This is a genomic window from Companilactobacillus paralimentarius DSM 13238 = JCM 10415 (assembly GCF_001434985.1).
GTDB classification, from domain to species: Bacteria; Bacillota; Bacilli; order Lactobacillales; family Lactobacillaceae; genus Companilactobacillus; species Companilactobacillus paralimentarius.
Window position 1 is genome coordinate 1 of sequence record NZ_AZES01000102.1, and the last position, 57,671, is coordinate 57,671.

A 57,671-nucleotide genomic window follows, 5' to 3' on the forward strand; every position below is an offset into this window, starting at 1 on the left:
CATGAGGTTGTCTTCTATACAAAAACTATTCATCAATACGATTTGACAAAGAGCCGATAAAGATATGTTTCGTAAGATATTTCTCGTTTTATACATTTTGTATAACAAATTCGATTGAAATTTGACTTTATTTTTGCTTGATCTCTTGTTATACTAAGTATGCAAAATTATTACTCGAACCCATTCGATGGATTGGATGATCAACAATCGTTCGGGGCGAGAAACAAAAAGAAGTTGCCATTTACTTGGCAGCTTCTTTTTGTTTTTCTTGAGATTTTTTGCCTAATGTTGAATGTCTCATTCCATAGGCAAAGTAAATAACTAGACCGATGGCAAACCAACCGCCGGCATAGAGTTTTGCTTGAATATCTAGGCCCCAGAAAACAATCAGTGAACCCAGAAAGCCTAGAGCTGGCAAAATTGGATAAAGTGGCATTTTAAAATCTGGATCTTGAATATCTTTGCCCTCTCTTCTTCTCAATGGGTAGATTCCTAATGAAACGAACATGAAGGCTATCAAGGTACCTGCTGAAATTAATTGTGCCAAAAAGGCAAATGGACAGACAGCACCTAAAATAATAGCAACAATTGATAAAACCAATAATGCATTGTTAGGAAGTTTTTTCTGATTAAGTTTTCCTAACCACTTAGGCAACATTCCATCACGGCCAAAGGAATAAATTAAACGTGAACCTGCCAACATCATACCAATCAACGCTGTAAACATCCCGACAACTGCAATGGCTTGAATCACACTAGCCACCAATGGATGTCCAGCTTGACGTAAAGCCCAACCAACAGGTTCTGCATTATTAACGTATGAAGAGTATTTAAACATTCCCACTAAAACTAAGGCCACCGCGATAAACAAAGTCACGGCAATCAACAATGAACCTAAAATACCGCGTGGCATCGTCTTACCCGGATCTTTAGCTTCGGCTGAATTAGCCGCAATTGAATCAAAACCAATATAGGACAGGAAAATCATCGAAACACCGGCATAAATTCCCTGCCAACCACCAAAGGCGGTTCCATCGCTATTTAAATGGTACTTAGGAATAAATGGCACATAATTTTCAATATGAATCGCCGTTAATCCAACGACAATAAAAGCTAAAATTGCTAAAACTTTTAAAACTACTAAAATATTTTCAACTCGAGCAGCACCACTAACTCCATGAGAAAGTAACCATGCCACGGCCGCAATTACAATAACAGCGACTAAATCCAAAACGCCACCATTACTGCCAAGAGTATTGGCAATCGCATTGGGAAAATGTATTCCAATCGGTTCTAGTAACCCTCGAAAATTGGCTGACAGCCCTGAGCCAACGAATGCCAAAGCAATGAAATATTCTGCCAACAGAGCCCAGCCAGCAATCCAGCCAAAAAATTCTCCAAACATAACATTGATCCATGAATAAGCTGAACCTGCAAATGGCATTGCTGCCGCCATTTCCGCATAAGCAAAAGCTACTAACCCGGCTACAATGGCCGCAATAATAAAAGAAAAGACAACTGACGGACCCGTGTGTTGAGCCGCTACAACCCCTGGCAAAGTAAAGATAGAAGTTGAAACGATTGTCCCCACTCCCAAAGCCAAAAAGTCCTTAACAGTTAAAACTCTCACTAGATGTGAATCTTTATCTTCATAGATACTCGGATCTTCTTTTAGGGTTAAACGCCTAAAAAGGTTTCTCATATATAAACATCCCTTCTTACAAGAAATCTTGTATTAAATAATTCAAATTACTATTTTATATAATTCGTCTTATTTTAATGTTTTTTTAATTTACTTGCAAGATTTTTATAAAAGCTGAAAGCAGTATCAAAACTAGGAAGATTGAATTTTCAATATATAACCTAGCTATATATTTTTTCGATAAATTAGATCCATATTAATTCTGTATATACCATTGTGTATAAATGATTTATTTTTATCACAAATATAATTTTTTATTAATACTTTTAGTGACATTAAATATTTCATTTTTGTTAAGAATTATTTATCGTTTCTGAAAAATTATAAAAATAGCAGAGAACTATAATCAATACCGTGATATTTTATATTCTTTATAGAATAAAGGGGTAATAATTATGAGATTCCAACAATTAAAGCATGATCCAAATACTATCGAGAAAAAGCGCCTCGTTAAATCAAAGAAAAATTGGGTTGTCCTTAGTAGCCTTTCAATCGCAAGGGGATTGTTCCTACTAAGTGCACCAAGTGTTTTGGTTAAAGCTGATACAACTAATAACCAAGTACAAACAACTTTGACTGCTAAAGCCCCTTCGACGGAAACTCAATCAGCCACAGATAAACTTGCTGCAGTTGCCAGCACTACTACTGACAATACTGCCAAAGAAACAAGAGCAAATCAGATTACTGCTACACCTAAAGCAAATGCTACTCCAGTAAGTTCAACTACTGATACAAAATCATCAGGGACTGTTGAAACACAAACAGCTACTCCTGAAGCAGGTACGTCTTCAACTAATAGTACACAGGCAGATACTTCAAAAGCTGATACTACTGAAAATGTCAATTCTAAAACCACTTCTGACACAACTACAACTGAATCTAAAGACACTCCTGTAGCCGAAAAAACTTTAGCTACTAATTTAGCGATTTCAAAAACCAAATTGACCAATTTAGGTGTTAAGGCAGAACTTCTTTCAATTACACCAGAAGCTGCCACTTTACCTGATGGAAATATCGCTGAAAGTACCCAAGGAACTACCCCTTGGTATATTTCTGCTGATGGCGTTCTTCATCTTGGTACAGCATCATCCACAACTGCTTTAGCTGACAATACTGCAACTACAACTAACAAGACTAGTGAATCAACTGATAAAACATCTACCGGCAGTTCAACTACTGGTACTACAACTGAATCAACTACCCCAACTTCTCCGTGGGCAACTAATGCTGACAGTATCAACACCATTATTTTTGATGGTAAAGTTACAGCTGCTACTGATATGAACCACATGTTTGCTAACCTTACTAATTTAAAGAATATTGAAAATATCGATAATCTTGATACTTCTAATACAACCAACACTTCTGGTATGTTTGCTAATGATACTAATTTAGTGGATGCAACAAATGTGGGAGAAACGCATACTAGCGATAATCAAAAATTAGATCTTTCATCTCTTAATTTCTATGTTGTTCAAAACTCTAGCAAAATGTTTTTGAATGACAGCTCTGTCACTGAAATTGACTTACCTACTAAAACCGATACAGCCATGGCTAAATCTTCTGATGCTTCATTCATGTTCAAAAACGACATTAACCTCAAAACAATCAGTCTTAAATACTGGCAATTTTATAATCATAAAAACTTAACTGGTATGTTTCAAAATGATAAAAGTCTAGAAACATTAGATTTAAGTAGTTGGAGCATGAGTTTAAGTACTGTTGATAATGAAACTGGAGACTCTTCTAAAGGTGAAGGAATGTTCGATGGTACAAATTTAAAGAGTATTACTTTATCTCCATTTGATCGTTTTAAAAATTATACAGATCTTCCATCAATGAAATCAAATCACTGGTATGACAGTAAAGACAGCGTTATCTTTTCAACAATGACAGCAAACAATAATGGCAAAACACTTGGGACTCTATTCACAAAAGAGAATGTTCCACAAATTACCCCTAGTTTCACTTTAGAGCCCAAGTCAGGTGAAACTGTCAAAATGATTACCGCCACAATGTCAATTCCTTCTAACCTTGGTAATCAAAATCTTTCTGTTGAGGGAACTCTTAACAGTGCGGTTACTAATGTTGGCATTCCTCAAATCCCTGGATATACATCTGACATTTCTACAGTCAATGGAACAATCATTAACGACACCACTGCCACAACCAACTATTACATTACTTATACAGGCGATCCTGTTAATAAATGGACTGCTTCTGTAACATTACCAGACGGTTCCACAAAGGAAATCACCGGTATTAAAAATGATGCTGGTAAAGCTCCACGAGTCGGTGATAAAGTTACTTTTGATACTCCAACCGTTGCTGGATATGATGTCACTCCTAGTACTATAACCGGAACTATTAATTCCAAAGGTGATGTTGATTTTGACAATCCAACTTATTCACAAAAACAATACACTAATACTGTAACCATAAAGTCTAATTTACCTAACCGAACTGTCAGTGTCACTGGTCCTGTTGGGCCAGTTAAAATTGATGTTCCTAAGGTAGATGGTTACACAACAAGTCCCTCTCAAATTACTGGTACTATTAATTCTGATGGAACTATTACCTTAGATCCAAATCAGGACATTACTTATACAGGTAACCCAGTAACTAATGCTTCCGCAACAATCAAAGCAACTCAAAATGGCACTACGAAGCTACCAGATATTTCTGTTGACGGAATTTCTGGTAATGTCGGCGACACTGTTGATGTCAAAGTTCCAACTAAGGAAGGTTATACTAGCCCCGAATCTGTTAAAGGTGTTATCCAACCTGACGGTAAAACAGTTTTAGTTAAAGAACCAGTCAACTATGTTGGCGTTGCATATACAGACTCACCAGCTACAATTAAATCTAATCTCGGTGATCAGCACGTTGATCATCTTAGTGGTAAAGTTGGTGAAACTGTAACTGTCAATGTTCCTAACGTTGAGGGATATACAGCAGACAAATCTACAGTTACTGGACTTATGAACCCAGGTGGTTCCATCACTTCTACAGATGTCGTAACTTACACCCCTAAAAAGATAGATACCGGTACTGCTACCATCAATACACCTAAAGGTAGTAAAGTTATTTCTGGTTTAACTGGTACTGTTGATAAAAAAGGTGGAGTAACTATCACGGTCCCCGACGTTCAAGGCTATACTCCGGATAAATCTACTATCACTGGTACTATGAATTCTAACGGAACTGTTACTCCTAATGAAACTGTTAACTACACTCCTAACAATATTAAAGATGTCACAACTACCATCACTACATCCAAGGGTGATAAAACTGTTTCTGGCTTAACCGGTATCGTTGACAAAAAAGACGGAGTAACCATTAAAGTTCCTGATGTTCCAGGTTATACTCCTGATAAATCTACTATCACCGGTACTATGAACCCTGATGGAACCGTTACTCCTAATGAAACTGTTAACTACACTCCTAACAATATTAAAGACGCTTCAACTACTATCAGCACATCCAAGGGTAATAAAACTGTTTCTGGTTTAACCGGTACCGTTGACAAAAAAGACGGAGTAACTATTAAAGTTCCCGATATTCAAGGATATACTCCTGATAGATCTACTATCACTGGTACTATGAATCCTGACGGAACTGTTACTCCTAATGAAACTGTTAATTACATTCCTAATAACATTGAAGATGCCTCAACTACTATCAATACACCTAAAGGTAGTAAAACAATTTCAGATTTAAACGGTACTGTTGATAAAAAAGGTGGAGTAACTATTAAGGTACCTGACGTTCAAGACTACACTCCGGATAAATCTACTATCACTGGTACTATGAATCCTAATGGAACCGTTACTCCTAACGAAACCGTTAACTACACACCAAACAATATTAAAGATGCCTCAACTACTATTAGTACATCTAAAGGTGATAAAACTGTTTCTGGTTTAACTGGTATTGTCGATGATAAAAATGGAGTAACCATTAAAGTTCCTGACGTTCAAGGTTATACTCCTGACAAATCTACTATCACTGGTACTATGAACTCCGATGGAACTGTTACACCAAGTGAAACTGTCAATTACACTCCTAATGCTGTTAACAATGGTAGAATCACTATCAGCACACCCGATGGTGATAAGACTATTACTGATTTAACCGGTACAGTCGACAACAAAAACGGTGTAACTATCAAGGTTCCCGATGTTCAAGGATATACTCCGGATAAATCTACTATCACCGGTACTATGAACCCTGATGGAACCGTCACACCTGATGAAAAAGTTACATACACCGGTAACCCAATTAACAATCAATCCTTAAATATCCCTGCAACTAAAGATTCTAAAGATACCACTCAAACAGTTACTGGCTTAAGTGGCAAAGTCGGAGATACCTTAGAAGTTGCTGTACCAACAATTGATGGTTACAATTCAAACGTCAAAACAGTTAAGGCCGTTATTAATCCTGATGGCAGCATTAGTACTGCTGATAAGGTCATTTACACAAAGATTCCTTCAAACAACAATAATTCAAACGTTACTGGCAACGAAGCTACTCTTGAAATGAAAAATCAGACAATTACTACTTATGCTGACAAACCTGATGTTCAAGTTTATGGTCTCGATTCTAACAATACAATGGCAGCAATCAAGAATCGCATTCTTCCTCACCACACTAATTGGAAGAGCGATGCCGTTATTACAATTGGTGGAACAACTTATTACCGTGTCGCTACTAATGAATTCGTCAAAACTATTCAAGCTTACCCATATGAAGCTTTGAATTTGTACATCAGAACTTACAATGACTCTGCTAAACCACTTTACAGAGCCGAAGAAGATTTGATTGCTAATAAGACATTAGCTCCAAGTTCAAGCTGGGTCACCGATCGAAAGACTTACTTCATTAAAGGTGAAAAGTATTATCGTGTCGCTACTAACGAATTTGTTAAGGCCACTGATGTTTATGTATATTCACCAGTTAAGATGACCGTGGCAGCTCATTCTGATTCAAGTAAAAAAGTTTATGATGCTAAAGGTCAATTAGTCGAAAACTACGACCTCAATGCCAACTCTAATTGGAAAGCTGACAGTATTGCTTATATCAATGGTGATAAATATTACCGTGTTGCTACTAACAAGTTTGTTAAAGCCGATGATGTTTATGTTTACACACCAGCCAAGTTGGTTGTTACAACTCATGCTGATTCAGCTAAAAACATTTACAACGACAAGGGTCAACTAGTTAAGGAACGCACTCTTGGTGCTAGTTCTAATTGGTTAGCCGACGCTACTACTTACATTAATGGTGTAAAGTACTATCGTGTCGCTACTGATGAATTTGTTAAAGCTGATGATGTTGATATCAGACGTTAATAACTAGACACACAAAAACCCGCGAATCTAAAAAGATTTGCGGGTTTTTGCATCTCGATTTTATAAGAATGAACGTAAAATTTCTTTCATTGGTGGTAATTCTGGCAAGCTCTTCTTATCAACAACGTGACCAAAACCAAATTTAGCATAGCCTTGGGCCTCATCCATCATAATTTTACCAGGAAGTGGAGCCTCATCATTAACTGCTACATCCAAAAGAACTGGTTTTTCAGGGTTACGATACTTGGCAATTGCTTCAGAGAACTGTTCATCAGTTGTGATTCTCTCACCGATACCGCCACAGGCTTCAGCAAACTTGGCAAAATCAATATTTGGTAAACTAATACCGTAATTTTGTTGTCCAGCTGATTGTTGCTCATATTCGATAAAGGCTAGGAGTTTGTTATTCAAAACTACAAATAGCATTGGCAAGTTATATCTCACCGCCGTTGCAAAGTCCTGCATTACCATTGAAAAAGCACCATCACCAGCAATCGCATAAACTGGTCGATCAGGCATATCCATCTTGGCCGCAATTGCGCCTGGCAAAGCACATCCCATAGTTCCTAACCAAGCTGAAATGGTATACATCTGACTAGATTTAGCAGTTAAGAATCTAGCGCCAAAAGCAGTTGAAGTACCGACATCAATTGACCAAACAGTGTCTCGAGGTGCACTCTTACTAAGATTGTGGAACATCAATGATGGCAAAACACCATCATGCTTCTTAGAATATACGTCATGCATCCAACTGTGCCACTGACCAATCTTTGATACAGCCAAGTCTAGGAAGTGACGTTCTTTGACTGGTTCACCTAATTCATTCCAACGACTCAAAACTTCTTTAGTATCACCTTGAATAGCCAAGTTGACGTGACGACGTTTTCCTAGACGATCAGCATTGATATCGACTTGAATGGCATCGACTTTCTTATTCAAATATGGTGCGTAAGGATAATCAGTTCCTAACATAATTACCAAATCAGCTTTTTGCATCATTTCAAAGGCTGGTTTAGTTCCCAATTTACCTAATTGGCCTAGGTTATATGGATGATCGTCATCCACCATCCCTTTGGCAGGCATCGTCAAAATGATTGGCAATTTATATTTTTCAATAAACTCTTTTGTTTCAGCCTTTGCATCTTTAATACCAACACCAGCTAGTACGATCGGATTAGAATGAATCTTCATCATTTCTACAGCTTCTTTGATCTGATCATCATTAACTTTATAATCGTCTAACTTGAAGTTATCAACATTGGGAGTGAAGTTGTCCTTAATCATATGAGCTGGAATATCATCTGGAATTGTTAAAACAGCGACACCTTTTTTAGCAATGGCTGTTCTAATCGCTTCATCCATGATTCTTGGTAACGATTGTGGATCCATGATAATTTTGTTGTAGACGGCAACGTCTTCAAACAAAACGTGCGTATCAACTTCTTGGAAAAAATCAGTATTCAATAACTTTGATTGAACCTGTCCTAAAATTGCTAGAACAGGTGCATGATCCATTTTAGCGTCATACAGACCATTTAGTAGATGAATTGCCCCTGGTCCACCGATCGACAAACAGACGCCTAAATTGCCTGTTAATTTAGCATGTGCGGCAGCTGACAATGCAGCCACTTCTTCATGCAAAACATGTGTAAATTTAATTTTATCTTGTGAACGATACAAAGCATCAATTGTTGTATCAACGGAATCACCCGGTATTCCGTAAATGTTATCGACACCCCATTTTTCTAAAACTTCAACCATTTTATCAGATGCACGAACACTCATAATTGTCCCTCCTAGTATCAGTTACCTATACCGTACCATAACATTTTCACAATAAAAGCAATATGCTCACGTCCCGACATATCAATTTACTTATATTTTGATAACTCAGTTTGTGAATATTATTCTTATCAGTAATTCTTTTTTTTCAATTTTCTGTTATCATATATTTAGACATTTTTAGGGGGATCACAATATGGTTAAGCAGTTCCAACTTTATCGTTGGTTGCGATTTGTTTTTTTATTGGTGGCAGGTGTCTTAATTGTCATTGCACCGATAAAAAGTTTCGACATCATCATCTATATCGTTTCCACTTACATTGCTATCTATGGCGTACTATCAATTATCGATGGTTTAAGCATTCGTAAGAGTACAGGGGAAAACAATATCGCTATCGGATTAGGAGTTGGCGCTTTATTTTTGGCTCTAGGGGTTTTGCTATTTGCACGTTTCTTTGTTAATCTAGTGCCACCAGTTTTAGGTATCATCTTATTAGTCAATGGCATCAACCAATTTCGGGATTCTCATGAGATGACAAAAAGAGTTCAGATAACACCCTACTTGGACTATTTTTACTCAGCCCTTCTAATGCTTGCAGGTATTGTGTTTATTCTGAACCCTTCTAAAACAATTATTTTTATTTATCAATTATTCGGATTAAGTCTAGTTGTACTAGCCTTTTTCGAAATTATAAACTCCAGAATCTATCGTCATTAAGTTAGATCTGGATTTTTTTTAAGGTAATAGTACTTAAACTGTTGGTAATAGCACTATCCTCATAATGAATCGTAGCTTGCCATGTTTGAATATTACTACCATTTCTGATTGAGATTGCTTCTACTTGAATCTTACCGATTTTCAATGAATTGAGGTTATGGAGCGACACACTCAAAATGGCAGCTGTATCATTGTTTTCCATATTCAAATTAGCCCCAATACTAGCGGCCGTTTCCGACAGCATGGCATTGATGCTACCAGCTTTTTTTTCTTCCATTTGTAGATGTTCGTCATTGATATCCATCTGCAAAACTACTTTATGTTTTCCTTCTTCAACTACTTCAATTCCTAAATCATTTAGCAAACTCATTTTTTACCTCAATTTTTTTCATAATTAGTTAAAATTTTATTCTTCAAATGTTTTACAATCAAGTTATAGCAATTTTAATAATATCAAATTACTAAAGGAAAAGAGGTCACATTTTGGAAAACTGGCTAGTCAAACGTGCAAAATTAGACCCAAATAAGGTGGCTTTAATCCTAGAACATGCAGATTTCACCTTTGAAGAACTAAATGTGTGTGTCCAGCTATTTGCTAGCAAATTATTCACTAGCGGAATTCGTAAAAATGATCCTGTAGCATTATTTTCCGATAATTGTTTCAACGGTTACGTTGCCATTCTAGCACTTCAACAATTAGGTGCACGGACAATCATGCTTGACACTGAGCTTTCCTTTGATTCATTGAACTATCAAATCCACGATTGTAAGCCTAAAACTATCTTGATCAGCGATTCTGCTCCAACAGAAGCAGTTACTAAAATTAACTGGTCACAGACTTTAATGTCCGATATTTTAAGTCTTAACAAAAGTTCTGATTACGTGCCAGTTTCTGAATTCGACAATAATCAGGTTGCAGCTATTCTCTACACCCCTAATGATAACAATGATATCGGTGTTATGCTGACTTATGGCAATTTTTTCTTCTCTGCTATGGGAACTTCTTTGAGTTTAGGCATTAGTAAACAAGATATTTGGGTTTTAACGCTACCAATTTTCAATGCTCCTGGTTTCTCTGTCATTATGCGCTCACTAATTTATGGTATTGGTGTTTACTTAATTGACGGCTTTGATATTAATCAGATAAACAAGGTTCTTATCAACGAACGGGCCACCATAATTTCGTTAACATCACCAATGTTGCGGGATTTATTAAATACTTTGCCTAAAGGAAAAAACTACAATTCTAAATTTCGTTGTGTTTTCTTAGGATACGGTTTAGTCGATAATTGGACTATCTTGCGTTGCAACATGCTTAACATCCCTGTTTTGCAATCATACGGAATGACTGATACAACTTCCAATATTGCTGCTTTAAGTTTTAATGATGCTGAAGCAAAGACTGGATCCTGCGGACAACCTTTTTTTACAGAACAAATAAGAATTACCAACATCAATCAAGATAATATTGGTTGTATTGAAGTTAAATCGCCTACCATCGCCATCGGTTATCTCAATAAACGTCAATTGTATCAATCACGCTTTACTAAAGATGGCTTCTTTAAAACTGATGACATGGGTTATTTAGATGAAGATAATTTTCTTTACGTCAAAGGACGCAAGTCTGAATTGATTTATCGAGGCAATAAAATTATTTATCCACGTGAAATCGAAAATATTTACCGTAGTATCAACGGCATTGTCGATATTTGTATTGTTGGAATTGATAATAATTTAGAAAAACAAGTTCCAGTGGCTTACATTGAATTAAAACCGAATGCTTATCTTAGTGGCGCTACTCTAGAGGAATTTGGTCGACACAATTTAATAGATTATCAGGTTCCTACTGAATTTCGTTTAGTTGATAAAATTCCTAAAACTACTAGTGGCAAAGTTTTACATACTAAATTATTTGAAATGAGATACAAAATTTTATAGACATTAAGAATCTTGTAAGGCTAGTTACATATAAGCCTCACAGGATTTTTTTAATTATGATTAGTATAGAATTTAATCTCTATTGAATAGAATATATTTTATATTGCATTCAAAAAAATAGGAGAGTAAGATAGATAATCGTTAGACATCTAACGATTATTTTGAAGAGGTTTCTTATGACATCAAAAAACACCAATACCTTACTAAAGATTGCATCCACTCAACTAACTCGTCGCTTTGATGCCTTTGCTAAAAAGTACGACACCACTTGGGTTCAGATGTCGATTATTGACTTTCTAAGTCACCATAAAGATCAAGAATTATTCCAACGTGATATTGAACAGGAATTCTACATTCAGCGTTCAACCGCTACTATCACTCTCCAACGAATGGAAAAAAAGGGTCTAATTCTTCGTGTACCGTCAACATTAGATGCTCGTCAAAAATCAGTTTACTTAACTGACAAAGCGCATGCACTTGAAGAAAAAATCAGTACATATATGCTACATCAGCAACAAGCAATAGAAGCAAACTTCACCACTGAAGAATTAACTACTGTTGAAAAATTTCTCAAATTTCAAGCCTTTCAGGAGGAAAAATAATGGAAAAACAAGAAAAAATACCGTTAAAAGTTCTACTAGCAGTTATTGCAGCAGGACTAATGTCATTTTGTGGGGTCATTGTTGAAACTTCAATGAACATTGCCTTTCCCACCTTGATGAAGGAATTCAACATCACTACTTCAACGGTTCAATGGATGACTACAATCTATCTATTAGCCGTTGCCATTATTGTTCCTTTATCATCATTTTTTAAACGTAATTTTAGAACTAAAACTTTATTTATTTACGCAAATCTCTTCTTCATTCTTGGAGTTCTAATTGATTCCGTAGCTCCTATTTTTCCTGCACTTCTTTTAGGACGTGTTATTCAAGGACTAGGAACTGGAATTGCTCTACCCTTGATGTTCAATATTATTTTAGAGAACGTTCCTGAAAGCAAAATCGGTTTGATGATGGGACTAGGAGCCTTGATCACAGCCGTGGCCCCTGCAATTGGACCTACTCTTGGTGGTTTAGTTGTCAGTTCCCTTGGTTGGCGTTATATTTTCATTATTTTACTACCTATCTTGATTATTTCCTTCTTCTTAGGAATTAAGAACATCAATCAAAAAATTCCCTTGCAAAAGTCCAAATTTGATTTGCCAAGTTTAATTGCTTTGATTCTAACTTTTACTGGTCTTATCTTTGGTTTCAGTAACATGAGTCAAATGAGCTTAATCGTTATCTTAGCTTTTGTAATTGGAATTATTGGTTTAGTCTGGTTCATTCTCCGCTCCAACAGTCTGGCTGAGCCATTATTAAATTTAGGTGTCCTCAAGAATCACATTTTCAGTGGTCACCTATTCAGTTTCTTCTTATTTCAAATCCTATCTTTGGGCTTTGCTTTTATTTTGCCTAACTATATTCAATTAGTTAATGGAAATAATGCCACGATTGCTGGTTTAGCAGTGCTTCCCGCTGGTGTCGTTGGTGCTATTCTAGCTCCTTTAGGTGGAAAGATTCTGGATGAAGTCGGTGCCAGAATTCCCATTCTATCCGGTGTAACCTTAGCTAACATTTCTCTGATTATCTTCACGATCTTCAGTCTGAAATTAAATAACACGATGATTATTTGGTTCTACATTATCTATATGTTAGGCATGGGCATGTCCTTTGGTAATATTATGACGGATGGTCTCAAATACCTTTCAAATAACGACCAAGCCGACGGTAATGCTCTATTCAATACCCTTCAACAGTTTGCTGGAGCCACTGGTACTTCAATCGTATCCGCAATTATTGCTCAAAGCCAAAATAATTCTCATTTGAGTACTGCTGCATCAACTGCCATCGGTACTCAACATGCTTTCATCGTTTTAGTAATCTTAGGATTGATCAATCTTTGTATCTTATTTATCTTTGTACCCAAAACAAATCATTCCAAATAATACTCAAAGAAGTTAGCAATCTTATCCATTAATCTCGGTTCCACCAAATGCCCCGCTCTGTAACCAGTAATAAAAGCTACTTGTTCGCCATAAGTTTTCCCCTGTAAATTATCGAAGAAATCTTTTGACATGCGATAAGGAATTCGTGGATCCTTAGTTCCATGCCAAAATAAAACCGGACGACGATTAATCTTTTCAGGTTGACTGTTGAGATCATAATTATCGATCCAAGCTATTAATTTATCAAAATCAACTGGCATGTATAAATTACGTTTTTTCGCATCATCAATAATCAATTGAGCATACCCTTTTAAGTTAGGTGTACCCATGATTACTGTTGCAGCGGTAATCTCTGGATGTTGTGTCAATAAAGCAGCCGTAGTGATGCCACCCATTGAGTAACCACCAACACCGATTTTTTGATCTTTGATTAAATTATTTTTTTGATAATACTGACAAATAAGAGAGAATTCGCTGAGATTGCCTTGAATACTGTTCCAGAAAGTCACTGAAGGCACTGAAGAAACATCCGCATGACGTTCCCCATGATTAGGTGCATCAGGTAAAACGACCCGAATATTCTTCTGTGCTAACTTTCTAGCCTGTGTTAAAACTTGTTCTTTAGCCGATCGCCAACCATGATAGAAAATCACTAATGGTAAAGGTTCATTAATTAGTTCTTCTTGTATAACTTCTAATGTTGGCACATCTTGGATAGATCTAGGAATTATTTTTAACATTTTGCACCTCATGATCATAATATATCTCATCAGACACAAAAAAAGTAGGAATATAAAATATTCCTACAGTATGTTATATATATGGCAAATTACGATTTTTAATTTTAAACAATAATTCTTCTACATCACGATTGTGACGATGACCCGTGTTGAGATCATATTCAATCAAATCATGTCGGAAGTTATTCAACTCGTCTTCCAAACTGTCATTATACTCTAGTAACTCCAAGTGCTTGAATACTAGATTTATTAATGATCCTTCACAACCCAAGTTAAAAGATCCAACAGATTCCTCTACTGATCGAATAAAGTTATCACGTTCAACACTAGAAATGCGTACTTCTTTCAAAGTCATACCACCCTTCTCTATAAAATATCCTCAATATGCAATAATCTCTCTTTATCAATGTCCATTATGTATCAAAATGTCATTAATATGCTTCCAATTTTATATAAAATACTTATACTTTTCTGAACAACTTATATAATATCAGTATTCTACATGTACTTAGATTATGACATTCAATGTATCCCCTGTCATTGACGTCATCAAATACAGCAAAATAGTGTATTTAATTTATGATTCTTTTTAAAATCTTATTTTTTTGCTCAAATTATTTTCCTGAATTGTAGAAATAAATTTATATCAGACTTATAATTAATTTGGTTATATAGGCGAGATGTATTAACCTAACAATGTTTCATTGTTATCCTTTTAGAGTAGTACTCCTTCTCAACTGCTTAGGAATCAGAGTTAGTGGTAGGCTCTGGTTTAAATTTCTCGCAAAATAAAGGCTAGTGGTAGGCCTTTATTTTTTTGCTCTAAAACGCATAAACATTGGATAAGACCAATTCCCGAAAATAAAGTTTACAAATATAGACTTACTATTTTATATTTAAAACTAAAGTAGCAGAATTACAAGCCTACATTTGTAAATTACGTTTTTTTATTAATTTTAGAATTAATATTCCGTCCTCCGCAACAAATCCAATTGGTCTGGAACGCTGTGGACACAGATTTGAGCTAATTGAAGTTCACAATTATCTCAAATACTGGTCTTGTCCTAAGTGGGAAATCCACTAAGGACAATTTCACGGCTGAGACCAATTGGATTTGCTACTTCGAACTAGTAAACACATTCTATGTATTGTCTCTTTTCCAAATTTCTAAAAAAATGGATGCTGCTTTTAATTTAACTAACAGATAGCTATCTATTAATTACCTCAATATAAATAATAGAAACAGAATTCAGTCCGGAACAAAAATCGGGAATGTACTCAACTATGAAGTTTAAACAATAAAAAATAAGAACAACTTCCATCAAGAAACATTCAAATATATAACGTCTTGAATACTTAATAGAAGCTGTTCTTTTGATTTGGAATCTCAAAATACTATTTATTTTTTATTATATTCAGGATCATCTAAATCCCGTTCAATATCTACACCATATAACTTGTTAACAGCTGAATCTTTAGGGGCTGGATGAACAACTACTATTGCAATAGCTCCTTTACTACTTACATAACCGACAAAAGTGGTTACTTCCTCTACATAATAAGCTAAACCATCCGTATGAATAATGTATTGTCCAGCCACGGGCATACTTTCAATGTAAACTTTATTCATTCTGATATAGTCGTCGCCTTCGTGAAGTACGATTAATACTTTATACAATTTAAATACACCCTTTTCTTATTTCACTTCTTGCCTTAGCATAATAATATTAGTGGTAAATAGTCAACAATCTTAATCAATTATTTTTAAAGGATGGAAAAAATGCAAAATAAGCGCCAAATTTATGGTGACCGAATCGTAGTCAAAGTTGGTACTAGCACTCTGATTCGTCAAAATAGCAAAATCAATCTAGAAGTTATTAAGAAACTAGCTCATGTACTTAGCACTTTAAAGAAAGATGGTAAAGATGTCGTTCTCGTTTCATCTGGAGCTATTGGTGTCGGTATGGGAGTACTGGGAATCGATAAGCGTCCAATTAAAATCTCCAAACAACAAGCCGTCGCAGCTGTTGGTCAAGCTGAATTGATGCAAATTTATAACGAGGCCTTTCACGAATATGGGATGTCAGTTGCCCAAATGTTGATCACTCGTGATATAATCGATTATCCCGAAAGTCATACTAACGTGATGAATAGTTTCCAAGAATTGATGTCTATGGACAATGCTATTCCTATCGTCAACGAAAACGATACTGTCACCGTTTCCGAGTTGGATCATCACACTAAATTTGGCGATAATGATCAATTATCCGCTATCGTAACTAATTTGGTTGATGCTGACTTGTTAATTATGTTGTCAGATATTGATGGTTTCTATTCGGCAAATCCGCTTAAAGTTCCCGATGCTCATTTAATCAACAGTATTAGTAAAATTAATCCTGATATTATTGCAGCTGCAGGTGGACATGGAACCAAATACGGCACTGGTGGTATGACAACTAAACTAAAAGCCGCAGAACTAATTTTGAAACATAACCAGCAGATGGTCCTTACAAATGGTAAAAATCCTGATGTTATCTTCAATATTCTTTCCGGTGATGCAGTTGGGACTCTCTTCTCCAAAAACATTCAATGATCCCTAGGAGGAAAATATGAATAACGAATATCCAATTGCCAAAGCTATCGTTACTTTGATTACCAGTTACAAGAACCTCGTTACTAAAAAGATTCGTCCCTTAGGACTCTACCCTGGTCAAGATATGATCTTACTGGAATTATTCAAAAATAATAATATTTCACAAAATAAATTAGTCACCACTTTATGCGTTGATCATTCAACTATTGCCAAATCGATCAGTCGCATGACCAAAACTGGCTTAGTAACAACCTCTAAATCTAAAAAAGACAAACGTATAACTCTTGTTAGTTTGACTGACAGTGGCGTACAACTGGCTCAAAAACTTCAGGCCATCTTATTAGAAGCAGAAAAAACTACTACTAAGGGTTTGAGTACTGAAGAACAACGTCTCTTTTTAGAAATGATTGGTAAAATTAGTCAAAATATTAGCAACGGTTAAATATGTTGGCAGCCACATAAATTAGAGTAGAATACTAATTACGTTGACAGCAACACAACGCAAATAAATTAAAATTACTTAGACAAGAAAATAGTGGACATAAGTCCACTATTTTTTTGCTATAACTACTTTTTCCAATAACTGATATACTTAAAACATTAGAAAGCGTTTTAGGAGGATACAATGACTAATCTCGAAGAAATGGGCCAAAAAGCCCAAGATGCTGCCTTTGAATTAGGACAACTAGGTTCCAAAGAAAAAAATACGGCCCTTTTGACTATGGCTGACAGTTTAGTATTGAATACTAAAGAAATTGTTGCGGCCAACAAAGAGGACTACGACAAAGCTAAGGAAAATGGTACTAAAAAAGCGATGCTCGATCGTCTATTGTTAACACCTGATCGCATCAATGATATGGCTAATGGTTTACGTCAGGTGGTCGAACTACCCGACCCTATCGGTAAAGTGGATCGCGGTTGGCAAACAACTAGTGGACTCGACATTACTCAAGAACGTGTACCTTTAGGTGTTATTGGGATGATCTACGAAGCTCGTCCTAACGTTACCGTTGATGCTGCCGGTTTGTGTTTCAAAGCCGGTAACGCTGTTATTCTGCGCGGTGGTAAGGAAGCCATCAATTCTAACATTGCCCTCTCAGAAACTTTACGTCATGCTCTTCAAAAAGTCGGTATTAATCAAGATGCTGTTCAATTAATCGATGATGTCAGTCATGAAACAGCTCAAAAGATGATGGAGTTGAATCAATACATTGATGTTTTAATTCCTCGCGGTAGTGGGAAATTTATCAAGATGGTCGTCGACAAAGCTAAAGTTCCTATTATTGAAACTGGTGCTGGTAATTGCCACATCTATGTTGATAAGGATGCTGATCTAGACAAAGCCCTCAAGATTATCATCAATGCAAAAGTTCAACGCCCTTCCGTCTGCAATGCCGCTGAAAAAGTAATTTTACATCGTGATATTGCTAATCAATTCTTGCCTGAACTTTATGATGCCTTACAAGCTAACAGTGTTGAAGTTCGTGGTGACACTTTATCTAAGGCCATTGTTCCTGACATTGTTCCTGCTACCGAAGAGGACTGGGGTACCGAGTATGATGACTATATTATTGCCGTTAAAATCGTTGACTCAATTGATGATGCTATTAAGCATATCAACAAATACAACACTAAACATAGTGAATCCATTATTACTGAAAACTACAGTAGCAGTCGTCAATTCATGAAACAAATTGATGCTGCAGTTGTTTATACTAATGCTTCAACTCGATTCACTGATGGACAACAATTCGGCTTTGGCGCAGAAATTGGTATCAGTACACAAAAACTTCATGCCAGAGGTCCTATGGGTGCCAACGAATTAACAACGACAAAGTATTTGGTACAAGGCGATGGACAAATCAGAAAATAGAATTCAAACTATCAACCAAATTACCAATAAGCACATGCAATTATTTTTAGAGGCCGATCCGTCTCAAGAAATAATTGAAAGCTATTTGCCGCGGGCCCACAAATTTGAATTAGTCTGTGGAAAAAGTTTATTGGGTGTAATTTTACTGTTAGACACTCATCCACAAACAGTGGAAATTGTGAATATTGCTGTGGATGAAAATTTTCGTAATCATGGTTTAGGTGAGGATTTAGTTAACTTTGCTTGTGATTGGGCTAAAATTCATAATTATAAAACAATTGAAATTGGTACTGGCAGCACTAGTTTTGCACAACTCTACCTTTATCAAAAATGTGGTTTCCGAGTTGTTAACATTGATTCCAACTTTTTTGTTGATAACTATTCCGAACCAATTATCGAAAATAAACTAGTTTTAAAAGATATGATTAGACTCAAAAAGGTACTTCCTTAAACGGAAGTACCTTTTTAATTGGAGTTCTTTCTAGATAGAGCAACCGAGTGCTTAATAAATTTATAGATATGTAAATCTTTAGCAATCAAAAGTATGTCACCCACCATTACGGCTACAACAATAACAGATAAAAAGATAATCTGCCCAAACAATGATGCATCCAATTGAAACCCTTGGAATCTCAAATCAGTCAACACTGCATAGACGATATAACCGATAATCAAAAATTCAATAAATTCAAAGAGTCCTTGAAATCGGGCTCCAAAGCGCTGATCTAGTTTTCTATCTAATGTACTTAGTTTTTCATCAGAAAAGAAAGATAATTCTATTATCGTGTTTCTCATGTTTAAAATTATTTCCAAAAGTAAAAGTAAGAGCCAAAACAAGAAAATCGACATGAATCCTATAAAATAGTCACTAGATAACATTATTTTTCCTTTCATATATCTAACCCAATTTTAAATACTTCTGTCGAATTTCTCAAGTTACTTTCATTCTGTAAGCGAAAACATTTTAATAACCTAGTGAGTAATTAACTACATTTTCAACAACTTCACCATTTTCAACATATGACTTAAGATTACGCTTAAAAATATCAAAGGCTCGTTCTTCATAATGAACGCTCGCCCCTGCATCATGTGGTGTGATAATAACGTTCTTCATATCCCAAAGTGGACTATCACTTGGCAATGGTTCAGGTGTAGTTACATCCAAAGCTGCACCAGCAATAGCTTCATCGTTCAATGCCTCAACTAAATCATCCATATTGGTTGTTTTTCCGCGACCAATATTAATGTAATAGGCCTTTTTAGACATGGCATCAAATAAATCTTTATTAAAGATACCCAAAGTCTCATCAGTGTCTGGCAAAGCATTGATCACAAAGTGAACTTCGTTGATTCTGTTAGAAAGTTCTGACATAGGAATCATTTCATCGATGTATTCAGCAGGTTTGTCGCTATGACGAACACCGATTGTCTTCATACCTAGAGCTTTAGCATATTTGGCAATCAAAGTACCAATATGGCCAACACCGACGATCATGACAGTCTTATTATAAACTTCGTCATAACCTTCATCGTGTTTCCACTCTCTTGCATCTTGATGTCTGGCTGTTAAATTCATGCGACGAACAAACATTAACATATAGGCCAAAGTTTGTTCCGCAATATTAATCGCATTAGCACCTGAACCATTAGTTAAAATAACACCCTTATTATTCAATTCAGGCAATGGTAGTGCATCAACACCTGCACGAACAACTTGAATCCAATTTAAAGTTTCACTTTTAACTACAGCGTCTTTCAACGTATTGGACCAGTCATAAAGTACTTCCACACCATCAAGATCTTCTGGTGTCACCTGTTTGGGAGATACAACTTGTAAATCAATGTTAGAAATTGACTCAATCTTCTCTCGTTGCTTTTTGGTTAAATTAACTAAACTAAGAACTTTCATCTTTCTACCTCATTTTTAATTTTAGGTTATGTTTCTACTATATAGCAAAAACTGCTCAATATTTAATTGTTTGTCAAAAAATATTCGGAATGTATGATACAATATTACACGTTGCTCATTATTTGATTTATTTTACTATTTATGTTAGTGATGGTTGCCCCGTATTGGTGGGACAATTTTTTTATGTTAATTTGCACTCTTGAAAGACAAATTAGAGCGAATTAAAAACGATTGACCCATTTTTGAGTGAATTTTAATATTCGTGTTTTACTAACTATAATATAAATCTAATGAGAAAATTCAAATTATATTTAGGGGTAGTATCTATTATGCACTATACGTTGTTAGTACGTTGCGTCGCTGAATTTATCGGAACAGCCATCATGGTTGCCCTCGGTAACGGTTCTGTTGCCAACGTTGAATTAAAAGGAACAAAAGGTTTCCACGGTGGGTGGATCTTGATTGGATTTGGTTATGGTATCGGTGTTATGATTCCAGCCATGATGTTTGGTCCCATTTCTGGTGGACAAATTAATCCGGCTATGACATTAGCACTTGCTTTCAATGGCGAATTCCCATGGGCTGAAGTTGGTCCATATATCATCTCTCAATTCTTAGGTGCCATCTTCGGTCAATTAATGATCGTTGCCGCCTACAAACCTTATTACAATCAGACCGAAAACGTCGAAAGTATCTTGGGAACATTCTCAACTATCGATGCTGAAAACAGTCGTATCAATGGATTTATTAATGAATTTATCGGAACATTTATTTTAGTTTTTGGTGCCGTTGCTTTGACATCAGATCACATCGATCCACGTGCCGACTTTATCGGATTAGGATTCTTAGTTATGTGTTTAGTTGTTTCATTTGGTGGACCAACAGGTCCAGCCTTGAATCCAGCTCGTGATTTAGGACCACGTCTATTGCATGCTTTATTACCTTTAAATCCAAAAGGTTCTTCACAATGGAAATATAGTTGGGTTCCAGTTGTCGCTCCAATTTTGGGTGCAGTTTGTGCCGTTAAGTTATACGGAGCATTCTTCTAAAAGAACGTGGAACAAACCGATTAGATTTTGAGCATTTTCAGAACTTTGCAAAACAAAAAAAAGAGCTATAACTTCACAACAGAAGTTATAGCTCTTTTTCTATTTATAAGACAATCCTCGTTTAAACCTCTTCCAAAAACTAGAATCATCTGTCTGCAACATCAAGCCTTGATAGATTTTACCAATATACGTTGCCAACAAGATGATACTTGCTAAGAGAATCAAGAGTGAAATTGTTATTTCCATGACACTAGCGTTGTTATTAATCAAACGTAGCGGCATGAAGTACGATGAGAAGAATGGAACGTAAGACAAAATCTTAACAACGATTGAATCCACGTTATTTTGAAATGGAAATGTGACAAAAAATGCCACCAGATTCAACATAACAACTGGTTGCGCAGCTTTAGACGCATCTTCTACTTTCGCAACTAAAGCTCCACAAAAGGCCGCTAAGATAGTATAAATTACCACTCCTAATAATAGGTAAATCAAATTAATACTCAACAAATTATGCATAACTGAATTAATCAGCGATTGATATTCGTCAACAAATGACTTGGTTAGCGATGAATTCTCAGCAAAGATGTACGCACCCCAGCCACCGATTAAATAAACAAGAATCTGTGTCAAAATAACTAACAGAACACCAAAGATTTTACCTAAGAAATATTTCAAAGCTGTAGTACTGGAAAAAATAATCTCCATAACTTTGGTTCCCTTTTCCGAAGCAATTTCCTGTGCTGTAATATTCGTATAAGTAATCAGAATCATGTAAACCATAATAACTGTGATCCAGAAAGAAATGATTTTTCCTAAATTAGCGGTTCCAGCTTTCTCTTGGATATGCTCTGTCAATTTAGGTCGTTGTTGCAAAGCTTGCAACTGTTGACTCGATAATTTAGCCTGTGCCATATTCAACTGTTGTTGTGTTTGAGCCAAGAAGGAATTTACTTTTGATTTCATTGACGAACTCAATGAGGTTGTTCCTACATATTTAGCTGTCACTTGTTTATTGTCAGCTTTTAAAACGATATAACCTGCTAAGTTGTCTTTTCTCATTTTCTTAGCAGCAGTTTTTTCATCAGTAACTTTTTTATCGATATTATCTGAATTCTCTTTTAAGAAATTCTTTCGTAACGTTGACTGTGAGCTGATGATTGCCACATTAGAACTATTGGCACCACTAGAAGCTCCTACGTATCCAGCTCCTATTGTAATGCCTAACATTAAAAATGGGCCCAGAATCAACATGACGAAACTCCACGATTTAACTTGTCTTAGAAAAGTTTCAAAAGTTACAATCCATAATTTATTCATCTTTCTCACCGGCCTTCCTTCTAAAAATTTCATTTAGAGTTGGAGCCTGTTGACTGAATTCTTCAATGTACTGACCGTTTGTTAATTCATCAAAAATGGTTTTACCCGATGATTCCTCATCTAAATAAAGAACAAAACGCCTTTTTTCTAATGGTTTGGCCGCAACTACATGTGGCAACATAGCCAACTCATCGATAGTTTTATCGGTTGTAACGTAAATTCTAGTCTTGCCGAAGGAATCACGTACTTCTTGAACAGTTCCGTGTAAGACAATTTTTCCATTACGCAACATTACCAACTTATCACATATCTCTTCAACATTTTCCATATCATGGCTAGAAAAAATAATCGCGGCACCACGTTTTTTAGCATCCAAAATAGCTTGTTTCAATAAATCAGAATTAACGGGATCAAGTCCACTAAACGGTTCATCTAGAATAATTAACTTAGGATCATGAATCAAAGTACAAATTAATTGTACCTTTTGCTGATTACCTTTAGATAAGTCTTTGATTTTATCTTTCTTATTTCCCTTGACCGCAAATTTTTTCAACCAGCTATCAATTACTGGTTTAATTTCTTTGGTCGACTTATTTTTCAATCGAGCTAAATAAATTATCTGCTGTTCAATCGTCAACTTGGGCATTAAACTACGTTCTTCTGGAAGATAGCCAATTTCGTCGAAAACACTCTCGGTAATTGGTTTATCATTCCAAGTAATGGAACCTTGGTAATTCAGAAAGTTCAAAATACTATGAAAGGTAGTTGATTTTCCAGCTCCATTTTGACCAATCAACCCTAGAATTTCACCATCGGCAACATCAAACGTTACCTGCTTTAAAGCTTGTAACTCACCGAATTGTTTACTAATATGATCTATCTTTAGCATTGGCTTTCCCCCTTGTATTGTACTAGCCTAAATTATACAGGCTTTTATCCATACCGTGTTTAAGCAAGCCCTTTTTTATAAAAATAGTTATGTTACAGTAAGGATTAACATGAGTCTTGGGGGATTTTATATGACTGACAAACAAAAAGGATTTTTCTATGCAATTATGGGGCCGGTTTTATGGGGATTCTCTGGTAGTATTGCCCAATACCTCTTCACTGAAGAAAGCATCCCTACACAATGGATCGTCGGTATTCGTTTAATTTTTGCCGGTTTGATGCTTGTCATTTGGTGTTATTTTGCTGATTCGAAAGAATTATTCGCTATTCTAAAAAAGCCACGCTACGTTATTCAATTATTGGCCTTTGGATTATTAGGTATGTTACCGGCCCAGTATACTTATTTTATGGCTATAAAATATGGCAATGCACCTACTGCCACAGTTCTGCAATTTTTAGGACCACTATTCATCATTCTTTATTTATCACTACGAAAATTACAGTGGCCACGAAGAATTGATATTATTTCTATCGCTTTAGCTTTATTAGGAACTTTCCTTCTAGTAACACACGGTCACATCGGTCAATTAATGTTATCGCCAGCAGCAATCTTTTGGGGAGTGTGTGCCGGCTTGAGTCAAGCTTCCTATACGCTTTTGCCAAGGGAATTATTAAAACGCTTTGATGCACGAATTGTCACCGGTTGGTCTATGTTGTTAGGTGGCATCGTCTTTGCACCTTTCGCCGACTTAACTAATGTCCCTACTTTAACTGGTACTGCTTGGATTGCCATCATTTTCATTATTACTGGTGGAACTATGTTCTCATATTTATTCTATTTACAGAGTTTAAACTATTTAACTCCTTCAACTACAGGAATGCTGAGCGCTTTTGAACCTTTAACAGCAACCGTTCTAGCCGTAACGTTATTGAATACTAAAGTAAGTGGAGCTGAACTGATTGGTGCTTTATTAATTCTAGGAATCACTTTCTTACAGGCCTTACCACCTAATCTCTTTAGTTTGAAGTTCCGTTATAAAAATCATAATTGAAACAAAATACGTTGCCAATTCTATTTTGAATTGACAACGTATTTTTGTTTATTTCTCGGTTAAACCATTGGCTCGATTTTGACTATAAACCAGATCATTAATGGTTCTTTCATTACCTTTTAGAATATGTTCAATATCGCCACCACGGTAAATCTTTTCCATCGCGTCTTCTTCCAACTTACGAATCGTCTGCATTCCTTCTAATAGAATTCCAGAATTACCATAATTAGGAACTGTGTTGTTTAACTGTTGCCCCGGAATTTTACCTTCTGGGTGCTTAGCATAGAATTTCTGCAAAATTGATGTTTTTTGCGAATCTTTATTTAAAGCCATATACCCAGTTGATTTTTGCCATTCAGCCTGAACTTCTGGTCTAACTGTATACTTGATAAACTCATAAGCGCCCTTTTGAACTGCTTCGGGTTTATCATTAGAAATCCAAAGTGCAGCTCCACCAATAGAAACACCGTTAGCTTTTTTCCCATCTGGATGTGGGAAATAAGTAATACCCAGCTTGTTTTTATTCTTCTTGTTCAATTGACTCATACTGGCTGATGATTGAATGTACATTCCTACTTTATTGGTTAAGAAACCTGAAGTTTGGTTTGTGCTTGCCATTGAACCGGATCCATAATCCATAAAATCACCATCTTTAATATTCTCACGAATCCATTTAAAGAATTCAACAGATTCAGGAGTATTGATATTAACTTTAGTTGGTATTCCGGTATGTCCATCATTTTCGTTAGCAAACATTCCGCCAGAATTAGCAATTGCTTCTTCTAATAACCACCCATAAATTTGAACCGTCATTCCTTTAACTTTATGATGTGATTTCTCATAAAGTTCTTTAGCAATCTTGGTGATCTCACTATATGAAGGTGAAACTGACGGTGGTGTAATTCCATACTTCTCTAATAATGAAGCATTATAGTAAAGTACCGGTTGAGATGTATTAAAAGGCATAGCCTGTTGTTTACCACCTTGAGCATGAAAAGCCCGAGCAACTGGTGAAATTTTGCTTAGATCATAATGATCTTGATCAACAAATTTTTGAATCGGCGTAGTGTACTCACTATGAAGAACTTGAGCCGTAGAAACATTTGAAGATTGGAAAACTGCTGGAGATGTATTCGTCCCATGAGTTTGAAATATTTTTTGAATTGCAGTGTCATATGAGCCTTGATACTTAGGTATTACTTGATATTCATTCTGTGATTTATTGAAATTGTTAACTAATTTCAATAAAGTCTTCTCGGCAGGACCACCCATTTCGTGCCAGAAAACAATTTGTGTACGATTGTCTTGCGGTTTTGATTGTGCAAAGACATTCTTTCCAAAGAAAGTTATCAAGACAACACCCAGAATGACTGCTACAGACACAATTAGTTTTTTATACTTAGACATTAGACTATCCCATCCCTATTAAACTAAGTATCTAGTGATAACCATTAGCTCGATTAGTAGTTGTTAAATTATCGTCGATTTTCTTATCAGTATCTTTCAAGGCATTGGTAATGTCGCCACCATTATAAATACTTTCCATTGCAAATTGTTCAATTTGACGAGTCTTTTGCATTCCTTCCATCAAAATACCTGAATTGAAGTGATTAGGAACTGCTTCTTGTAATTGTTGACTAGGCACTTTGGACTCTGGATGTTGCTTATAAAGTCCTTTAAGAATTGATGTTTGTTGTGAATCCTTATTTAAGGCGAGGTATCCTGTATCTTTTTGCCATTGAGCTTGTACTTCTGGTTTTAGAGAATATTTAATAAATTCAAAAGCACCATTTTGGACCGCTTTAGGTTTATCATTTGAGATCCAAAGAGCAGCACCCCCAATAGCAACACCATTAGCTTTTTTGCCATCTGGATGTGGGAAGTATGTGATTCCTAATTTATTTTTATTCTTCTTGTTCAATTGACTGATACTTGCTGAAGACTGAATATAAATACCGACCTTACCATTTAAGAAACCTGTAGTTTGGTTAGTTCCAGCCATAGCACCTGAACCATAATTCATGAAATCGCCAGCTTTTTGATTTTCACGAATCCATTCAAAGAATTCCTTTGAAGCATCATTGTTAATAGTTGCCTTAGTTGGAATACCTGTATGACCATCGTTGTTATTAGTGAGACCTACACCAGCATTGGCCATTGCTTGTTCTAATAACCAACCATAGATTTGAACCGTCATTCCTTTAACTTGATGATGTGATCTTTCATAAAGTTGTTTTGCCACACGTGTGATATCACTATATGAAGGTGATACTGGCGGTGGTGTAATTCCGTATTTCTCTAACAAACTAGCATTGTAATAAAGAACTGGTTGTGAAGTATTGAAAGGCATTGCTTGTTGTTTGCCATCATTAGCATAGAATGAACGAGCAACTGGTGAAATCTTATTTGCATCAAAGCCATCTTTATCAATGAAATCTTGAACAGGTACTGTGAATTTACTATGCATCATTTGAGCAGCTGAGATATCAAAAGCTTGGAAAACTGCTGGAGAAGTTCCAGTACCATGAGTCTGTAAAATCTTTTGAATTGCGGCATCATATGAACCTTGATACTTAGGAACAACGTGATACTTAGTTTGTGATTTATTAAAACCATCAACGATCTTCATTAATGACTTTTCAGCAGGTCCACCCATTTCATGCCAAAAGACAACTTCTGTACGATTATCCTTTACTGTTGCTGACTTAGTTGATAATGTTTTTCCAAACATTGCTACCACAGCAACCGCCAAAACTAGGATCAGAGGCAGAACTAATTTTTTATATTTTGACATTATTTGACAGCTCCTTCATTCAATCCTGACTTGAAGTAATGTTGTCCAATGAATAGAACAAGAATCGTTGGAATAACAATAATTGCGGCACTGGCTTGAATCATACCCCAGTTGTTAAACGTTTCCTCTGATTGTAATTGTTTCAAACCGTTTTGAATAACACGTGAATTATTACTGAATGTAACTAAAATTGGCCATAGATAGGAATTCCAAGCACCTAGGAAGCTGTAAGCACCTAAAGTAATCAAACTGATACGGTTATATGGTAGAACGACTTTCCAGAAAATTTGGAAATGATTCAAGCCTTCAATGTCAGCTGCTTCTTTCAATTCCTTAGGAGTTTGCATGAAAGATTGACGCAGCATGAATGTACCAAACGCTGATGTTAAAGATGGAACAATCATTGCTGAATAATGATCCAATAATCCTAAAGCTTTTACTGTTTGAAAATTAGGAATAATAGCCGCTTCAGATGGTAGCATCATTGTAATCATAAATAAGGCAAAGAAGAATTTTTTATACTTAAAATCTAGGAAAACGAAGGCATAGGCACTCATTGAACAGAAAAGTAAATGAGCAAACATTGTAATTGTCGCTACAACAATCGTGTTACCCAGATAACGTAAGATTGGTGTATTTGTAAAGGCATCGATATAGTTGGTAAGTGAAATATTAGTACTGAAATAATTACCTTTTAAAATATCAGCTGTTGGTAAAAAGCTTGTCCAAATACCAATGAAGAACGGTACTAGAATAACTACAGCCAATAGAATTAAAAGAAAATAATTAAAAATATTTTTCAAAACATTACGTTCATCAATATTCGCCATTAGTAATTTACCTTCTTTTCTAGGAATTTGAATTGCAAGTAAGTAAAGAAGGCAATAATCACAGTTAAAATAATTGCTTCTGCACTTGATTTAGCATAGTTTCCGCCAAAGAAAGCATCATTATAAATACGGTAAACTAGCATGTTGGTTGCATTAGTTGGACCACCCTTAGTGATAAGATCGATCAAACCAAAGCTCTTAAATGAACCAATAATTGTAATTGTTGAGATAAAGAATAATGTTGGGGAAATCATTGGCAAAGTAATATGGAAAAATTGATAATGTTTAGAAACACCTTCGACATCAGCTGCTTCATAAAGTGTCGTCGGCACTGATTCGATAGCACCCAAGAAAACCAAGAAAACAAAACCTAAATGCATCCAAACGGTTGTAATGATAATTGCCCACATCGCATTAGTTGGATTAGCTAACCAATTGATTGTTGGTAAATTCAACATCTTTGTTAATAATGTGAAGAATCCTGCAGAAGGATTGAAAATAAATAGCCAGAAAATAGCAGCAACTGAAACTGAAACTCCCATTGTTACTGAATAAAGTGTTCGGAAAATAGCGATTCCCGGTAACTTTTGACTTGCCAGATTGGCTAATAATAGACCCATAGCAATTGTGAAGAATGTTACCCCAACAACATAGACCAGTGTTACCCACATACTGGAAACAAAATCTGGTGAAGAAATTAGTTTTACATAATTTTCCAGACCTACGAAAAGCGTTGTATTACCGAAAGTATTAGTTAAGAACAAACTAATATAGAGTGTTCGAAACATTGGATAAAAAACGAAAAGTCCTAAAAGAAATAGTGATGGACCGGCGAAAATAGAAGCATAGTATTTATCATTGGCAGTCAGTTTGAATTTGCTCTTTTGTTTTGCTTCAACTTTCTTTTCAGGTATGACATCAGTTGCTGAAGTCTTAAGCATTGATTAGATCCTCCCTATTTGCAGTTACATTGATTCCGTCTTGATTGAATAACAGAACATTGTTTGTTGAAGAAATTTTGATATTTTCAAACATATCGAAATGAGCATCACTTGGAACAATGGCTGATACTTCATTACCATTACTGAATGTTGCATAAACGATCTTTTCGTCCCCTAAAAATTCCACATTTTGCACTGTTGCATTAGCAGATAATTCGTCGGCCTTTTCCACAACTAATTCATTTGGTCTGATACCAACCTTTAATTCCTTTTCAGTAACAGTTTGATCAAGATCAACTTGGAAATCATTGTTAACTCGGATAGCTTTGTCTGAAATCTTTGTTGCGTAAAGAATATTGATTGGTGGAACCCCGAAAAATCCGGCGACAAACTCATTAGCTGGTGTCTTGTAGATTTCGGCTGGTGTACCGATTTGTTGAACTTTTGAGTCATGTAAAACCATGATGTGATCAGCCATTGTCATTGCTTCAACTTGGTCATGAGTAACATAGATCAAAGTAATACCTAATTTTCTTTGTAGAGCATAAATTTCTTGACGCATCTTAATTCTTAATTGAGCATCTAAATTTGATGATGGTTCATCCATTAAACAGATCTTGGCATCGCTGGCTACGGCACGAGCTAGAGCCACACGTTGTCTTTGACCACCAGATAATTCACGAGGCTTTCTATCTTTCAAATCTTCCAAGTTAACCATTTTCAAAGCATTGTTAACACGTTCTTCAACCTCGGATTGGTCATGTTTTCTAGCCTTTAAACCAAAAGCAACATTATCCCAAACACTTAAAAATGGGAACAAAGCATAACTTTGAAAAACCATTGTTAAGTTACGATCCTTGGGTGGTAAATTGTTAACTACTTGACCATCAATGCTAATTTCACCATCACTAATTTGAGTTAGTCCAGCAATCATACGTAGTAAAGTACTCTTACCACAACCAGATGGTCCAACGATTACGAAGAATTCACCCGTTTCGATTTCGGCGGTAACATTTTTTAGAACCGTCTTTCCTTGATCGTATTGTTTACAAACATTTGTTAATAATGTAGACATATTTAACCCTCCATATAAGTCATTAGCTATAGTATGTTGGAATTATGTATATATATAATCTATTTAATGTAAATTATGTGTAAAAAAAGAGGACTGTTTTCAGTCCTCTTTTTCAATTAATCATTTTAATTTTTATAGTTTGTTGTATTCTTCATCAGTAACCTTTTCAAGCCATTCTGATTTTCCTTTAGTAATAGCAACATGACTGAACCAACTATCTTTAGTTGCTCCGTGCCAATGCTTAACGCCTTCTTTAATAACAACGACGTCACCTTGTTTTAATAGTTGAGCCGGCTTACCCCACTCTTGGTACCAGCCTTCGCCACCAGTAACAAGTAAAATTTGAAAACCATCATGATGAATATGCCAATCATTACGACAACCTGGTTCAAAAGTTACATTTCCAACACCAAAATCAATATTGTCTTCTGGTTTTACTAAACTATTCAAATAACTTTGTCCAATAAAGTATTTAGCATAAGCTTCATTTTTGTCTCCAACAGGAAAAACTCCATCTGTTCTTAATTCTTCATTTTTTGCCATAATTAATCTTCCTTCCAAATTTCTTTTGCACGATTGAAAGCACTCCAAGCCTTTGGCCATCCAGCATAAAATGCTAAATGAGTGATTTCCGCAACGATTTCATCTTTTGTAATGCCATTTTTCTTACCAATTTTTAAATGTGCGTCTAATTGTTCAATATTTCCAGCTGAAATAATACTTGCAATAGTAATTAATGAACGATCATGGGCAGAAAGTTCGTTTTCTTTACTCCAAACTTCTCCGAATAATACATCGTCATTCAATGCTGCAAATTGTGGGGCAAAATCACCCAACATGTCACGTCCAGCAGTTTGTTTCTTTGCCATAATCAATTCCTCCTCGTATCAAGTTGATAAATACATTAAACAACTTAAAGTTAACTTTAAGTCAAGGATAAATACAAAAAAAATCTCAAAAATATTAAATAAATATTTTTGAGATTTCTAATTTATCTATCTTCTAAATAACCATGATTCAAATTCTGTAAATATTTAGAAAAGCTTTCACTGTCTTCAATGTGTCCGCCTTCTTTACCCTTATACCAATCCAATTTATCATTGAGAATCGTCCAACCATCTTGCAATCTTTGATACTCAACTTCAAAATTACGACGAACTTCCTCTAATAACTCAATTCGTTGATTGATGGTTGAATCACCTTGCGCACGTAATCTGACATAGCGCTTCAATTGTTCAATTGACATTCCAGTACTCTTGAGATGCAAAAGAAAATTGACCCAGCGAATATCTTGATCGGTATAGTAACGGATGCCATTATCAGTTCGATGAGGATTGATCAGACCTTCTTTTTCATAATAACGCAATGTAGGACTATTTAATCCCACCATTTCAGCAAAATCACTGATTCGGTATTTAGTTGTCTCTTCTGCTTCATTTACTGGCATTATTTCACCTTCTACTTAAAGTTGACTTCAAGTATAGCATCTTCTACAAGTCAACTCCACCATCGACTCTTAGAATTTGACCTGTAATAAAATCATTTTCCATCAAGTAAATATAAGCTGAGGCTACCTCCTCAACTGTAGCGACACGGTTTAATGGCACTGTTTCCACAAAACTATGTTTTTGCTTAGCTAGTTGCTTTGAACTCAAGTCACGCCACAATCCTGTAGGTGTCCAAGTTGGTGATACGGCATTTACTCGATAGTCTGGAGCCATTTCAACAGCTAGACCATCAACCATCGTATTAATAGCTTGATTCCCTATAATCGCACCCGAAGCGTCATAGGGATGACCACCTGAACCTGAAGTCAAAATGATTGAACCATTCTTGTTTAAATGTTTACTAGCAATTTGTACCAGTTGCAAATTAGCAAAAAATTTATCATCAATTGCCTTTTTAATAGTGGCGACTGAACTATCTAGAAAACCACCACTCATAGCGCCACCTAGCATTGATACCACATGATCAAAGGAACCATACTTTTCAAAGAAACGTTTCAACTGTTTTTCATCCTGTGCATCTAATGAACTACCTTGAATATTCTCCTCGTAACGTAACTGATTTACACGTTCTTGATCACGGCCGATGACATATACATCAGCATCCTTATGTTGAGCCATGATAGCGACTTCTTTACCAAACCCTGAAGTTCCCCCAATGACGAGAACTTTATCATTTTCCAAAGACATAAATTTACCTTCAATCATTCATTAGATTTCAATGCACCGATCATATCGATGTGTTTTAATTTCCGATGTGTAACTAGCATAACAATTGCTGTGAAAATTATCATCAACAATGTAGCGACAATATAACCGAACCAATGAATCGTTAATGGGAAAATAACCTGTTCTGTCGCGGCTTGATTCAAGATATAAGCAGTCAATAAATTACCCACTCCATATCCAATAATAATACCAACTATTGTTAAAATTATATTTTCCCGAACAACATACATCGTAACTTCATTATTATAGAAGCCTAAAACTTTAATAGTAGAAAGTTCTCTGATTCGTTCTGAGACATTGATATTCGTTAAATTATAAAGTACAACAAATGACAATATTCCCGATAAGAGAATCAGAATTAAAATAATTGGACGTAACAGACTCGACATCTTGGAAACTGTATCAAAGACATCATGCGTATAGCTAGTTCCCATCACTTCTTTAGAATCTAATAATTGGTTAGCCAAATGTTTTCTCTGCGCACTAGTCTGCTTCTTTAAACCAAGCAATAAGGTATTAGGTTTCAAATCACCAATTTTATCCTGGTAAATTTGTGGATTCAAATATAAGAAATGACCCACATAATTTTCAGTAATAGCACCAACTTTTAAATTGAGCTTCTTACCACTGGTCATCGTCACATGAATCTGATCACCCTTTTCCACATTAAGAAGTTTGGCAGTCTTCTTAGTCAAAACAACTTTGTCTTTATCTAAATTAGCAGTCAAATGAACATATTTTTTAAAGTTTTTCACAGACAGTGGTGTATAAACATTAACATCATTAACCTGTTTTTCTCCAGCTTTCAACTTAGCCGTTGTCGAATTGATCTTAGTATTATTCTGATAAGTTTTATCCTGATTCAGGATTTTATCAACTTTACTATAATTAGCGTCATCATTCATTTTGACAACTGCTTGATAACTGAAAATATTCTTATACTGTAGGTCACCACTAGCAGTAATTGAATTCTGAAGTCCAAAACCAGTTAAAATTAAAGCTGTTCCGCCGGCAATCCCGATGATAGTCATAAACATTCTAGATTTGAAACGGAAAAGATTTCGATAACTAACTTTTCGGTTGAAACTCAGATGATTCCAAAGGGGTTTGATTCTTTCCAATAGTATTTTTTTAGCCGATTTAGGAGATTTAGGTAACATCAATGAAGCTGGACCCTCATCTAATTCTCTTCTAACCACGATTACAGCAGCTCCAACAGTTGCCAATAGGGAGAAAATCAAGGCAATCAATAACGTTTGCCTGGTTGAGCCAATAACCCAATCTAAAGCAATATATTGTTTATACATTGACAGTACAATTCGAGGCAAGGTCTCTGTTCCAATCACAGCCCCTAATACCGCTCCAATTAGACCAGCTGACAAAGCATAGTAAATGTAGTTTCGTGCAATCGACCATTTACTGTAACCCAAAGCCTTGAAGGTTCCGATTTCTCCACGTGCTTCTTCGACCATTCTTGTGATTGTTGTAAAAGTGATCAAAGCTGCAATTAAGAAAAAGAAGACTGGAAAGACATTGGCGATCGCAGCGATTCGATCAGAACTCTCGCCATAGGCTGAAAAGCCAGTCAAATCCTGGCGCGTTTGCCAAGTATAAGTTGTCTTAGTTTGTTTCATAATCTTCTTTTTAGCAGCATCTAACTTTTCTTGTTGCACAGCTGCCGCTGTAGGATTAACCTTTTCCAATTGGTCTAGAGCTGTTTGTTGTTGATTCAAAGTAGCTAGATAACTGCCAGCCACTTCCTTTGTTCTTTGCTGAGGGCGTAATTTAAATTCGTGTTTTAAAGCCTTAACCTTTTTGTCCACAGCATCTTTATAACTGTTACTAAAAGTATTCTCATCTTTCAAGGAATTGAAGTGAATATTCAATAAAGTTGCGGTCGAAAGGTTCATTTGATTCTTAGGAATATAGGCGAACAAACTAACTTGTCCATCGGCAATATTCGTAACACCACGTGACTGATTATCAATGTATTGTGGTGAGTCAGCAAAACCAACAATTTTGTAAGAACGGCGCTTTAAATCAGCATTTTTAGAAAATTTAAAGGTATCACCTATTTTATAATCATATTTATTACGAGCATTTTTATCTAAAACAATTTCATGATCATTTTTAGGCAAACGTCCATTTCTAATAATCAGTTGATTCTGCTTAGCGTTTTTATCATAGCCATACAAAGCAATCGCAACTTTAGATTTGCCACCCATAACGTATTTAAATTTCGTCGTTTCAGCTTTGGCTCCCGCAACCTTTTCAGCCAGCTGAATATCTTTTTTTCCAAAACCAGTCGTCGACAACACTTGCACGTCTGATAAATTTTTATCGGCAATCGTCTTATTCAATGAATCATTCAAACTAGGTCCTGTCGCTTTGACACCAACAAAGATCAACACACCTAACATAATAATCAGAATAATTGCAATAAAACGTCCCTTAGCCTTATTGATACTGCGCATCATATTTCTAGTTAATGGTTTCATGATTACCACTCAATATCTTTCACTGGTGTGGGTGTCTTATTATCTTCAATCGACTGCACTTTGGCATCATGAATCCGAATTACCCTATCAGCCATCTTAGCCAAAGCTGAATTGTGGGTGATGACGATCACGGTCTTATTGTCCTTATGACTAGCATCCTGTAAAAGTGTCAAAACTTGCTTACCTGTCTCATAGTCCAAAGCTCCTGTTGGTTCATCACATAGAAGTAACTTTGGATTCTTGGCTAAAGCACGGGCAATGGCGACACGCTGTTGTTCCCCACCAGATAATTGAGAGGGAAAATTGTCAATTCGATTACCCAAACCAACGGCCTTCAAAGTATCAGTCGCATCTAGAGCATCTTTAACAATTGCTGAAGCCAACTCAACATTTTCTTTCGTTGTTAAGTTAGGAATCAAATTATAGAATTGAAAAATAAATCCCACGTCATTACGACGATAGGTAGTCAATTCACGTTCAGAAAACTCAGCAATATCAGTGCCATCAATAACGACCTGTCCATCAGTTGGCGTATCCATACCACCTAAAATGTTTAGAACTGTCGACTTACCAGCACCACTAGGTCCCAAAATGACGGTTAACTTGCCCTTATCGACATCAAAGGTTAATTTATCATTTGCGACAATTGTTGTTTCTCCCATTTGATATTTTTTTGATTCATTTTTCACTTCGATATACGCCATTATGCTCTCACCCTTCTTAATACTTCTATTATAGTGGAAAGCAAATGTAACTTTAAGTTAAAAACCCACAAATAAATTCATAGAAAAAACATTTTGGATCTTATTGAAGATTGATTAGAACGGAAGCTTCCCGTTTTATTTCAATCTCACTTACTTCTCTTTTTGAAATGAACTCGATTCAATTTTATTTGTAAAAAGGCGACTAAACTGCAAATAAGAAATAACACACATGTTATCATAAGAAAACCGCCAACGTGGCTCTGTGGCATTAACGATTCAGCGGTTGCTGTCCCTTTGGAAAAGAAGGTTGGTAGATCATCAATAATATGAAACACAATAACTAATGATAAATTATGAGTCTCATAATAAAGCGTTCCATACAACATCCCCGATGCGGCCGCTACAATCATTTGGGCTACTACAATCCACTTGTTAGTAACATTTAACATATTTCCTATATGAATTATTCCAAAACTCAACGAACTTATTAGGACAATTAAAAAAGGCTTCGAATTTAACACTTTCTCTAACTGTGCGATTAATAAGCCACGATAAACGTACTCTTCACCAATCCCCACTAACAGTATAGTTACAAAAGCAAGCCACCCTGTCTTGGGCCATCCAAGATTAGAAAACTTTCTAAAAAAGAGCATAAGAATAAGCAATGGCAAAATATTTAAAATTTGGCGTACTATATGTTTTGTGCTAAATAAATCTACTTTTAGCTTCCAAAATTTAAAATTGCATGTTACTGCGATCAAGATGAGCAATGTGTCCAAAAACATCTGTATATATTTCTGATCAAATTTAAAAATTGGATAAATCATATCTACTATAAATATCGTAATCGGTACTAATAATATGATTAAGACAGCTTTCCAAATATTCCTTTTTTTACTCATTATCTTTTCCCCCTATCTTCGTATCTTTAAAATAGTTCTTATTGAAAATAAAAATGCAGTAATATCATGAACGAGTACTTTTTTATTCTCGAATGAACCATGAGGTCAAAAAAATCAGTATAAAATTACTACAAAAAAGGCGCCTATTTAGAATCACACATTAAAGTGTGTATCCTGAATAGACGCTATTATTTTTGGAATCGTGATTACCAGATATTAATTCTCTTATCTTCATCAATCCACATACCATCGCCTGGTTTTACATCGAATGCTTCATAGAATTCATCTAAATCCTGTGACATAACGTTGGCACGTAAAGGTTGTGGTGCATGAACGTCAGTTGCCAATAATCTTTCATTGTATTCTGGAGTTGCCTTAAAACGCCATGATTTAGCCCAAGTAATAAAGAACTCCTTAGCGCTATAATCTTTATCCATCTTGGCAGCCTCGATTGCACAACGTAATCCACCGACATCGGCAATATTCTCACTAACTACTAATTTGCCGTTTACTTTACCGCCAGAGAATGGAATTCCATTGAACTGATCAATCATCTGTTGCGTTAATTTCTCAAATTTAGCGTAATCTTCCTTAGTCCACCAGTTCTTCATATTACCGTACTCATCAAATTTGGCACCGTCATTATCAAAAGCATGGGAAATTTCATGAGCAAACGTTGCTCCAATACCGCCAAAGTTCTCACTACTTGTTTGTTTCAAGCTATAAAATGGCGCCTGCAAGATCCCTGCTGGGAAAGTAATATCATTTCTCGACGGATCGTAACATGCGTTAACCATTTCACCAGGCATTAACCAAACCGTACGATCGACTGGTTTACTAAATTTAGCCAATTCATTTTGACGAACAATACGATTAATCCGTGTGATGTTGTCATATAAGGATTCTGATTCATCAATCTTTAGTTGCTTAAAGACTTCTTGAATCTTATCCGGATAACCGACTTTAATCACAATCTTGTTCAACTTCAAAATAGCCTTATCTTTGGTTGCTTGACTAAGCCAAGTATTGTCAGCTAAACGTTGCTTATAAATATCAATCATACGTTCAACCATATTTCTCACGTCAGCCTTAGCCTTTTCACCAAAATACTTCTTGCCGTAATAAATACCAATGACTTCATCAAAGTTATCCTCAGCTAAATGATAAGCAAACTTAGTCCTACTTTGTAATTCCTTAGCTCCACTAAGAGCCAGCTTGTATTCTCCTACCGTTTGGCGGAAATCTTCATCCAAGGATTCACTATTTGTTACTAAATATCTGACCAGCATCCAAGCCTTCAAATTTTCAAAAGTATCATCATTTACCAACTGATCTAAATTCTTCAAAAATCTAGGCTGAACAATGATCACTTTCTCTGGAGTAGCACCGATTTGATCAACTACTAATTCCTTCAGATTAAGATTTTGCGACTTAGTAATGAATTCTTCAAAGGACATTGGGTTATAAATTTTGGAATACTCGGCCCATTCTTCGGAAGTCTTAACTATTGGAACCAGACTCTTATCAAAGGTTAAGGCCTTACCAACTGTTTCTTTAGCCAATTTCTCTGAATAACCTATCATGACTAAAAGTTTGTTGGCCACTTCTGCGTACTTAGCCAAAAGTTTTTTACCAGACTGATTATCACTTGCGTAGTATGTGTTATCAGGCAAAATCAAGTCTATACCATCAACATAAACAGCATTATGGACTGTATCTTTCATATCGGCATCGACCCAAACATTAGTTGGTAATATGAAATCTTCTTTACCAAATTGTGCCAATTGTTGATTTAGATCTGCTAAAGATTTTAAATTTTCAATTTTTTGAAGATCTTTCAGAATTGGTTTTTCATGTAATTCTTTTAAGAAATCGGTATTCTTAGCGAGGCGGTACAATTTAATAGCTTGTAAGAATTCATTTCCTTCGACTTCAGTATCATTTTCAGCTAATTGTTGAAAGTCATCCATCAATTCCTTTTCAATCTCTAGGTCTAAATCCATTGAAGCACCAGCACTAGATTTATCAGCAGGAACTTCAGCCTTTTCCTGCCAGGCCCCGTTGACGGCCAAATACAAATTATCTTTATAATCGGCTTGCTTACCTTCAGTTAAATCTCCGGCTCCACCCATAATTTTACTTGTTAACATACTTTCACCCCGCGTTTTGATTTAGTAAATACTATAGCACTTATTCTAATATTATTAAAATTAATTTAATGATGTTTCCCTTCAAAACAAAAAATCGAGAAGATGAAATTAAATTTTCATCCCTCGATTTTTCAGATTTTTTTACCAAATATTAACTCGTTTATCTTTATCAATCCACATACCGTCTTTTTCAGTAACATCAAAGGCGTCATAGAATTCATCCATATTCTGTGCTTGAACATTAGCACGTAATGGAGCTGGGGCATGGAAATCAATTGAAAGGAACATTTCTGTCAATTGTTGTGTTGACTTGTTTCTCCAAACACGAGCCCAATTGATAAAGAAAGCTTTAACATCAAAGTCACTTTCACTCTTAGCAGCTTCCAGGGCACAACGTAGTCCACCGACATCAGCAACGTTTTCGCTAACAACCAATTTACCATTAACCTTGTGACCAGCATATGGAATACCTTCGAACTCATCGATCATACTTTGTGTAAGTTTCTTGAACTTAGCATAATCTTCGTCAGTCCACCAGTTATTCATATTACCGTATTCATCGAATTGAGCACCATTATTATCGAAAGCATGTGAAATTTCATGCGCGATAACGGCACCAATACCACCAAAGTTTTGGCTACTTGTTTGATCCAAACTGTAGAATGGAGCTTGCAAAATAGCTGCTGGGAAGGTGATATCATTTCTAGATGGATCGTAACATGCATTAACCATATGTCCTGGCATCAACCATTTTGTACGATCAACCGGTTCGTGATATTGATCCAAATTGTGTTGAGCAATTGTCTTTCTAATTCTAGAAACATTGTCATACAAAGAATCATTTTCATTGATTTCAAATTTATTATAAAGATCATCAATTTTATCAGGATAACCAACTTTAATAACGATCTTATCTAGTTTGATAATGGCCTTCTTCTTAGTATCTTCACTCAACCAAGTATTTTCAGAAAGTCTTTGTTCATAAACCGCAATCATTTTCTTAACCATACTACGGACATCTTCTTTAGCTTTTTCACCAAAGTATTTCTTTCCGTAATATACACCAACTACCTCACTGAAAATACTTGCAGCAAAATTGTAAGCATACTTAGTTCTGTTCTTTAACTCCTTAGCACCACTGAGTGCCAAATTGTATTCACCGATAACTTGACGGAATTCTTCATCCAGAATCGAAGCATTACCGGTAAGGAATTTAACCATCATCCAAGCTTTAATATCTTCAAAAGTGTCAGCATTAACAAGCTTGTTCAAATTATCCAAGTATCTTGGTTCAGTTACGATAACTTTTTCTGGTGTATCATTAACTGAATCAACTACCAAACTCTTTAAGTCTAGGACATCAGATTTAGTAATGAATTCATCAAATTTCATTGGGTTATAAACTTTAGTATAATCAGCCCATTCCTCAGAACTCTTAACGATAGGAACCAACGACTTATCAAATTTCAAAGCCTTCTCAACTATTTCCTTAGCTTCATCCAGTTTATAACCGATCATTGAAAGCAAACGTCCTGCAACGTCAGCGTATTTAGCTAACAATTGTTTACCTGATTCATTCTTTTCATCATAATAAGTTTTATCAGGCAAAATCAAACCAGCACCATCAATATAAACAACGTTCTTGGCTGTATCTTTCATATCAGCGTCAATACTGATATCGATTGGTAGAGCAAAGCCATCTTTTGACAATTGAGCCAAGTTATCCCCTAGATCCTTAACATTGCTCAAATCAGTAATACGTTGCATATCTTTCAATATTGGTTGTTGATGGAATTTACTTAAATGATCCACATTATTAACAAGACGATATAGCTTTACAGCTTGAAGTAAACGAGGATCATCGACTTCTTCTTCATTATTTGCAAACTCATGAAAATCTTTCATAAGGGTCTTTTCAACACCCTCATCAAGATCTGTAAAACCACCAGTACGAGATTTGTCAGGTGGAATAGTTGCTGTTTCTTGCCAAGCACCATTAACAGCTAAGTATAGATTATCTTTATAATCGGCGGGTTTAGCATTAATTAAATCCCCTGCACCACCGATAACTTTATTCATTAACAAATTTGTTCACCGCCTATTATTTTTAAAGACTACTATAGCACTAATTACTTTTTATTAGAATAATTTTCATTTTTATCATTTTGAATAAAATATAAAAATGATAAAAAGCGCAATTTCTATCATCTAAAAAAGCTCAATGTCACGGTTACCTTTTTGATAACTGTTGCATTGAGCTCTTTGTTGTTTACTATTTTTATAGTAGATTATTTCTATTCTTATAAACCATTGTTCTATTACGAATAGTGGAAACGAGCTACGCAAGGGCAACCTCTTCCGGTTTGCTACAGTACTGGAATCGCCCGCATAGTACGCGTGCAATTTCAGTACTTAGGCAAATTCTCGGAGGTTAACCGCCCTTGTTTCGCTCTCTATTTTTATCTAATGACACTAACAGAAACGCCAGCGCTATTCACAATCTTAGAAGCTTGTGAACCGATTGTATTACGGTTACGGTTCTTCTTTTCAACACCAACGATTACTAGGTCAGGTTGGAATTTAGGAATAACTTTGTCTACAATAACTGTTCCAGGTCCACCTTCAGTTACCATCATGTGAACATCTTTAACGCCGTATTCTTTAGCCTTTTGACCATAAACTTCAAGAAGTTCTTTGATCTCTTCTCGACGTTCTGCTAGTACTTCTGGGTCTAGCGATTGAAAAATATTCAAGTCACCTGTTTCCAATACGGAAACAATGCCTAGCTCGGAGTTATAGTGTTTAGCTAACGAACAAGCATAATTAAAGGCATTTTTTGATGACTCAAAATCATCTGAATCGACACAGATTAAAATCTTGGAATACTCAATTTTTCTAACTTTGTATTCTTTTAATTCATCCATATATTAAGCCCCCTCGGTTATTTAAAGTCGCGTCCTTTATTCTCTTGGAAGTATTTATCAAATCTCTTAACATAGTTGTGGAACATGTATGTCAAAAGTAACCAACGTCTAAAGGAATTGTCTTTGTTATAGAAAACAGTTGTTCCAACGCGGTCTTGCTTGATTAATTCATCAGCATATTTAGTAGCATCATTATCAGCTGCATACTTGTTAAAGACTTTGACTGGCACACCTAACCACAATTTATGTTGCGCTTTATTCTTGTTGGCATAAACTGTTGGTTCGTTTTCTAAACTACCCTCAATATAATCTTCCACCACATATTTAGCAAGATTATAGCCATTGAGCGTAACAAAGAAACTACTTCTTCCTTGACGCAAGTTGATTTCAAAGAATTTGAAAGTATTATCACGAGAATCAAATTTCATATCAAAGTTGGCATAGCCTGTAAATTCAATATCCTCAAGGAATTTTTGAACTTGATCATAGACATCCTGATTAAATTCAGGAATGATAGCTACGTAATTACCGATTGATTGTGGTGTTGGATCTTCCAAAATTGGATGTCCTAAACACATCATCTTAACATGATGATCTTGGTCAACATAGGCGTTGAGCACACGCATATTAGAATCATCTCCAGGAATAAAGTCTTGGAGAATCAAATCAGATGTATAACCATTATCATAAATCTTGCCAACGATAGTCATATATTCTTCTTGAGAGTGAATTATGAAAGCCTTTTTACGACCCTCAAAATGAATATCCAACCATTCCACACTGTTTGCTGGTTTCAAAGCTACTGGGAAATCGAAAGGAACATCAAGATCCTTCTTATTCTCATACATATCTTTTGTAATGATCTTTGTTAGTGGATGAGGCAAACCATGTTCATCGGCTACATGGTAAAAGCTCTCTTTATTATTCAATGATTTTAATAAATCATAATCGACATAAGGGCATACAAATGTCTTAGACAATTCTTCCTTGTGCTTACTGATAAGTTCGGCATAACCATCCCCACAGCCAATTAAAATAACTGGTTCTTCATGGTTTTGGTAAACTTTAGCAATTTCACGCATTTTTTCAATGAAAACAGGATCTTCAGAAAAGCCTGAGTAAAGAGTCAAATCTAAGATTTTTGTATATCTTGTTGGTGCCAATTGGATTTCGGCATAGGCTTTAACACTGCCCCCATAGAGTTCATGGAAAGCACGTGCCATTCCGTAAACATTCATATCACTACCCAAGAGAATGGGCGTGAATTTTTTTCCTGATTCAGTTTCGATAGGGATCAACCTCTTACTATATTATTAATTCTATTTTTAAAATTACACACATTTCACACAAAATTATACCATACTCAATTTATCACAACGAGAGTGTCATTTATATTAAATCTGAGAGGCTTATTATTTTCTTAAATTATTATACTAATTTTTGATTATCTAAATGAAAGACCGCAAACTCATCAATCTGAATTTGCGGTCTCTTTGTTCATGTTGCTGTGATAATTAGATCACATTATTTTTATTTTCAAATATTAATTTACTAAAACTTTAGGATCAACATCTGGTTTTTTACCATCATCGATAAAGAATACTTTATACCAAATCAAGAAAGTATAAATTGTCCAAACTTTACGACGATCATCATTTTCGCCACGATAGCAACCATCAAGCATTTTCAAAATAGCATCTTGATCGAAGAATTCAGCAGCAAAATCAGCACTGAATAAATCACGGAATTGTTCGTAAACTTCCTTAGTTTTGATCCAGTCACGAATTGGCACTGGGAATCCAAGTTTCTCACGTTTAGCCCATTCCTTAGGCAAAGCACGTTCAGCAGCTACACGTAGAGCATACTTACTATCCTTACTATTCAAAAGATATTTAGTAGGAATTCCTGCAGCAACTTTAGCAACTTCTTTATCCAAGAATGGTACACGTAATTCCATGGAGTTAGCCATACTCATACGGTCAGCTTTAAGCAAGATATCATTTGACATGAATTGGTGAAGATCAAGATATTGCATCTTCTTAACTTCATCGTTATAACCACTAACTTTGCTGTAACTTCTCATAACGATATCTTTAACGGAACGTGACTTCTCGAATTCAGGCTTAACCAAGTCAGCAGCTTCTTTTTCGTTGAAAATCTTGGCTTGTCCAATAAAAAATTCTTCTGCTTTGGCAGTTGATTCATACAAATGCAAACGGCCTGGGAAATTAGGTAATTTCTTCAAACCATGAGCTAACTTATACTTAACACCCTTTGGTAAGTGTTTCAAATCTTCCGCTACAACACGGATAACTTTTGAATGTGAATGGAAACCATAATTTGCATAACCGGCAAACAATTCGTCGGCTCCTTCACCTGAAAGAATAACCGTTACATCTTTACTTGCTAACTTAGTCAAGAAGTAAAGTGGTATACATGAAGGGTTTGAATCTGGCTCATCCATATAGTATTGAATTAATGGAATTGATTTGACCGCTTCCTCTTTTGTAACGATACCACGAGTATTTTCTAGGCCCAATTTATCAGCCAACATCTTAGCTGCAGTACCTTCTTCATATGTACTTGTATCAAAGTCAATTGAGTACGTATGTTGTGGTTTCAAAACAGCTGTAACGTAACTTGAATCAACACCACTAGATAGTAATGAACCAACTGGTACATCACTAATAGAGTGTTCATTAACTGATTCACGAATAGACTTGTCAATTCTCTTAACAGTTTCTTCAAATGACAAATTGTTCTCTTTGAAGGACATATCCCAGTACTTCTTGATACTTAACTTGCCATTCTTATATGTAAAGTAGTGACCTTCAGGAATTCTAAAGACATTCTTGAAGAATGTTTCGTTCAAAGCTGAATATTGGAAAGTCAAATATGGCTTCAAAGCAGCTTTGTTTAATTCTTTCTTGAAGTTTGGTTCTTTCAAGAAGGATTTGATTTCTGAACCAAAAATAAATGTACCTTCACGGTTATAGTAATAAAGTGGCTTGATACCAAAGAAATCTCTAGCACCAGTAATGTCACCAGTCTTTAAATCATAAATTACGAAAGCAAACATTCCACGGATCTTCTTAAGTAAACCTTCAATACCCCATTCTTCAAAACCATGTAGAAGAACTTCAGTATCTGTATCAGTTGTAAAAACGTGTCCTGCTTCTTTCAAATCTTTTCTAACATCTTTGTAATTATAAATTTCACCGTTAAAAATAACAGCTTTTGATCTATCTTCGTTGTAAATAGGTTGCATACCACTACTAATATCAATAATACTCAAGCGGCGGAAACCTAAAGCAGCGTCGCCATCCAATAATTCACCTGAACTATTTGGACCACGATGCTTGATCGTATCCATCATAGCCTCAATTACAGGCTTCTTGTCTGTAATATTTTTATCTACGAATCCGACAATTCCACACATAAAAATTCTCCCTTATATTTCAAAACTTACATATCTTGTAGCGGCTCCGTAACCGAAAATTTGTAAGCGCAATTTGTTCGGGTCGATATTAATGAAATAGCCCGCTAATTCTGAGATTTCATTATAACGTCTGTCCCACTTCTTGTTATAGTCAGTTGTTAAACCATGTTTCTTACCCATTAAGGCCGAACAATTTAATATTATATGATTAATTTCAGAAACTTTGTAGTTTTTTTCATAATGCATATGACCACAAATATAAGTTGTTACCTTAGAAATGCCTGTAGATGAGAAATCATAGCGTAAATTCACACCAAAATCTCCTGTTAATTCATTTTTCAATTGACCAGAAGTTTTGTTGTTGAAGCTTACTAATAATTGTTGAACCAAGTCACCATTGAAGTTCAAAGCACTCCGACCACTTGGACTCACAATATTAGCATGCCCCATTACAATAACATGCTTATCAATAGTATTCTCTAAGATTTTGATCAAATCTTCTAACTGTTGTTCTCTGACGCCACGAACCTTCTTAAAATCATATTTCTTAGAACCATTACTAAGTATATAAGGAATATCACTGGTATCGATAAAGACAATTCGTATATCACCCTTATCATACCAGCCCACTTTAGATACTGGATTCAATCTAAAAATATCTGGTTGTTCAAAATTATACTTTGTTACTAACGAGTCATAATCATCCCGATGAAACGATGCTGAACCAAAGAATCTGTGTTCATCATATTTATCATTCTCATCATGATTACCCTCAAGAAGATAAAACGGTGCTTTGCTCTTTTGATAATTTTCAACAGCAAATTGCAATAATCCTCGACTGATCTCAGGTTTATCACTTCCATCAATTAAATCTCCCAGATGAACATTCAAGTCCAAGTTGACAGCATCACTAACATTATTGGCTTCAATAATATGACGTGCACCATTGATCCCGTAATAAGACGCACTAGCAATTGCTTTGGCATGTGTGTCAGTTAAAACGGACAAGGTTACTGTATCACTGGTAACATTTGGTTTTACGTTATTATCATAAACGCCCTTTATATAATCAACAACAAAAGGACGTGGCTTTAGTCGTTTCAAAAACATATCAGTGTGTGCTGATATGAATTCTGATGGCTTTGGTGTCAACATTCTGCTTGCAATATTTTTGATTTTCAATTTTATGATCTCCAATATCCCATACTCTGGAAACAATTATAGCAAAAAAACCATCTCACGATGGTCTCATTATGGCTCAATTATATATCAAAGATATGAAAAATAATCCTTTGACGCTTACTTTAGAAGAATTTGATAAGCTTTTCTAATACCATGATCTTCATCCATCGTAATAGTTCCTTTTTCAATGAACCCATTACTTGTAATAACATGTTGCATCACCAAATTGTCAGGGTGAGTGTCGATTCTGACATCACTGTAACCCAGGTAATGTGAGATTGTTAATAGTTGTTGAATCAAAGCAGCCGAAAGATGTTGTCCTTGATGGCCTGGTTCAACAGCTATACGGTGAATAATGGAATAAGTCACATCAGAATTTTTAGACCATGACCCTGAAGTCATATCTTGATAGTTCTTATCGTAACCTTGTTGCAAAGCAGCTACTCCAACTACCTCACCATCTAGTATTAAAACATAACTTATATCTTCTTGAATATCTTGTTCTAGGATTTTCTCATCGGGATAACCTACCTGCCATTGATCAACACCACGGTCCCGTAGGGTTCTTTTGGCGCCACCGATGATATCAATAATTCTTGGCAAATCGTCAAGTGTTGATTGACGTAAATAAATATTGCTCATAAAATTTTGCCTCCTCACTTCATCAGGATATTAAAACAAAAAAGAATACCTCATTGCAATAGTTTTATTCAACTTTTCTTATTTTTTTTATAAATAAACCAGCTAATAACAAATAGTATTAAGGCGTATAAAAAAGTTTGTCCTGCTAGGGGCAATAATTTAACAATAGAAGAATTACTATGTAGACTAACAATCATTCTTGAAAGAGGTGGAAAAATCATCTCAATATTCTTAAAAATGTTGACGACGCTACCTGATAAGGCTAGGTAGACAAAAACTAAGGTTCCAATTTGTCCCAAACTAGAATGTTTCTGCCATTGTGTCTTGAACAGGGTCGCAATTGAACTGCCCAAAAATCCCACAGAAATTAGCGAAACTATTCCGACAACATCTAAAAATATATTTTTACAAAGAATTAAGCTAAATATAAAAATCAATATTCCTGAAATTATATTTAAAATTAATACCGCTAAAAATTGACTGATAACCTCTGACCAGTAGCTGTTCACTTTTTGTCTTAAATAATGATTATAAACTTTATCATTATGATACAGATTCATCGTTGAAAATAACGATAAAAAAAACATCCCTATTAATAATAGGCTATATTTCTCATGATAATCAATACTTAATAAGTGATCTGCTGTTAAGCCAAAAACAATGATAGAGAATAATAATGTTAGATAGAGAAAATCTTGAAAAATAAATTGTAAATAATTTTTTAGCAATACTTTAATTTTCAATATCGTGTGCCTCCTCAAATTGATAATTGAGGGCAATCATTTTGCCAATAATAGTGTCCCTTTGATCTAAGGGAACCTTCATTTCGACTACTCCATTAGTATTCCTCATCATATAACCACTCAAATCATGTGTTAAAGCAATAGAATTATGATGAACACTGAAAAATAACTGACTGTTTTTAGTTTTTAAACTTTGTAACTGTCGTAATTTACCATTTTCAAAATGATAACTACTGTCTAATATTTCAGATATTTCACTATTTTGCTCTGTGCCCACTAATAAGATTCCTGAACCATTATCTTTTAAATCTTGCAACATACTCAACATATTTTGAACTGTTTCATTACTTTGAAAAGCAAAGGGCTCATCTAACAACAAAACATTGGGGTGTCCAACTACCGCTGCCAAAAAACTAACTCGACGTTTCAAACCTAATGAGAGTTGATCAACTGTTCGATCCAAATATGGAGCTAGTTTCATATAAGTAACCATCGCATCCAATTGATCCTTACGCACAGCCAAATTTTTGGATAAACGTCTGATGTCCTCAAGATATTTTCTAACCGTCTGTTCAACAATTTGTGGATCATTTTGTGGCATATAACCAATCCTGACACCAGGAGTATATTTAATTTTGCCACTATCGGCCCGTTCATAATTTGCTATCGTTTCTAAAAGCTGTGTCTTACCACTACCATTTTCGCCACTAATACCAACTATCTCATTTTGAGATAAAGAAAAAGCTACATGCTTGAATGCAAAGTAGCCCTCTCGTTGCAATGATAAATCATTGACTGATATTAATTCCATTATTGCCATTCCTCAACAGCATGTGCTGCTAGTCCGATTGAAAGAATTGCATCTTTAGAAACTGAATTTCTAACATCAGCGACAATGGTATTGTCATATACTGCTCCGATAACGGTAAATGCAAAACTGACTAAATTGATATCGGTCTTAACCTTATAATCGCCATTTGCATATGGATCCTCATGGTTATATGTAAAGTTAATTTTATGACCAGCTAAAGAACCATCAACATGGTTAACCTGAACACGATCATGTAGTTCACTAAGTTTATGATCAGGATTTTGTAAAGTTAAACGATGGTCAGATTCATTTTGGTAGTAATCGTCTTCGGTCATATCAAAGTATTCTTTAATTGGTTTTCTCAAAACTTCAAGTGAATCCAAAATGTCATACACAGCCTGTGCGTCAAATTTTTGTGATTTATCTTCAATATTTTTTCTATCTTCATAAAGCTTTTCGGCTAATTTGCTAATAGTCTCAGAATTCATAATCATCCTCCGTCTTTAATGGTTCTCTCTTCAATTGTATGGTTCGTTTAGGATTCTGTCATCCACTCGACCTTTTGTGGAGGACGACATACATAGAAAAAGAACCCCTTAATGCCATTATACTAATTTCTACTTGTAATTACAGGAGTCCATATGATCATTAATAACTCCCACCGCTTGTAAAAATGAGTAGATAATCGTTGGTCCCACAAATCGAAAACCACGTTTTTTCAAATTTTTGCTAATCTGTTGTGACAACTTAGTTTGAGCAGGCATTTCACTCATATCACTATAATGATTAATTATTGGCTTATTATCAACAAAATTCCAAATATAATTGGAAAATTTTTCACCATTTTGATGCATCTCTTGAATCACACGAGCATTATTGATGGAAGAGTCAACTTTCAAACGATTACGAATGATCCCTTTGTCTTCTAACATTGAGTCCCTTTTTTCTTGATCATAAGCTGCCACTTTGTCTATTTCGAAATTATCATATGCCTGACGATATGTCGCACGTCGTTTAATAATTGTTGCCCAAGATAATCCTGCTTGGGCTCCTTCTAATGTCAACATTTCAAAAAAATATTGTTCGTCATGACTTGGCTTACCCCACTCATTATCATGATATGCCTGCATTGCTTCAGAACTGTTGGCCCACTCACATCTCATCTTTTTCTCCAAACTAAAAAAGCTGGCATCTGCCAGCCTAATATAAATTATTTTTTCTTTTTATCAGTAAATCTCTTATTATCAATATCTGTTCTAACGATAATAACATCCGTTCTAGCATTTCTTGTAACGTATTCGGATACCGAGCCGACCAATAAACGTGTTACGGCATTCATACCTGTTGAACCGATCATAATCAGGTCATTCTTATATTCTTCAACGAATTCTTGGGAAATAACAGTCTTAGGTTCACCGAAACGAACGTGGATGTCAATGTCTTCTTCTTTGAAACCATCTTTAATGGCACCATCTTTTAATTCTGTAAGATACTTTTGAGCATCTTCGGAAAGTTGATAGATAACATCACCGTTCAACATACCACCATGTAAACCAATGAATTGCTTTGTATCTAAGACTGTCAAAACATCGATGTGTCCACCGTTCATTTGTGCAACTGTTACAGCCTTCTTAAAAGCCATTTCTGCTTCTTTTGATCCATCTACAGGAACCAAAATCTTCTTATAGTCTTGTTCCATAATTCAATCCTCCAATGCACTTATTGAATACCTTCTAATGTAAGATTAATGCATTCATATATTTTATTCAATATTTTACAAAATTATTTGAAAGCCATTAATGTCCGTACTAACTGATTTGAAACGGATTCGTAATTCTCAAACATCGTCATTTCATCATCATATTCTGTCATTTGAGTTGAAAATATTCCTGTGAAAAGTTGTTCATAACTTTGGAAATCATCAACAAAATTATTACATAAAGCAAAAGTCGGAACTCTTTGAGCTCCAGCAATTCGACTCAAGTGATACAGCATATCATCATGCATTGCTTCACGGGAAATTTTATCGGTGGCAGTAATTAGGATATTAGTGGAACGAATTGTTTCTTCCATTCCTGTAACCTTGGCCACCCATTCAAATGATGATCTTGAAATACGTGCATTAATCATTGCAAAAGCACCAGCCAAAGTCTTAATCGAGTCAGAATGAGGCATTGGGTGTATATCTAAATTATACTTCTGATTCATTTTTTCAGTGATAAAAACTAAATTATCTTCCAAAAAACTTTCCTGTGCTTCATTCAAATACTCAACATTATCCGATAATTTCCGACCTGAATAATTCAATAAAACGGTCAAACGGGTTCTTCCACCCAATAGTTGATAAACATCTTCCATATCGATACGAAAGGCATTGATCAAAGGATTTTCACCTTCAGGGATCAGTTGACCATTTTCATCATAAATCTTGGCTCCTAAAGCTTGTAAAGCTCCTAGTCCGCCATCAGCTACAGCTGTCTTGCCTAAACAGAGCACAATATTTTTGATTCCACTAGTAACTGCATCTATAATAAATTCTCCTAACCCATAACTTGTTGCATGAAACAAGTCATTTCGGTTTTTATTTTTTGCTAAATCAACCCCAACCACTTGCTCTGAATCCATAATAGCGGTAAGTTGACTACCGATCTGGGTAACAAGATAACGTCCCGTTCGATTTTCCCAAAAAGCATCAAAATAAGAGACTTCATCCCAATATCCACCAATAGTATGTTCTATTAATGCTGGCATTCCATCTTTACTATCAGTTACGGGCATGGTAATTATTTTTGCATCTGGCATAGCACGCGAGATGCCACTATAAATGGCCTGACCAATCTTAGTCGAGCTAACATTATTACTATATTTTCCAGGTGCAATAATAAACTTCATGATAGGATGACTCTTCCTTTTTGATATAATGATTATTAGAAAAATATGCAGAGGTAGTTAAAGGTATGGTTGAAAATAATAAGCGCGTTCTAGACCTTGAAAAAGGTGTCAATTTTCGTGAACTAGGTGGCTACGAAACTGTCGATGGCAAAACACTTAAGTTCCATAAAGTCCTCAGATCAGCTGGTTTAAGTGACTTATCAGACAATGACCTTAGTTTTTTAAGTAACTATGGTTTAAAGTATGATGTCGATTTTCGTTCACATGAGGAAGTAAACGATAAACCAGACCGTGTTCCTGATGGCGCAGAATATGTCTTCGATCCAGTTTTTGAAGCCGATGAAACTGAAGCTTCTAAGGTTCAAAATGATAATTTCATTCCTGAAATCGGTGGTGATCCTACTAATGGCTTCCACCACATGAAAGACGTTTATCGTGATATTATCACAGGTGACCAAGCTAAAGGCGCATATCGAACATTTTTTGATAAATTATTAACTAATGACCAAGATGATGACGTTTTACTTTTCCACTGTAGTGCTGGTAAGGATAGAACTGGTATGGGAGCTGTCTACTTGTTGACTGTCCTTGGTGTTCCCATGGAGGAAATCAAGAAAGATTATTTATTAACTAATAAGGTCAATAAGGGCTTTGTTGACAACCTGATCTTAGATCTTCAAAACAAGGGTTATACTGACAAAGATGTTTTGAGTTCCGTACGTGATTTAATGACGGTTCACTCTGATTATTTAGCTACAGCCGAAGATGAAATCGCCAAAATGTCTGGTAATATAAACAATTATATCAAAGATGAATTACAGGTAACTCCTTCCGAGATAAGAGATTTGAAGAAAATTTACTTGAATTAAGGTACAATCTTCTAATTTTCAGAATATTGTTATCACATTTTCTTCACATTTAGTGTTTATCATATAGTTTGTAAGTTAAAGGAAAGCAATCGAGCTTAACTTACATCCCCCCTTTTTAAACATATAGAAAACTATAATAGATAAAAATCTCATAATAAAAAATATAATTCACTTTTCCTCCCTGATTTGTGAATTTCCCTTAAAACTAAAAACAACTACTGTTCCCCTGCAGTGGTTGTTTTTTTGTTTGGTGATTTATTCCCGTCCTCCACAACAAGAAAATTTGGCTGGAACGCCATGGGACGACTGGAAGCTAATAAATTTGCACTTTGTGGATCTTCAAGATCGACCTTTATCTAAGCAATAAATTGCTAAGATAAATTTCATGGCTGAGCCAATTTTCTTGTTGTTCCGGACTAAATACTAGTTCTATCAAGATTTAACTTCCAAATCTTCTAGTCTGAAATAAATAGCATCTATTTTGAATTTCAATTTCTACTAAAAGGTAAAATCGATGTTCTAGAAATAGATGCCATTATTTTTATTTTAAAAATTTAGAAAGGAGATAATAAGAAGATAACATATTTTTATTCAAAAGCCTGTAGCAATTCTGATTTATCCAAATTATTCTTTTGAGCACCACTGACATCTAGCTTGATTTGTCCATCTTGTACCATGATCAAACGATTACCATATTTCAAAGCATCTGACATTTTATGTGTAATCATCATTGTAGTTAACTGCTGCTCTTTGACGATATTATCTGTGATTGACATTACTTCTTGGCTAGTTTTGGGATCTAATGCCGCTGTATGTTCATCTAGTAATAATAATTTGGGCTTACTTAAAGTTGCCATTAAAAGTGACAGTGCTTGACGTTGACCTCCTGATAGGTACTTTACTTGCGTATTTAAGAAGTTTTCTAAGCCCATATTGAGTGTTCTCAATAAAGCTAAGTATTTTTCTTCTGCTGCTTTTTTCTGATACCTCTTTAGACTGATTGTTTTCGTGTGACTTTGTGCCAAAACTAAATTTTGCATCACAGTCAAATCTCCGGCGGTTCCCATTTTAGGATCCTGGAAAACTCGTGACATCCATTGTGATCGATAGGCTACTGATTTTTTAGAAACGTTATGCTTCACTAAATCAATTTCACCCGCATCAGCACTTAAAGTTCCGGCGATGGCATTCATCAAAGTAGACTTGCCGGCACCATTATTCCCAATAACTGAAATAAAGTCGCCTTCATAAACATTCAAATTAATATTTTTTAAAACATGACGTTCATTTCTAGTCCCGGGAAAGAATACTTTTTGCAGATGTTTTACTTGTAATACTTCCATCATCTTCGGCCTCCATTTGTGCTAAATACTTTTTCAATTGGCGTTTAGTTCTGATTCGATTCTGAATAATTGGTACACAGATAACGATAATTAAAATTATCGCTGATAGAATTTTTAAGTCGTCGGCTGGGAATCCTAAACTCATCGCAACAGTCAAAAGGAACCGGTAAACGATAGCACCTAAGACCATGGCTGACAATCTAACCAAAATATTATTACCACGTAGAAAAATTTCTCCGACCAAAACAGAAGCTAGTCCGATAACAATAGTTCCAATTCCCATACCAATATCAGCATAACCATTGTTTTGAGCAATCAGTGCGCCTGACAAGGCAATCAATCCATTAGAGATCATGTAACCAAAAATAATCATTCCATCAGTATTGATACCATTGGCAGCAGACATATTCTTGTTATCACCAGTTGCCATCAACGATAAACCCAAACGAGTTTTGAAAAGCCAATAAAGTACTGCTATCACGATAGCAACTACAATAATACCCAAGATGATAGTTTGCATATCAACCGTCAAACCAGCTGGTAAATAGCCTGTTAAAACTTTTTGAGTTAATAAAGGTACATTAGATTTTCCCATAATATGCATATTGATAGAATACAATCCGGTCATCGTTAAAATTCCGGCTAGTAATGAAGGAATCTTCAATTTAGTATCAAGAATTCCTGTAACTAATCCTGCGACACATCCCGCTAAAAAGCCGATAATTGTGGCTACGATTGCTGACTGTCCTTTGATCATCAAACTGACTGTAATAGCTGCTCCAAAAGGAAAACTACCTTCAGTTGTCAAATCAGGTATATCTAAAATTCTAAATGTAATGAAGACGCCAATTGCTAAGGGCGCCCACAGTAGACCTTGTCCTAAACTAGATATAATCATTTTTATCACCTATGGTTTCGTAATTTTGCTTGGATCGATGCCGATAGCCTTGGCATTAGCTTTATTAATGTAAAGTCTCAAAGTATGTGAAGTTTCAACTGGCATATCTTGAGGCTTCTTCTTTTCAATCAAAATTCTGTAAGCCATCTTAGCGGTTTGTTTGCCTAAATCACGGTAGTTGATACCATATGTAGCAACACCACCATCTTCAGCCATTTCAATTGAACCTGTAACAATTGGCAACTTAGCTTCGCGAGCTTTTTTACCGATTGTCTTCATGGAACTAGCCATTAAATTGTCAGTTGGCAAGTAAATTCCAGAAACCTTATCAGCCATTCCGGACAGTGCACTGGCAACATCATTAGTGCTTGTAACACTGACCACATTTAATTTAATATGATGATTCTTAGCGTATTCTTTTACCATTTTTACTTGTAAAACTGAGTTCTCTTCAGATGAATTGTACATAACACCGATAGGTTTAGAACTCTTGGTTAAAGTTGTTAACAGTTTGACTTGCTTATCCACGGGACCCAAATCTTTGGTACCAGTAACATTAGTTGCTGGTTTACGATCATCCTTCACTAGTCCAGCACTCTTCAAATTGGTTACTGCTGTGACGACGATTGGTGTTGATTTAGTTTTCTTAGCAAGTGCTTGTGCTGAAGGAGTTGCGATTCCTAAAATCAAATCGTTCTTCTTTTGCGTCAATTGTTGAGCCATCGAATTTAAATTAGCTTGATCCCCTTGCGCATTTTGGTAATTATAATTAACCTTTATTGATTTATCATGCTGCTTAATTTTTTGGTTTAATTCTTCTTTAAAACCTTTACGTGCCTCATCTAATGAGCCGTGAGGTACTACTTGTAAAATTCCCACGTTGATTGTTTTCTTATTTGTGGCTGAACTATTTGCACATCCCGCTAAAACAACTGCCGCTATAATTGTTATTAATCCGATTAAATATTTTTTCATGAAAAATCCTCCTGAGAATATAAAAAAACCAGCTAGATTCGTAATTGAATCTAACTGGTTTGCCCGGGCGCAATTTATCTCCAGCTAGATTCAACCCGTATCTATCTGGCTTCAAAGACATGTTTAATAGCTTTAGCCAATCAATAGATACGAACACTTACGCGTTCGCATCCAGAGACTGAATACAAACGCTATCTAAAGAAAAAGCTAAAGGCAAATTGATTATTCAAATGTGACAACTGTTTACTAATTTTCATAATAAAGTTCTCCTCGTTTGCAATTTACAGTCTCTAGTTAAACATCCAAAAATTAATATGTCAATAATTTTATTAAAATAATCTAATTTAACTTTTAAAGGTACTTTTTAGTACCTACTGCACTTTAAAGTACGTAATTGTTTATTTCTCCCAACCCCATATAATGTTACACATAATCATTATTCGCTGTAGGAGGGAAATAATTATGAATAAGAAAGTTTCATCAACTTGGATTCTTTTATCATTGGCTATCAGTGCTTTTGCTATCGGATCCACAGAATTTATCAGTGTAGGAATCATGCCACTATTGACTAAAACATTTGGCATCTCACTTGCACAAGGAGGTCTGACAGTTTCCATTTATGCTACTGGAATCATGTTTGGCGCTCCCATCTTAGCTTTGATCACCAATCGTTGGGATCGTAAAAAATTATTGATAGGTATCATGATCAGTTTCATTATCGGAAATACTCTGGCTGCTCTCGCACCTAGTTTTGCCATTCTATTAGCTGGTCGTGTTATTGCAGCTCTTTCTCATGGAATCTTCATGACAATTGCATCATTAATTGCAGCCGACGTCGTAGCACCTAACAAACGTGCTTCTGCTATTGCCGTCATGTTTACTGGTTTAACAGTTGCTACAATTACGGGTGTTCCACTAGGAACTTTTATCGGTCAAACGTTTAACTGGCGAATGTCCTTTTTCTTCTTAGTCGCCTTAGGATTAGTCGGCTTGATTACAAATATTATCCTAGTGCCAAATGAACTACCATTACCAAAACCAACCAGTGTTAAGGGTATCTGGAAGATTCTTAAACAACCTCAATTACTCTTGATTCTGCTCATCACAGCTTTAGGCTATGGAGCAACATTCCCCGTTTACACTTATTTAACAACTATTTTAAATAAAAATATGGGTTGGTCACAAAGCGCCATTGTCATCATTCTAATTTTTTACGGAGTTGCTGTTGCTATTGGTAACACTCTTGGCGGCAAATGGGCTAACAAACGACCTCTAACTGCTCTTTTGAAAATGTTTCTTGGTTTAGGAGTAGCCTTATTGATCACCCGCTTAGTTATCAATCTTCATTTCTTAGGTTTACTAGCTATTCTCTTATTAGGCTTATTTGCCTTTATGAACGTTCCTGGCTTGCAGCTGTACATTGTTCAATTAGCTGAAAAGTATACGCCTAACGAGGTCCCATTGGCTTCTGCGTTAAATATTTCAGCCTTTAACGTAGGAATCACTTTAGGTTCAACAATCGGTGGACAAGCCGTAGCTCACAATCAACTTATCAATACACCATGGTTAGGAATTGCGATGCTAGTAGTCGGAATCATTTTAATTGCTGTTCTTATTAAAATGGAGAACAGTCCTGAAGTCGAACCAGAAGTAGAAAATTGCTAAGACTAAATAGTGATGTTACTATACAAATACTAAGGAGGATGGCTTTTATGAAACAAGCAATTTATAACATTGGCGTTGAAGACACAATGAGAATTATCGGTGGTAAATGGAAACCTATTATTCTTTGCCATCTCAAACATGGCATCATGCGAACTGGAGAATTGCGTCGAGCCATCCCCAATATCACTCAAAAAATGTTGACTCAACAGTTAAGAGAATTGGAAGATGATGGCATTATTAATCGTAAAGTCT

52 protein-coding genes (1 of these 52 running past the window's edge) are annotated in these 57,671 nt (G+C 35.5%); 14 read left to right on the forward strand and 38 right to left on the reverse strand.

Translation table 11 applies throughout. From position 1 onward, the window contains the following. Positions 1-241: 241 nt before the first annotated feature. Positions 242-1,702, reverse strand: coding sequence for an APC family permease (locus tag FD33_RS08560; protein WP_056955908.1), 1,461 nt, complete (start codon positions 1,700-1,702; stop codon positions 242-244). 395 nt (positions 1,703-2,097) lie between these two features. On the opposite strand from FD33_RS08560, the gene FD33_RS08565 reads away from it, so the two are divergent. Beyond that, positions 2,098-7,056: a beta strand repeat-containing protein gene (locus tag FD33_RS08565; RefSeq protein ID WP_056955909.1), complete on the forward strand. Its 4,959-nt coding sequence runs from the start codon at positions 2,098-2,100 to the stop codon at positions 7,054-7,056. Positions 7,057-7,116: 60 nt separating this feature from the next. Here the strand turns inward: FD33_RS08565 and FD33_RS08570 are convergent, their stop codons facing one another. Continuing rightward, positions 7,117-8,841: a pyruvate oxidase gene (locus tag FD33_RS08570; protein WP_056955910.1), complete on the reverse strand. Its 1,725-nt coding sequence runs from the start codon at positions 8,839-8,841 to the stop codon at positions 7,117-7,119. 193 nt (positions 8,842-9,034) lie between these two features. Between FD33_RS08570 and FD33_RS08575 the strand changes: the two genes are divergently transcribed. Continuing rightward, positions 9,035-9,556, forward strand: a complete 522-nt coding sequence (locus FD33_RS08575) for a DUF308 domain-containing protein (protein WP_025084781.1) — start codon at positions 9,035-9,037, stop codon at positions 9,554-9,556. A 1-nt stretch (position 9,557) separates the two neighbouring features. Here FD33_RS08575 and FD33_RS08580 read toward each other — a convergent pair whose 3' ends face one another. Continuing rightward, positions 9,558-9,926, reverse strand: a complete 369-nt coding sequence (locus FD33_RS08580) for a PaaI family thioesterase (RefSeq protein WP_025084780.1) — start codon at positions 9,924-9,926, stop codon at positions 9,558-9,560. Between the two features lie 113 nt (positions 9,927-10,039). On the opposite strand from FD33_RS08580, the gene FD33_RS08585 reads away from it, so the two are divergent. The 3 genes from FD33_RS08585 (at position 10,040) to FD33_RS08595 (ending at position 13,484) form a co-directional block, all read left to right on the forward strand. Next, complete coding sequence (locus FD33_RS08585; RefSeq protein ID WP_025084779.1) at positions 10,040-11,494, forward strand: AMP-binding protein; 1,455 nt, start codon at positions 10,040-10,042, stop codon at positions 11,492-11,494. 176 nt (positions 11,495-11,670) lie between these two features. After that, positions 11,671-12,096 carry a MarR family winged helix-turn-helix transcriptional regulator gene (locus tag FD33_RS08590; protein ID WP_025084778.1) on the forward strand — a complete coding sequence of 142 codons (426 nt, stop codon included), beginning with the start codon at positions 11,671-11,673 and terminating at the stop codon, positions 12,094-12,096. Further along, entirely contained in the window at positions 12,096-13,484 is a 1,389-nt protein-coding gene (locus FD33_RS08595) for a DHA2 family efflux MFS transporter permease subunit (RefSeq protein WP_034543904.1), read from the forward strand. Before FD33_RS08590 ends, FD33_RS08595 begins: the two co-directional genes overlap by 1 nt. On the opposite strand, the gene FD33_RS08600 is transcribed toward FD33_RS08595, so the two are convergent. From FD33_RS08600 to FD33_RS08610, 3 genes are all read right to left on the reverse strand, one after another. Further along, positions 13,472-14,224 (reverse strand): alpha/beta fold hydrolase, encoded by a 753-nt coding sequence (locus FD33_RS08600; RefSeq protein ID WP_025084776.1) that lies wholly within the window; start codon positions 14,222-14,224, stop codon positions 13,472-13,474. The two genes, FD33_RS08595 and FD33_RS08600, sit on opposite strands and share 13 nt — an antisense overlap. A 73-nt stretch (positions 14,225-14,297) precedes the next feature. Beyond that, positions 14,298-14,573, reverse strand: coding sequence for a hypothetical protein (locus FD33_RS08605; protein WP_148299151.1), 276 nt, complete (start codon positions 14,571-14,573; stop codon positions 14,298-14,300). 1,050 nt (positions 14,574-15,623) lie between these two features. Continuing rightward, positions 15,624-15,902 carry a hypothetical protein gene (locus FD33_RS08610; RefSeq protein WP_025084774.1) on the reverse strand — a complete coding sequence of 93 codons (279 nt, stop codon included), beginning with the start codon at positions 15,900-15,902 and terminating at the stop codon, positions 15,624-15,626. A gap of 102 nt (positions 15,903-16,004) precedes the next feature. On the opposite strand from FD33_RS08610, the gene proB reads away from it, so the two are divergent. The 4 genes from proB to FD33_RS08630 all read left to right on the forward strand — a co-directional run bounded on the left by proB (position 16,005) and on the right by FD33_RS08630 (position 19,141). Further along, positions 16,005-16,817 carry a glutamate 5-kinase gene (gene proB, locus FD33_RS08615; protein ID WP_025084773.1) on the forward strand — a complete coding sequence of 271 codons (813 nt, stop codon included), beginning with the start codon at positions 16,005-16,007 and terminating at the stop codon, positions 16,815-16,817. A gap of 16 nt (positions 16,818-16,833) precedes the next feature. After that, a complete protein-coding gene (locus FD33_RS08620) occupies positions 16,834-17,259 on the forward strand; it encodes a MarR family winged helix-turn-helix transcriptional regulator (RefSeq protein WP_025084772.1) in 426 nt (141 codons plus the stop codon). Positions 17,260-17,442: 183 nt separating this feature from the next. Then, on the forward strand, positions 17,443-18,690 hold the full coding sequence (locus FD33_RS08625; RefSeq protein WP_025084771.1) for a glutamate-5-semialdehyde dehydrogenase: 1,248 nt from the start codon (positions 17,443-17,445) through the stop codon (positions 18,688-18,690). Beyond that, entirely contained in the window at positions 18,671-19,141 is a 471-nt protein-coding gene (locus tag FD33_RS08630; protein WP_034543902.1) for a GNAT family N-acetyltransferase, read from the forward strand. Before FD33_RS08625 ends, FD33_RS08630 begins: the two co-directional genes overlap by 20 nt. Before the next feature lie 14 nt (positions 19,142-19,155). Here FD33_RS08630 and FD33_RS08635 read toward each other — a convergent pair whose 3' ends face one another. Together FD33_RS08635 and FD33_RS08640 are read right to left on the reverse strand one after the other, a co-directional pair. Beyond that, positions 19,156-19,485: a hypothetical protein gene (locus FD33_RS08635; RefSeq protein WP_193322515.1), complete on the reverse strand. Its 330-nt coding sequence runs from the start codon at positions 19,483-19,485 to the stop codon at positions 19,156-19,158. 169 nt (positions 19,486-19,654) lie between these two features. Further along, on the reverse strand, positions 19,655-20,599 hold the full coding sequence (locus tag FD33_RS08640; protein ID WP_025084768.1) for a D-2-hydroxyacid dehydrogenase: 945 nt from the start codon (positions 20,597-20,599) through the stop codon (positions 19,655-19,657). Between the two features lie 329 nt (positions 20,600-20,928). Between FD33_RS08640 and FD33_RS08645 the strand changes: the two genes are divergently transcribed. After that, positions 20,929-21,648 (forward strand): MIP/aquaporin family protein, encoded by a 720-nt coding sequence (locus FD33_RS08645; protein WP_025084767.1) that lies wholly within the window; start codon positions 20,929-20,931, stop codon positions 21,646-21,648. A gap of 99 nt (positions 21,649-21,747) precedes the next feature. On the opposite strand, the gene FD33_RS08650 is transcribed toward FD33_RS08645, so the two are convergent. Further along, positions 21,748-22,968, reverse strand: coding sequence for an ABC transporter permease (locus FD33_RS08650; protein WP_025084766.1), 1,221 nt, complete (start codon positions 22,966-22,968; stop codon positions 21,748-21,750). Continuing rightward, positions 22,961-23,857, reverse strand: coding sequence for an ABC transporter ATP-binding protein (locus FD33_RS08655; RefSeq protein WP_025084765.1), 897 nt, complete (start codon positions 23,855-23,857; stop codon positions 22,961-22,963). The genes FD33_RS08650 and FD33_RS08655 overlap by 8 nt, the downstream gene beginning before the upstream one ends. A gap of 130 nt (positions 23,858-23,987) precedes the next feature. Here FD33_RS08655 and FD33_RS08660 point away from each other — a divergent pair, with 130 nt between their 5' ends. After that, the gene (locus FD33_RS08660) at positions 23,988-24,908 is read left to right on the forward strand and encodes a DMT family transporter (RefSeq protein WP_025084764.1); all 921 of its coding nucleotides are present in this window, start codon (positions 23,988-23,990) and stop codon (positions 24,906-24,908) included. Positions 24,909-24,956: 48 nt separating this feature from the next. On the opposite strand, the gene FD33_RS08665 is transcribed toward FD33_RS08660, so the two are convergent. The 25 genes from FD33_RS08665 to FD33_RS08785 form a co-directional block, all read right to left on the reverse strand. Continuing rightward, entirely contained in the window at positions 24,957-26,315 is a 1,359-nt protein-coding gene (locus tag FD33_RS08665; protein ID WP_056955911.1) for an ABC transporter substrate-binding protein, read from the reverse strand. Positions 26,316-26,346: 31 nt separating this feature from the next. After that, a complete protein-coding gene (locus tag FD33_RS08670; protein ID WP_025084762.1) occupies positions 26,347-27,702 on the reverse strand; it encodes an ABC transporter substrate-binding protein in 1,356 nt (451 codons plus the stop codon). Beyond that, positions 27,702-28,532 carry a carbohydrate ABC transporter permease gene (locus FD33_RS08675; protein ID WP_025084761.1) on the reverse strand — a complete coding sequence of 277 codons (831 nt, stop codon included), beginning with the start codon at positions 28,530-28,532 and terminating at the stop codon, positions 27,702-27,704. The genes FD33_RS08670 and FD33_RS08675 overlap by 1 nt, the downstream gene beginning before the upstream one ends. Next, positions 28,532-29,473, reverse strand: coding sequence for a carbohydrate ABC transporter permease (locus tag FD33_RS08680; protein WP_025084760.1), 942 nt, complete (start codon positions 29,471-29,473; stop codon positions 28,532-28,534). Before FD33_RS08680 ends, FD33_RS08675 begins: the two co-directional genes overlap by 1 nt. Continuing rightward, the gene (locus FD33_RS08685) at positions 29,466-30,548 is read right to left on the reverse strand and encodes an ABC transporter ATP-binding protein (RefSeq protein ID WP_025084759.1); all 1,083 of its coding nucleotides are present in this window, start codon (positions 30,546-30,548) and stop codon (positions 29,466-29,468) included. The genes FD33_RS08680 and FD33_RS08685 overlap by 8 nt, the downstream gene beginning before the upstream one ends. A gap of 132 nt (positions 30,549-30,680) precedes the next feature. Next, positions 30,681-31,091 (reverse strand): cupin domain-containing protein, encoded by a 411-nt coding sequence (locus FD33_RS08690; protein ID WP_025084758.1) that lies wholly within the window; start codon positions 31,089-31,091, stop codon positions 30,681-30,683. A gap of 2 nt (positions 31,092-31,093) precedes the next feature. Then, positions 31,094-31,417 carry a carboxymuconolactone decarboxylase family protein gene (locus tag FD33_RS08695; RefSeq protein WP_025084757.1) on the reverse strand — a complete coding sequence of 108 codons (324 nt, stop codon included), beginning with the start codon at positions 31,415-31,417 and terminating at the stop codon, positions 31,094-31,096. 122 nt (positions 31,418-31,539) lie between these two features. Continuing rightward, positions 31,540-31,995, reverse strand: coding sequence for a MerR family transcriptional regulator (locus tag FD33_RS08700; RefSeq protein WP_025084756.1), 456 nt, complete (start codon positions 31,993-31,995; stop codon positions 31,540-31,542). Positions 31,996-32,038: 43 nt separating this feature from the next. Beyond that, a complete protein-coding gene (locus FD33_RS08705) occupies positions 32,039-32,743 on the reverse strand; it encodes an SDR family oxidoreductase (protein ID WP_025084755.1) in 705 nt (234 codons plus the stop codon). Positions 32,744-32,757: 14 nt separating this feature from the next. Beyond that, positions 32,758-35,280 (reverse strand): ABC transporter permease, encoded by a 2,523-nt coding sequence (locus FD33_RS08710; protein WP_025084754.1) that lies wholly within the window; start codon positions 35,278-35,280, stop codon positions 32,758-32,760. A gap of 2 nt (positions 35,281-35,282) precedes the next feature. Next, on the reverse strand, positions 35,283-35,984 hold the full coding sequence (locus FD33_RS08715) for an ABC transporter ATP-binding protein (protein ID WP_025084753.1): 702 nt from the start codon (positions 35,982-35,984) through the stop codon (positions 35,283-35,285). Between the two features lie 146 nt (positions 35,985-36,130). After that, positions 36,131-36,886: a CPBP family intramembrane glutamic endopeptidase gene (locus FD33_RS08720; protein ID WP_025084752.1), complete on the reverse strand. Its 756-nt coding sequence runs from the start codon at positions 36,884-36,886 to the stop codon at positions 36,131-36,133. Between the two features lie 206 nt (positions 36,887-37,092). Then, positions 37,093-39,036, reverse strand: coding sequence for a M13 family metallopeptidase (locus tag FD33_RS08725; protein ID WP_025084751.1), 1,944 nt, complete (start codon positions 39,034-39,036; stop codon positions 37,093-37,095). Positions 39,037-39,177: 141 nt separating this feature from the next. Beyond that, positions 39,178-41,115, reverse strand: a complete 1,938-nt coding sequence (locus FD33_RS08730) for a M13 family metallopeptidase (protein ID WP_051564124.1) — start codon at positions 41,113-41,115, stop codon at positions 39,178-39,180. Positions 41,116-41,495: 380 nt separating this feature from the next. Continuing rightward, positions 41,496-41,960: a universal stress protein gene (locus FD33_RS08735; protein ID WP_025084749.1), complete on the reverse strand. Its 465-nt coding sequence runs from the start codon at positions 41,958-41,960 to the stop codon at positions 41,496-41,498. A 17-nt stretch (positions 41,961-41,977) separates the two neighbouring features. Continuing rightward, the gene (locus tag FD33_RS08740) at positions 41,978-43,198 is read right to left on the reverse strand and encodes a carboxylate--amine ligase (RefSeq protein WP_051564121.1); all 1,221 of its coding nucleotides are present in this window, start codon (positions 43,196-43,198) and stop codon (positions 41,978-41,980) included. Between the two features lie 305 nt (positions 43,199-43,503). After that, the gene (gene asnB / locus FD33_RS08745) at positions 43,504-45,399 is read right to left on the reverse strand and encodes an asparagine synthase (glutamine-hydrolyzing) (protein WP_025085393.1); all 1,896 of its coding nucleotides are present in this window, start codon (positions 45,397-45,399) and stop codon (positions 43,504-43,506) included. A gap of 12 nt (positions 45,400-45,411) precedes the next feature. Then, positions 45,412-46,581 (reverse strand): metallophosphoesterase family protein, encoded by a 1,170-nt coding sequence (locus tag FD33_RS08750; protein ID WP_025085394.1) that lies wholly within the window; start codon positions 46,579-46,581, stop codon positions 45,412-45,414. A gap of 117 nt (positions 46,582-46,698) precedes the next feature. Continuing rightward, entirely contained in the window at positions 46,699-47,223 is a 525-nt protein-coding gene (locus FD33_RS08755; RefSeq protein WP_056955912.1) for a GNAT family N-acetyltransferase, read from the reverse strand. A gap of 68 nt (positions 47,224-47,291) precedes the next feature. Continuing rightward, on the reverse strand, positions 47,292-47,966 hold the full coding sequence (locus FD33_RS08760; RefSeq protein WP_025085395.1) for a hypothetical protein: 675 nt from the start codon (positions 47,964-47,966) through the stop codon (positions 47,292-47,294). Next, positions 47,956-48,777: an ATP-binding cassette domain-containing protein gene (locus tag FD33_RS08765; protein ID WP_025085396.1), complete on the reverse strand. Its 822-nt coding sequence runs from the start codon at positions 48,775-48,777 to the stop codon at positions 47,956-47,958. The genes FD33_RS08760 and FD33_RS08765 overlap by 11 nt, the downstream gene beginning before the upstream one ends. Beyond that, positions 48,777-49,265, reverse strand: coding sequence for a hypothetical protein (locus tag FD33_RS08770; protein WP_025085397.1), 489 nt, complete (start codon positions 49,263-49,265; stop codon positions 48,777-48,779). The genes FD33_RS08765 and FD33_RS08770 overlap by 1 nt, the downstream gene beginning before the upstream one ends. A 129-nt stretch (positions 49,266-49,394) precedes the next feature. Then, positions 49,395-49,940: a DNA-3-methyladenine glycosylase I gene (locus FD33_RS08775; protein ID WP_025085398.1), complete on the reverse strand. Its 546-nt coding sequence runs from the start codon at positions 49,938-49,940 to the stop codon at positions 49,395-49,397. Positions 49,941-49,987: 47 nt separating this feature from the next. Then, a complete protein-coding gene (locus FD33_RS08780) occupies positions 49,988-50,476 on the reverse strand; it encodes a universal stress protein (RefSeq protein WP_025085399.1) in 489 nt (162 codons plus the stop codon). A gap of 83 nt (positions 50,477-50,559) precedes the next feature. Continuing rightward, on the reverse strand, positions 50,560-51,669 hold the full coding sequence (locus tag FD33_RS08785; RefSeq protein ID WP_056955913.1) for a glycerate kinase: 1,110 nt from the start codon (positions 51,667-51,669) through the stop codon (positions 50,560-50,562). 65 nt (positions 51,670-51,734) lie between these two features. On the opposite strand from FD33_RS08785, the gene FD33_RS08790 reads away from it, so the two are divergent. After that, on the forward strand, positions 51,735-52,538 hold the full coding sequence (locus tag FD33_RS08790; protein WP_025085400.1) for a tyrosine-protein phosphatase: 804 nt from the start codon (positions 51,735-51,737) through the stop codon (positions 52,536-52,538). Positions 52,539-53,125: 587 nt separating this feature from the next. Here the strand turns inward: FD33_RS08790 and FD33_RS08795 are convergent. The 3 genes from FD33_RS08795 to FD33_RS08805 are packed head-to-tail and all read right to left on the reverse strand — an operon-like array spanning position 53,126 to position 55,754. Continuing rightward, positions 53,126-53,884, reverse strand: a complete 759-nt coding sequence (locus tag FD33_RS08795) for an ABC transporter ATP-binding protein (protein ID WP_034544190.1) — start codon at positions 53,882-53,884, stop codon at positions 53,126-53,128. Continuing rightward, positions 53,829-54,779 carry an ABC transporter permease gene (locus FD33_RS08800; RefSeq protein ID WP_056955914.1) on the reverse strand — a complete coding sequence of 317 codons (951 nt, stop codon included), beginning with the start codon at positions 54,777-54,779 and terminating at the stop codon, positions 53,829-53,831. Before FD33_RS08800 ends, FD33_RS08795 begins: the two co-directional genes overlap by 56 nt. Before the next feature lie 9 nt (positions 54,780-54,788). Beyond that, a complete protein-coding gene (locus FD33_RS08805; protein ID WP_056955915.1) occupies positions 54,789-55,754 on the reverse strand; it encodes an ABC transporter substrate-binding protein in 966 nt (321 codons plus the stop codon). A 462-nt stretch (positions 55,755-56,216) separates the two neighbouring features. Here FD33_RS08805 and FD33_RS08810 point away from each other — a divergent pair, with 462 nt between their 5' ends. Next, positions 56,217-57,419 carry an MFS transporter gene (locus tag FD33_RS08810; protein ID WP_056955916.1) on the forward strand — a complete coding sequence of 401 codons (1,203 nt, stop codon included), beginning with the start codon at positions 56,217-56,219 and terminating at the stop codon, positions 57,417-57,419. 47 nt (positions 57,420-57,466) lie between these two features. Continuing rightward, a protein-coding gene (locus FD33_RS08815; protein ID WP_025085403.1) for a winged helix-turn-helix transcriptional regulator crosses the window boundary here: on the forward strand, positions 57,467-57,671 show its 5' portion. Its footprint extends 185 nt past the window's final position; the window shows 205 of its 390 coding nt (coding positions 1-205); it begins with the start codon at positions 57,467-57,469; its stop codon lies beyond the right edge, outside the window.

What these genes read in the sequence shown, in the direction of transcription:
- FD33_RS08680 (WP_025084760.1), bottom strand. Translation starts at nt 29,473, where the DNA reads ATGCTTAAGACTTCAGCAACTGATGTCATACCTGAAAAGAAAGTTGAA.
- FD33_RS08620 (WP_025084772.1), top strand. Translation starts at nt 16,834, where the DNA reads ATGAATAACGAATATCCAATTGCCAAAGCTATCGTTACTTTGATTACC.
- FD33_RS08695 (WP_025084757.1), bottom strand. Translation starts at nt 31,417, where the DNA reads ATGGCAAAGAAACAAACTGCTGGACGTGACATGTTGGGTGATTTTGCC.
- proB (WP_025084773.1), top strand. Translation starts at nt 16,005, where the DNA reads ATGCAAAATAAGCGCCAAATTTATGGTGACCGAATCGTAGTCAAAGTT.
- FD33_RS08590 (WP_025084778.1), top strand. Translation starts at nt 11,671, where the DNA reads ATGACATCAAAAAACACCAATACCTTACTAAAGATTGCATCCACTCAA.
- FD33_RS08720 (WP_025084752.1), bottom strand. Translation starts at nt 36,886, where the DNA reads ATGAGTAAAAAAAGGAATATTTGGAAAGCTGTCTTAATCATATTATTA.
- FD33_RS08685 (WP_025084759.1), bottom strand. Translation starts at nt 30,548, where the DNA reads ATGTCTACATTATTAACAAATGTTTGTAAACAATACGATCAAGGAAAG.
- FD33_RS08635 (WP_193322515.1), bottom strand. Translation starts at nt 19,485, where the DNA reads ATGAGAAACACGATAATAGAATTATCTTTCTTTTCTGATGAAAAACTA.
- FD33_RS08630 (WP_034543902.1), top strand. Translation starts at nt 18,671, where the DNA reads ATGGACAAATCAGAAAATAGAATTCAAACTATCAACCAAATTACCAAT.
- FD33_RS08565 (WP_056955909.1), top strand. Translation starts at nt 2,098, where the DNA reads ATGAGATTCCAACAATTAAAGCATGATCCAAATACTATCGAGAAAAAG.
- FD33_RS08660 (WP_025084764.1), top strand. Translation starts at nt 23,988, where the DNA reads ATGACTGACAAACAAAAAGGATTTTTCTATGCAATTATGGGGCCGGTT.
- FD33_RS08790 (WP_025085400.1), top strand. Translation starts at nt 51,735, where the DNA reads ATGGTTGAAAATAATAAGCGCGTTCTAGACCTTGAAAAAGGTGTCAAT.
- FD33_RS08640 (WP_025084768.1), bottom strand. Translation starts at nt 20,599, where the DNA reads ATGAAAGTTCTTAGTTTAGTTAATTTAACCAAAAAGCAACGAGAGAAG.
- FD33_RS08580 (WP_025084780.1), bottom strand. Translation starts at nt 9,926, where the DNA reads ATGAGTTTGCTAAATGATTTAGGAATTGAAGTAGTTGAAGAAGGAAAA.
- FD33_RS08710 (WP_025084754.1), bottom strand. Translation starts at nt 35,280, where the DNA reads ATGAAACCATTAACTAGAAATATGATGCGCAGTATCAATAAGGCTAAG.
- FD33_RS08805 (WP_056955915.1), bottom strand. Translation starts at nt 55,754, where the DNA reads ATGAAAAAATATTTAATCGGATTAATAACAATTATAGCGGCAGTTGTT.
- FD33_RS08765 (WP_025085396.1), bottom strand. Translation starts at nt 48,777, where the DNA reads ATGGAATTAATATCAGTCAATGATTTATCATTGCAACGAGAGGGCTAC.
- FD33_RS08560 (WP_056955908.1), bottom strand. Translation starts at nt 1,702, where the DNA reads ATGAGAAACCTTTTTAGGCGTTTAACCCTAAAAGAAGATCCGAGTATC.
- FD33_RS08785 (WP_056955913.1), bottom strand. Translation starts at nt 51,669, where the DNA reads ATGAAGTTTATTATTGCACCTGGAAAATATAGTAATAATGTTAGCTCG.
- asnB (WP_025085393.1), bottom strand. Translation starts at nt 45,399, where the DNA reads ATGTGTGGAATTGTCGGATTCGTAGATAAAAATATTACAGACAAGAAG.
- FD33_RS08645 (WP_025084767.1), top strand. Translation starts at nt 20,929, where the DNA reads ATGCACTATACGTTGTTAGTACGTTGCGTCGCTGAATTTATCGGAACA.
- FD33_RS08600 (WP_025084776.1), bottom strand. Translation starts at nt 14,224, where the DNA reads ATGTTAAAAATAATTCCTAGATCTATCCAAGATGTGCCAACATTAGAA.
- FD33_RS08730 (WP_051564124.1), bottom strand. Translation starts at nt 41,115, where the DNA reads ATGAATAAAGTTATCGGTGGTGCAGGGGATTTAATTAATGCTAAACCC.
- FD33_RS08650 (WP_025084766.1), bottom strand. Translation starts at nt 22,968, where the DNA reads ATGAATAAATTATGGATTGTAACTTTTGAAACTTTTCTAAGACAAGTT.
- FD33_RS08700 (WP_025084756.1), bottom strand. Translation starts at nt 31,995, where the DNA reads ATGCCAGTAAATGAAGCAGAAGAGACAACTAAATACCGAATCAGTGAT.
- FD33_RS08755 (WP_056955912.1), bottom strand. Translation starts at nt 47,223, where the DNA reads ATGAGCAATATTTATTTACGTCAATCAACACTTGACGATTTGCCAAGA.
- FD33_RS08770 (WP_025085397.1), bottom strand. Translation starts at nt 49,265, where the DNA reads ATGAATTCTGAGACTATTAGCAAATTAGCCGAAAAGCTTTATGAAGAT.
- FD33_RS08780 (WP_025085399.1), bottom strand. Translation starts at nt 50,476, where the DNA reads ATGGAACAAGACTATAAGAAGATTTTGGTTCCTGTAGATGGATCAAAA.
- FD33_RS08775 (WP_025085398.1), bottom strand. Translation starts at nt 49,940, where the DNA reads ATGAGATGTGAGTGGGCCAACAGTTCTGAAGCAATGCAGGCATATCAT.
- FD33_RS08740 (WP_051564121.1), bottom strand. Translation starts at nt 43,198, where the DNA reads ATGAATGTTTACGGAATGGCACGTGCTTTCCATGAACTCTATGGGGGC.
- FD33_RS08655 (WP_025084765.1), bottom strand. Translation starts at nt 23,857, where the DNA reads ATGCTAAAGATAGATCATATTAGTAAACAATTCGGTGAGTTACAAGCT.
- FD33_RS08625 (WP_025084771.1), top strand. Translation starts at nt 17,443, where the DNA reads ATGACTAATCTCGAAGAAATGGGCCAAAAAGCCCAAGATGCTGCCTTT.
- FD33_RS08715 (WP_025084753.1), bottom strand. Translation starts at nt 35,984, where the DNA reads ATGGCGTATATCGAAGTGAAAAATGAATCAAAAAAATATCAAATGGGA.
- FD33_RS08595 (WP_034543904.1), top strand. Translation starts at nt 12,096, where the DNA reads ATGGAAAAACAAGAAAAAATACCGTTAAAAGTTCTACTAGCAGTTATT.
- FD33_RS08570 (WP_056955910.1), bottom strand. Translation starts at nt 8,841, where the DNA reads ATGAGTGTTCGTGCATCTGATAAAATGGTTGAAGTTTTAGAAAAATGG.
- FD33_RS08735 (WP_025084749.1), bottom strand. Translation starts at nt 41,960, where the DNA reads ATGGATGAATTAAAAGAATACAAAGTTAGAAAAATTGAGTATTCCAAG.
- FD33_RS08725 (WP_025084751.1), bottom strand. Translation starts at nt 39,036, where the DNA reads ATGTTAACAAGTAAAATTATGGGTGGAGCCGGAGATTTAACTGAAGGT.
- FD33_RS08810 (WP_056955916.1), top strand. Translation starts at nt 56,217, where the DNA reads ATGAATAAGAAAGTTTCATCAACTTGGATTCTTTTATCATTGGCTATC.
- FD33_RS08670 (WP_025084762.1), bottom strand. Translation starts at nt 27,702, where the DNA reads ATGTCAAAATATAAAAAATTAGTTCTGCCTCTGATCCTAGTTTTGGCG.
- FD33_RS08675 (WP_025084761.1), bottom strand. Translation starts at nt 28,532, where the DNA reads ATGGCGAATATTGATGAACGTAATGTTTTGAAAAATATTTTTAATTAT.
- FD33_RS08665 (WP_056955911.1), bottom strand. Translation starts at nt 26,315, where the DNA reads ATGTCTAAGTATAAAAAACTAATTGTGTCTGTAGCAGTCATTCTGGGT.
- FD33_RS08690 (WP_025084758.1), bottom strand. Translation starts at nt 31,091, where the DNA reads ATGGCAAAAAATGAAGAATTAAGAACAGATGGAGTTTTTCCTGTTGGA.
- FD33_RS08795 (WP_034544190.1), bottom strand. Translation starts at nt 53,884, where the DNA reads ATGATGGAAGTATTACAAGTAAAACATCTGCAAAAAGTATTCTTTCCC.
- FD33_RS08575 (WP_025084781.1), top strand. Translation starts at nt 9,035, where the DNA reads ATGGTTAAGCAGTTCCAACTTTATCGTTGGTTGCGATTTGTTTTTTTA.
- FD33_RS08705 (WP_025084755.1), bottom strand. Translation starts at nt 32,743, where the DNA reads ATGTCTTTGGAAAATGATAAAGTTCTCGTCATTGGGGGAACTTCAGGG.
- FD33_RS08800 (WP_056955914.1), bottom strand. Translation starts at nt 54,779, where the DNA reads ATGATTATATCTAGTTTAGGACAAGGTCTACTGTGGGCGCCCTTAGCA.